At 64.9% G+C, this 55,749-nt stretch carries 60 protein-coding genes and 2 pseudogenes (1 of these 62 only partly in view); 37 read left to right on the forward strand and 25 right to left on the reverse strand.

Features of this window, described 5'->3' with window-relative positions:
• From VIQ49_RS01985 to VIQ49_RS01995, 3 genes are all read left to right on the forward strand, one after another.
• Window positions 1-1,282 (forward strand): Mu transposase domain-containing protein (locus tag VIQ49_RS01985; RefSeq protein ID WP_331880255.1); only part of this gene is annotated, 1,282 nt, incomplete at its 5' end.
• Window positions 1,279-2,133, forward strand: coding sequence for an IS21-like element helper ATPase IstB (gene istB / locus VIQ49_RS01990; protein ID WP_331880257.1), 855 nt, complete (start codon window positions 1,279-1,281; stop codon window positions 2,131-2,133). The genes VIQ49_RS01985 and istB, both read left to right, overlap by 4 nt.
• A gap of 71 nt (window positions 2,134-2,204) precedes the next feature.
• Complete coding sequence (locus VIQ49_RS01995) at window positions 2,205-2,693, forward strand: hypothetical protein (RefSeq protein ID WP_331880259.1); 489 nt, start codon at window positions 2,205-2,207, stop codon at window positions 2,691-2,693.
• 88 nt (window positions 2,694-2,781) lie between these two features.
• Here the strand turns inward: VIQ49_RS01995 and VIQ49_RS02000 are convergent, their stop codons facing one another.
• The 6 genes from VIQ49_RS02000 to VIQ49_RS02025 all read right to left on the reverse strand — a co-directional run bounded on the left by VIQ49_RS02000 (window position 2,782) and on the right by VIQ49_RS02025 (window position 8,859).
• Entirely contained in the window at window positions 2,782-4,224 is a 1,443-nt protein-coding gene (locus tag VIQ49_RS02000; RefSeq protein ID WP_414731555.1) for an NAD(P)(+) transhydrogenase (Re/Si-specific) subunit beta, read from the reverse strand.
• Entirely contained in the window at window positions 4,221-4,559 is a 339-nt protein-coding gene (locus VIQ49_RS02005) for an NAD(P) transhydrogenase subunit alpha (RefSeq protein ID WP_331880413.1), read from the reverse strand. The genes VIQ49_RS02000 and VIQ49_RS02005 overlap by 4 nt, the downstream gene beginning before the upstream one ends.
• Window position 4,560: 1 nt before the next feature.
• Window positions 4,561-5,673, reverse strand: a complete 1,113-nt coding sequence (locus VIQ49_RS02010) for a Re/Si-specific NAD(P)(+) transhydrogenase subunit alpha (protein WP_331880261.1) — start codon at window positions 5,671-5,673, stop codon at window positions 4,561-4,563.
• A gap of 255 nt (window positions 5,674-5,928) precedes the next feature.
• The gene (locus VIQ49_RS02015; RefSeq protein ID WP_331880263.1) at window positions 5,929-6,714 is read right to left on the reverse strand and encodes an anti-sigma factor; all 786 of its coding nucleotides are present in this window, start codon (window positions 6,712-6,714) and stop codon (window positions 5,929-5,931) included.
• Window positions 6,707-7,306, reverse strand: coding sequence for an ECF RNA polymerase sigma factor SigK (gene sigK, locus VIQ49_RS02020; protein ID WP_331880264.1), 600 nt, complete (start codon window positions 7,304-7,306; stop codon window positions 6,707-6,709). Before sigK ends, VIQ49_RS02015 begins: the two co-directional genes overlap by 8 nt.
• 8 nt (window positions 7,307-7,314) lie before the next feature.
• Window positions 7,315-8,859, reverse strand: coding sequence for a molybdopterin-dependent oxidoreductase (locus VIQ49_RS02025; RefSeq protein ID WP_331880265.1), 1,545 nt, complete (start codon window positions 8,857-8,859; stop codon window positions 7,315-7,317).
• 221 nt (window positions 8,860-9,080) lie between these two features.
• Here VIQ49_RS02025 and VIQ49_RS02030 point away from each other — a divergent pair, with 221 nt between their 5' ends.
• Both VIQ49_RS02030 and VIQ49_RS02035 read left to right on the forward strand, forming a co-directional pair.
• Window positions 9,081-9,752 carry a fasciclin domain-containing protein gene (locus VIQ49_RS02030; RefSeq protein WP_331880267.1) on the forward strand — a complete coding sequence of 224 codons (672 nt, stop codon included), beginning with the start codon at window positions 9,081-9,083 and terminating at the stop codon, window positions 9,750-9,752.
• An 89-nt stretch (window positions 9,753-9,841) separates the two neighbouring features.
• On the forward strand, window positions 9,842-10,438 hold the full coding sequence (locus tag VIQ49_RS02035; RefSeq protein ID WP_331880269.1) for a GtrA family protein: 597 nt from the start codon (window positions 9,842-9,844) through the stop codon (window positions 10,436-10,438).
• Between the two features lie 67 nt (window positions 10,439-10,505).
• On the opposite strand, the gene VIQ49_RS02040 is transcribed toward VIQ49_RS02035, so the two are convergent.
• Window positions 10,506-11,957, reverse strand: coding sequence for an FAD-binding protein (locus VIQ49_RS02040; protein ID WP_331880271.1), 1,452 nt, complete (start codon window positions 11,955-11,957; stop codon window positions 10,506-10,508).
• 118 nt (window positions 11,958-12,075) lie between these two features.
• Window positions 12,076-12,627: an XRE family transcriptional regulator gene (locus VIQ49_RS02045; RefSeq protein WP_331880273.1), complete on the reverse strand. Its 552-nt coding sequence runs from the start codon at window positions 12,625-12,627 to the stop codon at window positions 12,076-12,078.
• A gap of 134 nt (window positions 12,628-12,761) precedes the next feature.
• Between VIQ49_RS02045 and VIQ49_RS02050 the strand changes: the two genes are divergently transcribed.
• Window positions 12,762-13,454, forward strand: a complete 693-nt coding sequence (locus VIQ49_RS02050) for an AzlC family ABC transporter permease (protein ID WP_331880275.1) — start codon at window positions 12,762-12,764, stop codon at window positions 13,452-13,454.
• Entirely contained in the window at window positions 13,451-13,777 is a 327-nt protein-coding gene (locus VIQ49_RS02055; RefSeq protein WP_331880277.1) for an AzlD domain-containing protein, read from the forward strand. The genes VIQ49_RS02050 and VIQ49_RS02055 overlap by 4 nt, the downstream gene beginning before the upstream one ends.
• Before the next feature lie 11 nt (window positions 13,778-13,788).
• Here the strand turns inward: VIQ49_RS02055 and VIQ49_RS02060 are convergent, their stop codons facing one another.
• Together VIQ49_RS02060 and VIQ49_RS02065 are read right to left on the reverse strand one after the other, a co-directional pair.
• A complete protein-coding gene (locus tag VIQ49_RS02060) occupies window positions 13,789-14,157 on the reverse strand; it encodes a GNAT family N-acetyltransferase (RefSeq protein ID WP_331880279.1) in 369 nt (122 codons plus the stop codon).
• A gap of 36 nt (window positions 14,158-14,193) precedes the next feature.
• Window positions 14,194-15,162: a pirin family protein gene (locus VIQ49_RS02065; RefSeq protein ID WP_331880281.1), complete on the reverse strand. Its 969-nt coding sequence runs from the start codon at window positions 15,160-15,162 to the stop codon at window positions 14,194-14,196.
• Between the two features lie 209 nt (window positions 15,163-15,371).
• Between VIQ49_RS02065 and aqpZ the strand changes: the two genes are divergently transcribed.
• Entirely contained in the window at window positions 15,372-16,154 is a 783-nt protein-coding gene (aqpZ, locus tag VIQ49_RS02070; RefSeq protein WP_331880283.1) for an aquaporin Z, read from the forward strand.
• 77 nt (window positions 16,155-16,231) lie between these two features.
• Here aqpZ and VIQ49_RS02075 read toward each other — a convergent pair whose 3' ends face one another.
• The 5 genes from VIQ49_RS02075 to VIQ49_RS02095 all read right to left on the reverse strand — a co-directional run bounded on the left by VIQ49_RS02075 (window position 16,232) and on the right by VIQ49_RS02095 (window position 20,420).
• Window positions 16,232-16,759 (reverse strand): hypothetical protein, encoded by a 528-nt coding sequence (locus VIQ49_RS02075; protein ID WP_331880285.1) that lies wholly within the window; start codon window positions 16,757-16,759, stop codon window positions 16,232-16,234.
• A gap of 97 nt (window positions 16,760-16,856) precedes the next feature.
• Entirely contained in the window at window positions 16,857-19,085 is a 2,229-nt protein-coding gene (locus tag VIQ49_RS02080; RefSeq protein ID WP_331880287.1) for a heavy metal translocating P-type ATPase, read from the reverse strand.
• Between the two features lie 6 nt (window positions 19,086-19,091).
• Complete coding sequence (locus VIQ49_RS02085) at window positions 19,092-19,295, reverse strand: heavy-metal-associated domain-containing protein (RefSeq protein WP_331880289.1); 204 nt, start codon at window positions 19,293-19,295, stop codon at window positions 19,092-19,094.
• A gap of 14 nt (window positions 19,296-19,309) precedes the next feature.
• Complete coding sequence (locus VIQ49_RS02090; protein WP_331880290.1) at window positions 19,310-19,606, reverse strand: metal-sensitive transcriptional regulator; 297 nt, start codon at window positions 19,604-19,606, stop codon at window positions 19,310-19,312.
• A gap of 100 nt (window positions 19,607-19,706) precedes the next feature.
• Window positions 19,707-20,420, reverse strand: coding sequence for a hypothetical protein (locus VIQ49_RS02095; protein ID WP_331880291.1), 714 nt, complete (start codon window positions 20,418-20,420; stop codon window positions 19,707-19,709).
• A gap of 73 nt (window positions 20,421-20,493) precedes the next feature.
• Here VIQ49_RS02095 and VIQ49_RS02100 point away from each other — a divergent pair, with 73 nt between their 5' ends.
• The 3 genes from VIQ49_RS02100 to nadB all read left to right on the forward strand — a co-directional run bounded on the left by VIQ49_RS02100 (window position 20,494) and on the right by nadB (window position 22,958).
• Window positions 20,494-20,841, forward strand: coding sequence for a VOC family protein (locus VIQ49_RS02100; protein WP_331880293.1), 348 nt, complete (start codon window positions 20,494-20,496; stop codon window positions 20,839-20,841).
• A gap of 70 nt (window positions 20,842-20,911) precedes the next feature.
• A complete protein-coding gene (locus VIQ49_RS02105) occupies window positions 20,912-21,388 on the forward strand; it encodes a helix-turn-helix domain-containing protein (RefSeq protein WP_331880295.1) in 477 nt (158 codons plus the stop codon).
• A 37-nt stretch (window positions 21,389-21,425) separates the two neighbouring features.
• Window positions 21,426-22,958 carry an L-aspartate oxidase gene (gene nadB / locus VIQ49_RS02110; protein WP_331880297.1) on the forward strand — a complete coding sequence of 511 codons (1,533 nt, stop codon included), beginning with the start codon at window positions 21,426-21,428 and terminating at the stop codon, window positions 22,956-22,958.
• On the opposite strand, the gene VIQ49_RS02115 is transcribed toward nadB, so the two are convergent.
• On the reverse strand, window positions 22,916-24,040 hold the full coding sequence (locus VIQ49_RS02115) for a TDT family transporter (protein ID WP_331880299.1): 1,125 nt from the start codon (window positions 24,038-24,040) through the stop codon (window positions 22,916-22,918). The genes nadB and VIQ49_RS02115 overlap by 43 nt on opposite strands.
• 83 nt (window positions 24,041-24,123) lie before the next feature.
• Here VIQ49_RS02115 and VIQ49_RS02120 point away from each other — a divergent pair, with 83 nt between their 5' ends.
• Both VIQ49_RS02120 and VIQ49_RS02125 read left to right on the forward strand, forming a co-directional pair.
• On the forward strand, window positions 24,124-25,050 hold the full coding sequence (locus VIQ49_RS02120; protein WP_331880300.1) for a LysR family transcriptional regulator: 927 nt from the start codon (window positions 24,124-24,126) through the stop codon (window positions 25,048-25,050).
• A complete protein-coding gene (locus VIQ49_RS02125) occupies window positions 25,047-25,844 on the forward strand; it encodes an alpha/beta hydrolase (protein WP_331880301.1) in 798 nt (265 codons plus the stop codon). Before VIQ49_RS02120 ends, VIQ49_RS02125 begins: the two co-directional genes overlap by 4 nt.
• A 15-nt stretch (window positions 25,845-25,859) precedes the next feature.
• Here VIQ49_RS02125 and VIQ49_RS02130 read toward each other — a convergent pair whose 3' ends face one another.
• A complete protein-coding gene (locus VIQ49_RS02130) occupies window positions 25,860-26,279 on the reverse strand; it encodes a MarR family winged helix-turn-helix transcriptional regulator (protein ID WP_331880303.1) in 420 nt (139 codons plus the stop codon).
• Between the two features lie 141 nt (window positions 26,280-26,420).
• Here VIQ49_RS02130 and VIQ49_RS02135 point away from each other — a divergent pair, with 141 nt between their 5' ends.
• The 8 genes from VIQ49_RS02135 (at window position 26,421) to VIQ49_RS02170 (ending at window position 35,530) form a co-directional block, all read left to right on the forward strand.
• Window positions 26,421-27,350, forward strand: a complete 930-nt coding sequence (locus tag VIQ49_RS02135) for a metal ABC transporter substrate-binding protein (protein ID WP_331880305.1) — start codon at window positions 26,421-26,423, stop codon at window positions 27,348-27,350.
• Window positions 27,347-28,141, forward strand: a complete 795-nt coding sequence (locus VIQ49_RS02140) for a metal ABC transporter ATP-binding protein (protein ID WP_331880307.1) — start codon at window positions 27,347-27,349, stop codon at window positions 28,139-28,141. The genes VIQ49_RS02135 and VIQ49_RS02140 overlap by 4 nt, the downstream gene beginning before the upstream one ends.
• Window positions 28,141-29,016: a metal ABC transporter permease gene (locus VIQ49_RS02145; RefSeq protein WP_414731559.1), complete on the forward strand. Its 876-nt coding sequence runs from the start codon at window positions 28,141-28,143 to the stop codon at window positions 29,014-29,016. The genes VIQ49_RS02140 and VIQ49_RS02145 overlap by 1 nt, the downstream gene beginning before the upstream one ends.
• 20 nt (window positions 29,017-29,036) lie before the next feature.
• Window positions 29,037-30,914 carry a propionyl-CoA synthetase gene (locus VIQ49_RS02150; protein ID WP_331880310.1) on the forward strand — a complete coding sequence of 626 codons (1,878 nt, stop codon included), beginning with the start codon at window positions 29,037-29,039 and terminating at the stop codon, window positions 30,912-30,914.
• 124 nt (window positions 30,915-31,038) lie between these two features.
• On the forward strand, window positions 31,039-31,677 hold the full coding sequence (locus VIQ49_RS02155; protein ID WP_331880312.1) for a helix-turn-helix domain-containing protein: 639 nt from the start codon (window positions 31,039-31,041) through the stop codon (window positions 31,675-31,677).
• A complete protein-coding gene (locus tag VIQ49_RS02160; RefSeq protein WP_331880313.1) occupies window positions 31,678-33,276 on the forward strand; it encodes an MDR family MFS transporter in 1,599 nt (532 codons plus the stop codon).
• Window positions 33,277-33,285: 9 nt separating this feature from the next.
• A complete protein-coding gene (locus tag VIQ49_RS02165) occupies window positions 33,286-34,377 on the forward strand; it encodes a DNA alkylation repair protein (protein WP_331880314.1) in 1,092 nt (363 codons plus the stop codon).
• 196 nt (window positions 34,378-34,573) lie between these two features.
• The gene (locus VIQ49_RS02170; RefSeq protein ID WP_331880315.1) at window positions 34,574-35,530 is read left to right on the forward strand and encodes an alpha/beta hydrolase family protein; all 957 of its coding nucleotides are present in this window, start codon (window positions 34,574-34,576) and stop codon (window positions 35,528-35,530) included.
• Between the two features lie 79 nt (window positions 35,531-35,609).
• On the opposite strand, the gene VIQ49_RS02175 is transcribed toward VIQ49_RS02170, so the two are convergent.
• Window positions 35,610-35,978, reverse strand: coding sequence for a DUF427 domain-containing protein (locus tag VIQ49_RS02175; protein ID WP_331880316.1), 369 nt, complete (start codon window positions 35,976-35,978; stop codon window positions 35,610-35,612).
• A gap of 95 nt (window positions 35,979-36,073) precedes the next feature.
• Window positions 36,074-36,864 (reverse strand): annotated as a pseudogene (locus VIQ49_RS02180) (helix-turn-helix domain-containing protein).
• Between the two features lie 106 nt (window positions 36,865-36,970).
• On the opposite strand from VIQ49_RS02180, the gene VIQ49_RS02185 reads away from it, so the two are divergent.
• The gene (locus VIQ49_RS02185; protein WP_331880317.1) at window positions 36,971-37,732 is read left to right on the forward strand and encodes a glucose 1-dehydrogenase; all 762 of its coding nucleotides are present in this window, start codon (window positions 36,971-36,973) and stop codon (window positions 37,730-37,732) included.
• A 21-nt stretch (window positions 37,733-37,753) separates the two neighbouring features.
• Here the strand turns inward: VIQ49_RS02185 and VIQ49_RS02190 are convergent, their stop codons facing one another.
• Window positions 37,754-38,155, reverse strand: a complete 402-nt coding sequence (locus tag VIQ49_RS02190; protein WP_331880319.1) for a nuclear transport factor 2 family protein — start codon at window positions 38,153-38,155, stop codon at window positions 37,754-37,756.
• Between the two features lie 135 nt (window positions 38,156-38,290).
• Between VIQ49_RS02190 and VIQ49_RS02195 the strand changes: the two genes are divergently transcribed.
• The 7 genes from VIQ49_RS02195 to VIQ49_RS02225 all read left to right on the forward strand — a co-directional run bounded on the left by VIQ49_RS02195 (window position 38,291) and on the right by VIQ49_RS02225 (window position 45,119).
• On the forward strand, window positions 38,291-38,440 hold the full coding sequence (locus tag VIQ49_RS02195; protein WP_331880320.1) for a hypothetical protein: 150 nt from the start codon (window positions 38,291-38,293) through the stop codon (window positions 38,438-38,440).
• A 149-nt stretch (window positions 38,441-38,589) separates the two neighbouring features.
• Window positions 38,590-39,270, forward strand: a complete 681-nt coding sequence (locus VIQ49_RS02200) for a GntR family transcriptional regulator (protein ID WP_331880321.1) — start codon at window positions 38,590-38,592, stop codon at window positions 39,268-39,270.
• A gap of 56 nt (window positions 39,271-39,326) precedes the next feature.
• Entirely contained in the window at window positions 39,327-40,766 is a 1,440-nt protein-coding gene (locus tag VIQ49_RS02205) for an allophanate hydrolase (protein WP_331880322.1), read from the forward strand.
• Entirely contained in the window at window positions 40,763-41,476 is a 714-nt protein-coding gene (locus VIQ49_RS02210) for a cysteine hydrolase (RefSeq protein ID WP_331880324.1), read from the forward strand. Before VIQ49_RS02205 ends, VIQ49_RS02210 begins: the two co-directional genes overlap by 4 nt.
• Before the next feature lie 15 nt (window positions 41,477-41,491).
• Complete coding sequence (locus tag VIQ49_RS02215; protein WP_331880326.1) at window positions 41,492-43,084, forward strand: regulator; 1,593 nt, start codon at window positions 41,492-41,494, stop codon at window positions 43,082-43,084.
• Window positions 43,085-43,296: 212 nt separating this feature from the next.
• Window positions 43,297-44,037, forward strand: a complete 741-nt coding sequence (locus VIQ49_RS02220) for a M23 family metallopeptidase (protein ID WP_331880327.1) — start codon at window positions 43,297-43,299, stop codon at window positions 44,035-44,037.
• Between the two features lie 185 nt (window positions 44,038-44,222).
• Window positions 44,223-45,119, forward strand: coding sequence for a universal stress protein (locus tag VIQ49_RS02225; RefSeq protein ID WP_331880329.1), 897 nt, complete (start codon window positions 44,223-44,225; stop codon window positions 45,117-45,119).
• A 31-nt stretch (window positions 45,120-45,150) separates the two neighbouring features.
• On the opposite strand, the gene VIQ49_RS02230 is transcribed toward VIQ49_RS02225, so the two are convergent.
• Window positions 45,151-46,032, reverse strand: a complete 882-nt coding sequence (locus VIQ49_RS02230) for a sulfurtransferase (protein ID WP_331880331.1) — start codon at window positions 46,030-46,032, stop codon at window positions 45,151-45,153.
• Window positions 46,033-46,363: 331 nt separating this feature from the next.
• Here VIQ49_RS02230 and VIQ49_RS02235 point away from each other — a divergent pair.
• Window positions 46,364-47,365: pseudogene (locus VIQ49_RS02235) on the forward strand (acyl-CoA dehydrogenase family protein).
• 31 nt (window positions 47,366-47,396) lie between these two features.
• Here VIQ49_RS02235 and VIQ49_RS02240 read toward each other — a convergent pair.
• Complete coding sequence (locus VIQ49_RS02240) at window positions 47,397-47,639, reverse strand: DUF3263 domain-containing protein (protein WP_331880333.1); 243 nt, start codon at window positions 47,637-47,639, stop codon at window positions 47,397-47,399.
• A 156-nt stretch (window positions 47,640-47,795) separates the two neighbouring features.
• Here VIQ49_RS02240 and VIQ49_RS02245 point away from each other — a divergent pair, with 156 nt between their 5' ends.
• Window positions 47,796-48,776, forward strand: coding sequence for an arsenic resistance protein (locus VIQ49_RS02245; protein ID WP_414731556.1), 981 nt, complete (start codon window positions 47,796-47,798; stop codon window positions 48,774-48,776).
• Between the two features lie 38 nt (window positions 48,777-48,814).
• Here the strand turns inward: VIQ49_RS02245 and VIQ49_RS02250 are convergent, their stop codons facing one another.
• A complete protein-coding gene (locus tag VIQ49_RS02250; protein ID WP_331880334.1) occupies window positions 48,815-49,699 on the reverse strand; it encodes a hypothetical protein in 885 nt (294 codons plus the stop codon).
• Window positions 49,700-49,735: 36 nt separating this feature from the next.
• Entirely contained in the window at window positions 49,736-50,737 is a 1,002-nt protein-coding gene (locus VIQ49_RS02255; RefSeq protein ID WP_331880335.1) for an SPFH domain-containing protein, read from the reverse strand.
• Window positions 50,738-50,836: 99 nt separating this feature from the next.
• On the opposite strand from VIQ49_RS02255, the gene VIQ49_RS02260 reads away from it, so the two are divergent.
• The 3 genes from VIQ49_RS02260 to VIQ49_RS02270 all read left to right on the forward strand — a co-directional run bounded on the left by VIQ49_RS02260 (window position 50,837) and on the right by VIQ49_RS02270 (window position 52,558).
• On the forward strand, window positions 50,837-51,532 hold the full coding sequence (locus VIQ49_RS02260) for an NUDIX hydrolase (RefSeq protein WP_331880337.1): 696 nt from the start codon (window positions 50,837-50,839) through the stop codon (window positions 51,530-51,532).
• A 109-nt stretch (window positions 51,533-51,641) separates the two neighbouring features.
• Window positions 51,642-52,331, forward strand: coding sequence for a TIGR02206 family membrane protein (locus VIQ49_RS02265; protein ID WP_414731557.1), 690 nt, complete (start codon window positions 51,642-51,644; stop codon window positions 52,329-52,331).
• A gap of 77 nt (window positions 52,332-52,408) precedes the next feature.
• A complete protein-coding gene (locus tag VIQ49_RS02270; RefSeq protein WP_331880341.1) occupies window positions 52,409-52,558 on the forward strand; it encodes a hypothetical protein in 150 nt (49 codons plus the stop codon).
• Between the two features lie 34 nt (window positions 52,559-52,592).
• On the opposite strand, the gene VIQ49_RS02275 is transcribed toward VIQ49_RS02270, so the two are convergent.
• Window positions 52,593-53,612: a nitronate monooxygenase gene (locus VIQ49_RS02275; protein ID WP_331880343.1), complete on the reverse strand. Its 1,020-nt coding sequence runs from the start codon at window positions 53,610-53,612 to the stop codon at window positions 52,593-52,595.
• A gap of 50 nt (window positions 53,613-53,662) precedes the next feature.
• Between VIQ49_RS02275 and rnhA the strand changes: the two genes are divergently transcribed.
• The 3 genes from rnhA to VIQ49_RS02290 all read left to right on the forward strand — a co-directional run.
• Window positions 53,663-54,130, forward strand: a complete 468-nt coding sequence (gene rnhA / locus VIQ49_RS02280) for a ribonuclease HI (RefSeq protein ID WP_331880345.1) — start codon at window positions 53,663-53,665, stop codon at window positions 54,128-54,130.
• A complete protein-coding gene (locus VIQ49_RS02285; RefSeq protein WP_331880347.1) occupies window positions 54,127-55,050 on the forward strand; it encodes a D-isomer specific 2-hydroxyacid dehydrogenase family protein in 924 nt (307 codons plus the stop codon). The genes rnhA and VIQ49_RS02285 overlap by 4 nt, the downstream gene beginning before the upstream one ends.
• A gap of 83 nt (window positions 55,051-55,133) precedes the next feature.
• Window positions 55,134-55,749: the 5' portion of a PQQ-dependent sugar dehydrogenase gene (locus VIQ49_RS02290; RefSeq protein ID WP_331880349.1), read on the forward strand. The gene runs 476 nt beyond the window's last position; 616 of the gene's 1,092 nt are visible here — the first part of the coding sequence; its start codon is at window positions 55,134-55,136; the stop codon falls past the right edge of the window.

Consider the following 55,749-nt stretch of genomic DNA (forward strand, 5'->3'; position numbering starts at 1 on the left):
CCGCCATACCGGCCGAGACCGCAAAACGGTCCGCGCCTATCTGAATGGAACCCGCTCGCCCGGTGTGCGGGCGCGAAGCGCAGTGGATGCGTTCGAGGTGTTCGTCGCCTACATCACCGCACGACTGATCGACGACCCACATCTGTGGGCGCGGACGTTGTGCGACGAACTCGAAGACCTCGGCTACACCCAGTCCTATCAAACGCTGACCCGCCAGATCCGGGCCCGGAACCTGCGGCCGGTCTGCCCGCAGTGCCAGACCGCGACCAGCCGCCCCAACGCCATTATCGAACACCCCGCCGGTGAAGAGACGCAATGGGATTGGGTGGATCTTCCCGACCCACCAGTGTCGTGGGGTTGGGGTAAAACCGCGCACCTACTAGTTGGGTCGTTGGCCCATTCGGGGCGCTGGCGCGGCTTCTTGGCCGCCGATATGACCCAGCCGACGTTGATCGCCGGCCTCGACCGGACAGCCCGCCGGCACGGCGGCCTCACAAAAGTGTGGCGGTTCGACCGGATGGCCACAGTCTGCCATCCCGATTCGGGTTCGGTGACAGCATCTTTCGCAGGAGTCGCCAAGTACTACGGAGTCAGTGTGACGATCTGCCCACCGCGGCGCGGAAACCGCAAAGGTGTCGTGGAGGCAGCCAACCGGATCGCCGCCCAGCGGTGGTGGCGGACCCTGGCTGACGATGTCACCGTCGAACAAGCCCAGAAGGGTCTGGACACGTTCTGCATCCGCCGCGGCGACACCCGGATGCGGGTCACTGCCGATGGAAAGTCGACCGTCGCAACGGTCGCCGCGCGTGAACCCCTTGCGCCACTGCCCAGTTCATCGTATCCAGCGACCCTGACCGAGACGCGGAAGGTGAACCGGCAGGCGCTGGTGGCGTGGAAGGGCAACCAGTATTCGGTGCCGCCGGAGCTCGCGATGGGCGAGGTGAGCGTGACTTATCTGCTCGGCGCCGCCCATATCGATATCGCCACCGCTGGCGGGATCGTCATCGCCCGCCACCGCCTGGCCGCCGAGGGCTCTGGGGTGATGGTCCGCGACCACGGCCACGTCCACGCCCTGAACACCGAAGCCATGGCCACGGCGAATGCCGGTGGCCCACCGCATCGCCGCAAACAGCGGATCCCACCGGGCAAGAATGCACTCGCTGCTGCAGATCTTTTGCTGAACAACAACTCCCACACAATCGCCGCAACTGCCGAGTCCGCGACGCTGATCGATATGAGCGCCTACGAACGCGCCGCACAGAACAGGACCACCCTACGATGACACGCACCAAAGCAACCACCACGACCACCGCCTCTGCGCCGGAACCGGCCACACAAGCCGAGATCTCGGTCTACCAGCAACTCCGACATCACCTCGCCGTGCTCAAGCTCAACGCAGCAGCTGAGGCCCTGCCAGGGATGCTCGAGCGAGCCCAGGGCGAAGGCTGGTCGATGACCGGCATGCTCGAACAACTCCTGGCCGTAGAAGTCGAAGAAAATCAGGCCCGTCGCCTGGCCGGCCGACTGCGGTTCGCGAGCCTGCCCACCCCGGCAACACTCGATGGGTTCGACTACGACGCCGCGCCCGGAGTCGATCGCACACTGATTGCCGAACTCGGCACGTGCGGGTATCTCGAATCAGCGACCAACGTGCTGCTCATGGGCCCACCAGGGACCGGAAAGACGCATTTGGCGGTCGGTCTGGCCCGGGCAGCGGTCCATGCTGGCTACCGGACCTACGTGACCACCGCCGCTGACCTGGCCGCCCGCTGCCACAAAGCAGCGATCGAAGGACGATGGGCCACCTGCATGCGCTTCTACGCCGGCCCCACGCTCCTCGTGATTGATGAGCTGGGGTATCTGCCGTTGCCTGCCGAGGCTGCCTCAGCGTTGTTTCAGGTTGTGGCACAACGATATTTGAAGACATCGATCGTGATCACCACCAACCGCAGCGTCTCCGAATGGGGCGAAGTCCTCGGCGACACCCCCGTCGCCGCAGCCATGCTCGACCGACTCCTGCACCGCTCGGTCGTGCTCAAACTCGACGGCGATTCCTACCGCCTGCGAGACCACCACGCCCGATCAGAAAGCCACCGCAACGCCGCCGGATCCATCCGCCGACCGCTACAGTAGAACCGCCTCACGAGTGGGGAATTTCGATGAGCACCACTGGGTAATTTTCTCGAGCCCCGTCAGTGTTGCTGGTGGGATATCCCGACCACCTGTGCGGGGCCCTTCGTTCGGCACTGGCCGTCCACGGTGTCGCCACCACCGCCGATCCACGCGAACTTCGGGCACCCGGGTCGCGCGAGGCCTTTGTCATCGTCACCACCGAATCTCGGGCAACCCGGCGCGGACTCGGCGGATGGCGTGAGCACGCCGCGCACCAGGCAAACGCGGACCGGATCACCGAGATGGTGGTCGACGCCGCCGCCACGGTACCGGGCGTTCGTGTTCTCATCCTCTGCGACGGTTCCGGGGCGCCGTCGTCATCAGCCGCGATCCGGGCAACTCGCCAACTGGGCCGACGACTGGCGTACGAGTGCGCGATGAACGCAACGTCCATCAGATCCACCACCTATGTGGTGATCGACGACGCGACACCGGCCACCACCGCCATCGATGCGGCGGTGACCTGGTACCTCACCCATCAGCGATGCGGCGCCGGCCCGGCTGGTTCCGAAAAGAATTGACCCACAAACAAACCCACCTCGTTCAGCCAAACCCACACGTTGCAACAAGTGGGTGTGACCGAACGAGGTGGGTTTGTGTGCGCGTGGCTCAGAGAGCCTTGAGTTCTTCGATGACCAGTCCGACGGACTTCTTCGCATCGCCGAACAGCATCGAGGTACCCGGCGCAGTGAACAGCGGATTGTCGATACCGGCATACCCCGAGGCCATACCGCGTTTGAGGACGATCACCGACCGCGACTGATCCACATTCAAGATCGGCATCCCATGAATCGGGCTGCTGGGATCGTTGCGGGCGGCGGGGTTGGTGACGTCGTTGGCACCGATGACAAGGGTGACATCGGTGCGCGAGAACTCGCCGTTGATGTCATCCATCTCTTTCATCGCGTCGTACTCGACATCAGCCTCGGCCAACAGCACATTCATGTGTCCGGGCATCCGGCCGGCCACCGGGTGAATGGCGTACTTCACCTCCACACCCTTCTCCTCCAGAATGCTCGCCAAGTCCTTGACCGCGTGCTGGGCCTGCGCCACCGCGAGCCCGTACCCCGGCACCACGATGACCTGCGAGGCGTACGCCATCTGAATCGCGGCATCAGCGGCACTGGTGGCCTTGACCGTGCCCTGTTCACCGGCCGGACCGGCAACACCAGCTGCCCCACCCCCACCGAACGATCCGAACACGATCGCCGGAATCGACCGGTTCATCGCCGTCGCCATCAGGTTGGTCAAGATGCTGCCCGACGCGCCGACGATCATGCCGGCCACGATCATCGCCGTGTTGTTCAATGCCAAACCCGCTGCCGCCGCAGACAAACCGGTCATCGCGTTGAGCAACGAGATGACCACCGGCATATCGGCACCACCGATCGGCAACACCACAAACAAGCCCATGATCCCGGCAGCAACCAGCACCAGCACAATCCACCACTGGCTCGAGCCCTCACCCGGGGTCGCGTTGATGCCGATGACCACACACGCCGCCACCGCAATCAACAGCAAAACAATGTTGGCGACCTGGAACACCTTGGCATTCTTCACAAACGTCTTCTCGACGTTCTTGTTCAGCAACTCCTGCAGCTTGAGGAACGCAACCAGCGAACCCCAGAACGACACCGACCCGACAATCGCCGCGAACAGCGACCCGATCACGATGTGAATGGTCGGCGATTCCCCGTGCTTGAACTCCGAAAACCCTGCAGTCTCGATGAACTCGGCCCACGCGATCAACGCGACCGTGCCACCACCGACACCGTTGAACAACGCCACCAACTGCGGCATCGCCGTCATCTTCGTCCGCTTGGCCGGCGGCACACCCAAGATCACACCGATCGCCAAACCGACCACGATCAGAATCCAGTTGATGGCATAGGTATCGCGGATCTCGATCAACGTCGCCACCACGGCGATACCCATACCGGTCGCAGCGATCCAGTTACCCCGCACCGCGGTCTTCGGTCCCGTCAACCCCGACAAACCGAGGATGAACATCGAAAACGCGACAATATAAAGAACGGAGACAAGGTTGTTCACTTCTGAGCCCCTTCAGACACGGCAGCCTTATCAGCAACAGGAGCCTTCTTGGACTTGAACATGCCCAACATGCGGTCGGTCACCAAAAAACCACCCACCACATTCAAAGTTCCGAAGATCAACGCCACAAACGCGATGATCCGCACACCCCACGGCGCATCATCAGGCAACCGACCCAACACCAACAACGCACCCAACACCACGATGCCGTGAATGGCGTTGGTACCCGACATCAACGGCGTATGCAGCGTATTGGGCACCTTCGAAATGACAGCAAAACCAACAAACCCGGCCAACACCAAAATCGCGATATTCGCAAGCAAACCCGAATACATATCAGGCACCAGCCTTCCCGGCTCGCGCCGAATCAGATGTCACAGCTTCGCGGGTAACACACGCCGCCGCCAAAATCTCATCGGAGAAATCAGGGACGATCGCACCACCTTCGTCGAGCATCAACTCGATCAGCGCCAAAATATTCTTCGAATACAACTCCGACGCATGCTCCGGCATCCCCGCCGGCAAATTCAGCGGCGAACAAATCAACACATCATGCTTGATGACCTCCTGCCCCGGCTCGGTCAACTCGCAGTTGCCGCCGGTCTCCCCCGCCAAATCGATCACCACCGACCCTGGCTTCATACCCTCCACCGCAGCGGCAGTGACCAACCGCGGCGCCGGCCGACCGGGCACCAACGCCGTGGTGATCACCACATCAAAACCCTTGATCGCATTCTCCAGCGCCTGCTGCTGCGCAGCGCGTTCGGTCTCGGTCAACTCCCGGGCATAACCACCCTCACCGGCAGCATCGATACCCAGATCCAGCCACTGACCACCCACAGACTTGACCTGCTCAGCCACCTCCGGACGCACGTCATACCCGGTGGTGCGTGCACCCAGACGCTTCGCGGTCGCCAACGCCTGCAACCCCGCCACACCCACACCCAACACCAGCACCGTCGCCGGCTTCACAGTTCCGGCCGCCGTGGTCAGCATCGGGAAAAAACGGGTCGAGCGCTCCGCCGCCAACACCACCGCCTTATAGCCGGCGACATTGGCCTGCGACGACAGAGCATCCATCGACTGCGCACGCGAAATCCGCGGAATCGCCTCCACCGCAAACCCCGCCACCCCCGCCGACTTCAAAGCACCGATCTGATTGGTCGCATTACGCGGATTCAAAAACCCGATCAACGACGAACCCGACGACAACTTCCCGATCTCGGCATCAGAAGGCGCATCAACTTTCACCACCACATCCGCCGACCACGGATCACCAATCGACGCACCCGCGGCCACATACAACTCATCCGGAATCAACGCACCCAAACCCGCACCCGACTCCACGATCACCGACACACCCTTGGACACCAAGGTGGCGGCAACCTTCGGAACCAGCGCGACCCGGCGCTCCCCTTCTGTCGTTTCGCGCACGACACCCACACTCATAAAAGCTCCCTCGTCATGGGGTTTGGGCGGCCATCGGAGACACCTCGTCCGACGCCTGCCCGCAAATGGCCGATGTGGCACACGCCACGCGTGCGCCACATCACTGCGTTGGAACATAGCATGACCAAAACCGCCCGAGCGCTGTGCAAATGAACACAGTTCAGCTTCTGGATCCGGGGTCCCGTGTACCCCCCGAGCAGCCAGTTACCGGCCACTAACCCAGATGGCCGAAGTCACATCTGATTCGCACCGTTGTCAGAATTCGACAGCGACCACCGGTGAGGTAGTCGGCTGGGGTGATCCACCTTCGGGCTCCACCGTGACGCCGACTTTGTCCGAACCGGCGACATCGTTGATCGCAATGGCCTGACGGCCCGGTGAACCCTGCATCAGTCCGACGGATACCGGGTCGTGGCCGTCACCGATCAGCCACATCTGATAAGTCTGACCTGCTGGGACCGCAGGAAGACCATCTGCCATGACGACCGCCAGGTCTTCCTCGCGTGAAGCCACGACCGTCACACTGGCGTCGTCGCCGACTGCTGCCTGTTGCAGCTGCATATCAGGTGCCGCCAGCACCTGACTCATCTGCTGGCTCACCCCGTCCCGCGCGACAGGACCGGTGTCATCCGGCGCGGTGACCCGACCCACCAGCACGCCGCCGATGATCAAGATCAGCGCCGCCGCGACTGCTCCGACGGCAATACTCAGGCGACGACGGCGCGCTGTGAGATCAACCACATTCGCCGGGAGCACGCTGTCGGGACCGTGCTGCGGCCGGTCTACGTCCGGCGCCGACTCCGCCGCCGGCGGCAAGTCGGCGAGGACGAGTTGCCGGATCTGCGGCGGTGGCGGTGTGGCGTACTCCGCGGACAGCGACGCCAGCGCGTCGTGGGTTCGCGAGATCTCCCGGCGGTAGCGCTGACGCTCGGCGACGGGCTCTGCGGCGATCTCCCGCTCGACGCGCTCGAATTCGTCGATTTCCAGCGCCCCCAGGGCATACAGCTCGATGTGCTCGTCGAGCCAACTGTGCTCAGCCATGGGGATTCGCCTCCAGACACTGCTTCAGGCGACGGAGTCCATCGCGGATACGAGATTTGACCGTTGGGAGAGCCGCATCGAGCCGCTCTGCTACCTGCCGATATGTGAGGCCCCCATAGTAGGACAGCTCGATACTCTGACGTTGCGTCGAAGTCAGGCTGTCCAGGCAGAACACGACGCTGGCACGTTCCTCACGGGACACCACAGAATCGGCAACACTGTCGCTCGGCACTTCCAGGTTCGACACCGAGTAGTCGGTGGATCGTTTGCTGGCCGCTTCTTCGCTGCGGACCCGATCCACCGCACGCCGGTGCGCGATGGTCATCATCCAGCTCAACGCGGATCCGGCAGACGGATCGAAGCTCTCGGCCTTCTGCCACACCTGCAAATACACCTCTTGCAGCGTTTCTTCGGCGTACCCATGATCTCGTAGAACTCGACGGACCAGCCCGAACACCCGGGCACTCGTCGCGTCGTACAGGTCGGCGAAAGCCGCTCGATCATGGCCGGCCGTCCGGATCAGCAGATCTGAGAGGTCCGATCGGGTTTCGGGAATTCGGTCGGTCACATCCATGACACTAGCGATAGTCATCAGAACGCCTACTCGATCCGCAGCACTCGGTTGTGCCAACCGGTAGCGCCGTCAGGTATCGGCGCAACCCGCTGCTCGGGTTGAACCTGTCCGGTCTTGTCTGTCGCGCGGCAGTAGATCGTGTGCTGCCCGGCGGTGGCCGGCCACGTCCAGTACCACTGCCGCCACGTGTCGTCTGAGTACTCCGTCGCCAGTGTCGCGGTGTTCCACGGACCGTCGTCGACACGGACCTCGACCTTCGCAACGCCGCGATGCTGCGCCCAGGCCGTACCGGCGATCACCACATCGCCCACCGGATGCCGGGACAGTCCGGCCGGGCGATCGATCCGGGATGCCGTCTTGATCGGCGCCTTCACACCCCAGTTGCGCTTGGTCCAGTACGCCTCTGCCTTGTCGAACCGGGTGATCTCCCAGTCGACGACCCACTTGCAGGCCGAGACGAACCCGTAGAGTCCGGGAACCACCTGGCGCACCGGGAATCCGTGTTCGAGTGGCAACGGCTCACCGTTCATGCCGATCACCAGCAAAGCGTCACGGCCGTCCATCACCGCGTCGATGGGCGTACCCGACGTCCATCCGTCCACGCTGGTGGAGAACAACATGTCGGCATCGTCCTGCACCCCCGCCCGCTCCAAGATGGCCTTCATCGGATAGCCCACCCAGCGGGCCGTGCCGGCCAAGGCGCCTCCCACCTCGTTGGAGACACACGTCAAGGTCACGATCCGTTCGGTTGCCTGCATGTCCATCAGGTCGTCCCACGTGAGTGTGAACTCGTTGTCGACCATCCCGTGCACGCGCAGCTGCCAGTCACCGGTGGTCAACGCCGGAACCTGCAAGGCGGTGTCGATGCGATAGAAGTCGTTGTTGGCGGTGACAAATGGGGTCACACCATCGACCTCCACATCCACACCGGCCGGGATCTGCGCTGCGACGCTGGTCGGCCGCGGCAGCCTGACCCGCTTGCGATCAGCGATGACGTCACCCATCGTCGAGATCTGCCGACCGAGGTACGCCCCGGCAGCCGAGGCGACTGCAATGACGCCCGCGGAGATCGCAAATTGCCTACGCGACAATCCCTCCCGCGCCGGGTCGACATCGCCGGACTCGGCACTTGACGAACCGGTGAACAAAAACCCGCGGAGATAACGCAGCACCAGGACGCCGACCACCAGCGCGATCAGCGAGGGCGCCGCGTACCACTTGTCAGAGGTGGGTCGATGCAGGGCCGCAAACATGCCGAAGACACCGAACATGGCAATCAACACCGAACCGATTGGGACAGTCTGCCGTTCGACGATCCCGGCCACCACCGAGAGAATCGCAACGGCAATCGCTATGCCCCACAACAACACCGGCTTGTCGTTGGTGCCGAAGGTCTCGATGGCGAACTCACGCATCGGGGCAGGTGCACGATCGACGAGGAACGATCCCACCGCGTAGAAGGGTGAGGCATACGGGGAGACAAACGCCGCCGTGAACTCCCCGACGGCGAGCCCGGCACCTGCCGCCACCAGGCCGGCGAGGCCGTGTCGCGCCACTGCTGCTAAACGCAATTCCTCAGCCTCTCAGGAGTTTTCAATATGCTTGTGTCGGGTGTGATTCGGAATCCTCCCCACTTCGGATGGCCCGAGGTCCCGATCAGAAGTTTTCTGCACCGATACCCATCCACCCGCCCAGCAGCTCCGAACCTGCCGTGACCGACAAATGATCGGTGCCACCGAGCATCATCGGCGCCACACATATTTGACCGACGTTAGGGATAAGGACAGCGAACATGGCACTCAAACGAATTCAGCGACTGGCAGTGACTGTGGCGAGCGTTGGCTTGGCAATCGGGCTCGTGGCGGGTTGTTCCGACGATTCCGATTCCTCATCGGACACCACCGCAGCCACCTCCGCACCGATGACCTCGTCCGAAATGACAACAGAATCAGGCACTTCGGCGGAGCCGGCCACCTTGGTCGGACCGGGTTGCGCGGCATACGCCGAGGCGAACCCGACCGGCGCAGGTTCGGTTGACGGCATGGCTGCCGATCCGGTTGCCACCGCCGCGAGCAACAATCCGATGCTCACCACCCTGACCGCAGCGGTCTCCGGTGGACTGAACCCGGACGTCAACCTGGTGGACACCCTCAACGGTGGAGAGTTCACCGTTTTCGCGCCCACCGATGACGCCTTTGCCAAGATCGACCCGGCGACCATCGAATCGCTCAAGACCGACAGCGCGACGCTCACGAAGATCCTGACCTACCACGTGGTGCCCGGCCAGCTGACACCTGACGAGGTCATCGGCGACCACGCGACCGTTGAAGGTGGAACGGTCACCGTGACCGGACCGGTCGACACCCTCAAGGTGCAGGACGCCACCGTGGTCTGTGGCGGTGTGAAGACAGCCAACGCAACCGTCTACCTCATCGACACGGTGATGATGCCGCCGGCCGCATGACCTGCGACCTTGCATCAGCCACCTGAGGGGTAGATCAAGAACTCGGGCCGGGGCGGCTTCACCCCCGACCGGCCGCTCCGGCCCGGGCCTTGCTTTACATCAAGATTCAATACTTCGCTCGACAACTTGGCCCGCCGATAGCACGAATTCCGATGTCCTCCCATATCGTGTTCGTTGTGACGGTAGGCCCGATCCCTGGAGATCAGATCGAAACTGCTGCGGCGGAATCAGATCCTCCCCAGCGGGGAACTCTCATCGAGTTCGTGCGCAGGCCCCTGCCAATGCAGGTCCTGCGCTTTTCTGCGGTCGGGATCGCCTGCACCACCGCCTATGCGCTGATGTACCTCACACTGCACGGTTTGGTCGGCGCACAGGCCGCCAATTTCATCTCCATGCTGGTCGCGGCGATCCTCAACACCGCCGCCAACCGGGCCTTCACCTTCCGGTTGCGGGGCTCCCGCCAGCTGGTCGTCCACCACGTCCAGGGCATTGCCGTCTTCGCCTTCGGGTGGGCGCTGACCGCGTTCTCGCTCTTCCTGTTGCATCAGATCTCGGAGCATCCATCGAGCCAGCTCGAGCTGGTCATCCTGATGATCGTGAATCTGATCGCCACCTGCGTCCGTTTCTTTACTTTCCGCCACGTGTTCGCCCGGGCGTTGCGCAAGCAGCTCACGGCCACCAGCTGATCCACACGCTCCGGATATACGAAGACGCTCCACAAGTACGTGGAGCGTTTTCGTACAAGTGGAGCGTCTAGCGCGCTGCGGCGTGCCGTCCTGCCCGACGACCGAAGAACGAGCCCTCGCCCAGCTGCGTTCCGCTGGCGTAGCCCTTGCCGTCCTGCGCCAGGTTCGCCGCCCCGGCGCCGGCGGCGTAAAGGCCGGGAATCGCGGTACCGGACTCCGTGAGTACCTCACCGTCCACCGAGGTCGCCAGGCCACCCATGGTGAAACCTGCGTAGATCGCCTTGCCCAGGGACATGTCGAACGCCGCCCACGGTCCCTTGTCCTGCGGCGCCAGCCAATTGGGCCGCTTGCCGAAATCGGGATCCTCGCCTCTCGCCGCGTACTCGTTGTACCTGTCCATCGACGCCTGCAGGTTTCCTTCCGGGATGCCCAGCGCCGACTCCATCTCCCCGATCGTCTCCCAGCCGTCGATGAACGGCACCAGCGGGATGTCAGGCATCTCCATGTGCGATTCGTCGACGATGAGGTAGGCAACGGCGTCCGGTTGCTCGAGCACAAACGCCGAAGTCCTGGAGTGGTAGGAATCCTCGCTGACGAACCGGCGTCCCTCCTTGTTCACCGCGAGCCCGGTGATCAGGATCGACGGTGGGTAGATCGGTGCGGTCACAAACGGCTCATCCATGTGTTTGAGGCCGCCCCCGACCGACGCCCCGAGACGGATGCCCAGTCCGTCGTCGTAGGTGCTGCCCAGTGTGTACGGCTTTTCCGCCATCTCGGGGACGAACTCGGCGACCATCGTCTCGTTCATCACGAACCCGCCGGCGGCGATGATCACCGCCTTGGCCTTGATGAAGCCGGTGTCCTGCAACCTCTTCCACCGCACCCCGACGATCTCACCGTGCTCGTCGACAACAAGATTGCGGGCACCGGTCTCGTAGCGGACCTCGGTGCCGAGGTCGGCGAGCCGCTTCACCAGCAGATCGACGACCATGCCCGCGCCACCGGTGTCACCCTTGACCGGGACCTTGTGGCCACGCGGTGCCGGAATCGCCTGCTCGCAGAACGGCCAGACCTTCTCGTTGCCGGTGAACATCAGCCCCTGCGTACCGGGCTGGATCACGGCCTTTTCCGGGTAGTAGGTGCGCTCGAACTCGAAGCCGAGCGCTTCGAGCCACTCGAAGTGCTCGACGCTGCCCTGGCAGTAGGCGTGGATCTTCTCCGGTTCCGGTTCCTTCGAGATCGCCAGGAGGTACTTCTCCATCTCCTCGGCGGAATCCTCGTGCCCGGTGGCCTTCTGCACCGCGGTCCCGCCCCCGAGGTAGAAGTGCCCGCCGGCCATCGACGACGTTCCGCCGGCGACCGCCGCACGCTCGAGGACCAGCACCCGTGCCCCCGCTGTGGCTGCCTCCACCGCAGCGCTGCCGCCGGAGACCCCGCATCCGACAACGACCACGTCGACTTCGTCGGTCCACTCGTCCACTGTCGATGCGGCCACCACGTCGGGCAATTCAGCCTTCATCAGCGCAATCCTCACTCTATCCGTGGGAGACGCGGGGTGAGCACCCCGCGGTTCAACCCTTTCGACCCAAACTAGAACTCGTTCTACTTTAGGTCAATCGTGCGGCTGACGTCAGGCCTCAGACATGTTCGGAGAGGAGGGCCGCGACGGTGTTCGGCTCCAGCGCCGAGAAGGTGTGCCGGAGGTCGCCGGGATAGTTGATGTAGTCACCTGGCCCCAGTTCGACCGGATCCTCGATCAAGCCGACCAACGCCCGCCCCGACACCAGCACCACATGCTCGACAACACCCGACATATGCGGGTCGGAGTTCCGGGGTTCGCCTGGTTGGGCGGTGATCAGGTACAGGTCGCGACGGGCATAGGTGGGACATGCCGACAACAGCGTTGCCACATAGTCCGAGCGTTCGGAGAACAGCGCCGGCCCCTCACCGGAGCGGATGACCTGCACCCTCGGTGCCGGCGGCTGCACCAACAGTGCGAACGGCACCTCAAGGGCGGTACTCAGCGCCCACAGGGTCTCCACGCTGGGATTCCCGTTGCCGGCCTCCAGTTGCGACAGCGTCGACTTCGCAACCCCCGCCCGACGCGCGACCTCGGCAAGCGAGAGCCCCGTCCGCTTGCGTTCACGCTGGAGTGCGGTCGCGATGGCCTGCAACGGTGCACCCGTCATCTCACATCCCCCTCGAGCTGTTGATTGTGGGCGAGCCGCCTGTTCCCAGGTGAGTCCTCGACGCGCCTCGTTCGGTTCACACTACCGTGCGTTCGGGTTGACGAACACATGTCGATGGGTTCATCATAATGTCCATGCGTTCGATCTGGCGAACACTCGACGGCGGCCTGGCCCGCGATGTGGCACTCGTCTGTGCAGCGATCGCGCTGGTGGGGTTGTCGTTCGGTGCCATCACAGTGGGCAGCGGCTTCGCGATCTGGGTCCCGCTGCTCATGTCTGTTGTCGTTTTCGCCGGCGCCTCGCAATTCGCGTTTGTCGCGATCATCGCGGCAGGTGGGAGCATTTTCGCCGGTGTGGCCGCCGGACTTCTGACCAACGCCCGTCACATCCTGTTCGGCTTCTCACTGGGCGACGTGCTCGGCAAATCTGTTGCCTCGCGCCTGCTGGGCTCCCACCTGATGATCGACGAATCCGTCGCGTTCACCATCGCGCAGCGAGATCCCGACCGGCGGCGCGCAGTGTATTGGGCCTGTGGCGCGGGGCTGTTCGTCTCGTGGAACGTCGGCGCGCTGGTGGGTGCGATCGGCGGCAGCATGATCAGCGACACGAATGCGTTCGGTCTCGACGCCGCCTTCCCGGCCGTCCTGCTGGCGTTGATCCTGCCCAGCCTCCTGGACCACGTCACCCGCAAGGCGGCGTGCGTGGGCGCCGTGATCGCAGTGGTCGCGTCACTGTTCGCCCCCGCCGGGATCCCGATCCTGCTGGCGCTCTCCGCCGTTGCCCTCACAGTCCCCATCCGCCAACGCAAGAAGGCTGTGGCCCGATGACCGCCGACACCCCGGCCCTCCTCGTCGGAATCGCTGCACTGGCGTTGGGTACGTTCGCTTTTCGCTTCGCCGGACCTCTGCTCGCCGGACGATGGACCATCCCAGAGCGATTCGAACAACTCACCGCAATCGGCACCGTGGTGCTGCTCACCGCCCTTGTTGCGACCGCAACGTTCATCGAGGACCGCGAGATCTCCAGTCCGGCAAGGATTATCGGCGTAGGTGTCGGAGGAGTGCTGGCCTGGCGCCGGGTCCCGTTCGTGGCAGTGGTGGTGGCCGCCGCCGGATCGACAGCGCTACTGCGCCTGGTCGGGATGCCCTGACGCCGCCGACCTCAACGCCTCAGCCAGTCCAGGATCTGCTTGGTCACCGGATTCGTGGCATCCGAGTACTCCGGATGCTTCTTCAGAAATGCCGCCACCAACGGGCACACTCCGACGATCTTCTTTCCGCGGGCACGAGCATCATCGAGCGCCTCATTGACCAGGATGGTGGCCAGCCCACGTCCACCGAAGGCCTCATCGACCTCGGTGTGGTAGAAAACCCGTTGCGCGACACCGTGATCGTCGGTCCGATCGGCGTAGGCCGCGAGACCCGCCCGGACGCCGTCGACGGAGACCGTATACCGGCGATGGTCCGGATCGTCGGCGATCGTGACGGGCGCTCCGGTCTTGTCTGTGATGGTCTCGCTGTTGTTGGTCATGTCAGCTGAACTTCGCTCTCATCCCGGATATTCCGATCACTTCTGGGTACGCGGTTTGATCTTGGAGTTGGGCAGGGCGGGGGCCGGCAGCCGGGTCACCGGACCCTCATAACCGGCGACTTCACCGAACCGGTCCGACTGCTGTTCCCACTGCTCCCGATACGCCACGATGTCCTCGTGGCTGCGGCCGACGAAGTTCCACCACATAACCAGATCCTCACCGAAGGGAGTGCCGCCGAGAAGTATCACGCGCGACGGTTGATCGTCTGAACTCTGCAGCGTCAACTGGCTGTGGCCGGTCCCGGCGTATGCCATCTCGGTGCGTGCGACCTCCGCGCCGTCGACGCAGACGACGCCCTGATCAACCAGGATCCCGTGCTCGAAGGCGGGGTCGACCGGAATCGTCAGCGTCGCGCCCATGTCGAGATCGATCTGCGCGCCGAGCAGCGGACTGAACGTCCTGACCGGTGACGTGCTGCCCATCAGTGTTCCGATGAACACGTTGATGCGCCCGACGTCGAAGTACACCGGTTCTGGCACATGGTGATCGAAGCCGCGTTCGGTATCCCGGGCGTCGGCGGGCAGTGCCACCCACAACTGGACACCGTGCAGTTCGGTGGTCTGCGGGGTCGACACCTCCGAGTGACAGATCCCGTATCCCGCGGTCATCAGATTCACCTCACCAGGACGCACCATCGCGTGGACGCCGAAGCTGTCGCGATGCTCGATCTCTCCGGCGAACAGCCAGCTCACGGTCTGAAGGCCGGTGTGCGGGTGGGGCGGAACGTTCATGCCACCCGTTTCCCGCACGTCAGCGGGCCCGTAGTGGTCGGCGAAACACCATGCCCCGATCAGCGACCGCGCCCGTTGCGGAAGCGTCCGGTGAACCAGCAATGCGCGTGGACCACCCAGTGGGACTTCACGCGAGGTGAGGATCTGCACATGAGGGTCGGATGACGGCGAGGATGGGCACTCGATCTCCGGCCCGTCGACGAGATTGCTCATTGCCCGCTACTTCCGACTTTCACCATGTTGTGCAACCTTTCTCAATCCGTGACATATCAATTTGCAATCAGCAAACCAAAATTCATGTCACGGTGGTAATACTCTCCGATAGTAACGATCATTTCATCAGTCGCCCATTGTCGACGCGACGACTGTTGCGCCGTTCAGACTGCACTCGAATTCACCGATCACATCTGGAGGTACGACCTATGGCCACTCCGAACACATTTCAGAAACTCGCTGCCGAAGGGCTTGGTACCTTCTGGCTGGTTCTTGGCGGTTGTGGCACCGCGGTCTTCGCAGCGAAGTCCATCGCGCAGGACAGCGACACCGGGACCATGTTCCAGCAGGGTGTCGGTTTCCTGGGTGTCTCACTCGCATTCGGGCTCACCGTCCTGACCGGTGTCTACGCCCTCGGCCACATCTCAGGAGGCCATTTCAATCCCGCGGTGACCATCGGCGCTGCCCTGGCCAAACGCTTCGAATGGAAAGACGTCCCCGCGTACGTCGTCGTCCAGGTGATCGGCGGCCTCATCGCCGGCGCGATCATTCTGGCGATAGCCAACGGCCGAGACGGGTTCGAAGCCGAAGGAAATATGGCTGCCAATGGATTCGGGGATCATTCCCCCGCCGGTTACGCATTGTGGGCCGCTCTGATCACCGAGGTCGTGTTGACCGCAATCTTTGTCACCGTCATCCTGGGCGCCACCGACAAGCGGGCGCCGGCGGGTATTGCCGGCATCGCGATCGGTTTCACACTGACCCTCATCCACCTGATCAGCATCCCGATCACAAACACCTCGGTGAACCCGGCCAGATCAACAGCCGTCGCCTTTTTCAACGGCAACGGCGCACCAGCACAGTTGTGGCTGTTCTGGCTGGCGCCCATCGTGGGCGCGATCATCGCGGGCATCCTGTATCCCCTCGTGTTCGGCAAAGGCGCGGACGAACCGCAGCTCGATCAGGTTCCCAATCCCCCGGTTCCCACGTAGGAACCGTAAGCCACCCAACGCACGAGGCCCGGTCGACGTCGATGTCGGCCGGGCCGGTGCGTGTGGTGCCGGGTGGATCAGGCCGGATAGACCCAGAAGTCGACGAACGCACTGTTGTTGAGGTAGCCGTACCCGAGGTAGACCCCATTCGGGAGCTGACGGAGTTCGTCGTGCGCGAACGGAACACCGGCCCGCGCATAGTCAATCCGCACAACAGGTTTCCCGTCACGGGCAGACAACCCGTAAAAGACGTTGGCCGAGACGGTCTCACCACCGAGAACCCTGTTGTTCAACCATCCGTTGTAGAAATGTTTGCCCTGCCACAACGCTGCCACGGCGTCGGTGGCACCGGGGTCTACATCTCCGATCGGACGTACACCGCCGTTCATCACGACATTCCGGGGTATCGGGCCGGCCACCGCGTTGCGGAACAGACTGTCGAATTGCCCTTGAGTACAACCGAATTTGAATGCGCTCGCAGTGCCGGCCCGGTCCATGTCGGGTCCGCAGGGCGCGGCCTGCGCGGCAGGCGCGCCGATCACCAGCGCGCCGGCCGCGGCGGCCGCGACCACCATCGTGGTGAGCGTGTTCCTGATCCAGTTCATGACGCACTCCATCCCAGCGGTGACAAGCGACGGGGCTCAGTATTCACCAACTTCAAACCCATGGATAGGATCTCTACTTCACCCCGCGTGGTCGCCACTACCGGAATCGGCGCAACCGCAGACTGTTGCCCACCACGAACACCGACGACAGTGCCATCGCGGCGCCCGCGATCATCGGACTGAGCAGTCCCACTGCCGCAAGCGGGATCGCCGCCACGTTGTAGCCGAACGCCCAGAACAGATTGCCCTTGATCGTGCGCAGCGTCGCCCGGGACAACCTGATCGCATCTGCCGCAGCTCTCAGATCACCGCGAACCAGGGTGATGTCGCTCGCCTCGATCGCGGCGTCGGTACCGGTGCCCATCGCGAGCCCGAGGTCGGATTGAGCAAGCGCTGCAGCATCATTGACACCGTCGCCGACCATCGCGACGACCTTGCCGCGGGCCTGCAGATCCTGAATGGCCTGCACTTTCGCCTCCGGCAACACGCCGGCGATCACGGTCTCGATTCCCACTTGTGCGGCAACGGTCTTCGCCACCGCCTCGTGGTCGCCGGTGAGCAGCACCGGGGTCAGGCCGAGGTCGATGAGATCGGCAACCGCCTGTGCCGACGTCGGTTTCAGCACATCCGAGACCACCAGGACGCCGCGGATACTGCCGTCCCATCCGGCCGCGATCGCGGTGTACCCGGATTGCGCCGCGGCGTCGATGGCAGGCACCAACTCGGCGGGAAGGCCCAGACCCCGATCGATCAGCCATTGTGCCCGTCCGAGCGTTACCGGAACACCGTCGACGACACCGCTGACACCGAGGCCGGCAGTGTTCGCGAAGCCCGTCACCGGCGCCAGATCGCCGACCTGTTCCCGGGCACCGAGGGCCACCGCCTTCGCGATCGGATGCTCGGACGCATCCTCCACCGACCCGGCCCGGAGAATCACCTGCTCGGCGGCTTCGCCGTCGGCCACAACCACATCGGTCAGCGTCATCTGGCCGGTGGTGACGGTGCCGGTCTTGTCCAGCACGATCGTGTCGACCCGCCTGGTCGATTCAAGGATCTGTGGCCCCTTGATCAGGATGCCCATCGAAGCACCGCGACCGGTGCCGACCATCAGGGCTGTCGGGGTGGCCAGGCCCAAGGCACACGGGCAGGCGATGATCAGGACCGCGACGGCGGCGGTGAACGCGTCGGTGGCGTCGTAGCCCAAGCCGAGCCACACCGCGAGTGTGCCGAGCGAGAGGGCGATCACGATCGGGACGAATACACCCGAGATCCGATCGGCCAGACGCTGAACCTGCGCCTTTCCGGTCTGCGCCTGCTCAACCAGCAGCGCCATCTGGGCGAGCTGGGTATCACTTCCGATCCGCTTGGCCCGCACCACGATCCGCCCACCGGCGTTGACGGTACCGCCCACCACCGGATCGCCGGGTTCGACCTCGACCGGCACCGACTCACCGGTGAGCATCGAGGCATCGATTGCGGAGGAACCACTTTCGACCTCGCCGTCAGTGGCGATGCGTTCACCTGGACGCACGACGAACAGGTCGCCGACGCCGAGTTGCTCTATCGGGACCAGCTTTTCGCGTCCGCCGACAACAACGGTGACACTTTTGGCTCCGAGTTCGAGCAGACTGCGCAGTGCGCTGCCGGCCCGCCGCTTCGAACGCATCTCGAAGTATCGTCCCGCGAGGATGAAGGTGGTGACTCCGGCCGCGGCCTCGAGATAGATGTTGGCGGTGCCATCAACCGAGCTCATGTCCATGTCCATGGCCGCCATCGCGGGATCACCGGCCGCCCCGAAGAACAGCGCGTAGACCGACCATCCCAGGGCCGCCAACGTCCCTACGGAGACCAGGGTGTCCATCGTGGCGGCGCCGTGGCGCGCGTTGATCGCAGCGGCCCGGTGGAATTGCCAGCCACCCCAGACGACAACCGGCGCGGCCAACGTCAGTGACAGCCACATCCAGTTGTCGAACTGGAGCTGCGGGATCATCGCCATAGCGATCACCGGAATCGACAGCGCCGCGCTGACCAGCGTTTTGTGCCGAAGGGTGTGGAGCTCAGGGTCTGACTCGCCGCCGGGGGCGTTGCCCTCGCCGGAGGGCTCGGGCACCCGGGCGTGATACCCCGCGGACTCGACTGCGGCGATGAGGTCGGTGGTGTCCACCGGTTCCGAGTAACTGACACTCGCCTTTTCGGTGGCGTAATTGACGGTGGCCGCCACGCCCTCGAGTTTGTTGAGTTTGCGCTCGATGCGATTCGCGCACGAGGCACATGTCATGCCGTCGATCTCGAGGTCGACATGGGTGGTGAGTGATGCCGTGGTCATTGCGCCTCAGCCCAACCGGTAGCCGGCCTCGATGACCGCCGCTTCGAGAGCTTCACGCGCAACAGGTTGCGCCACATGAACATTCATCTCACCAGAGCTGAGTTCGACCTCCACCCGGTCAACACCCGGGATCTCGCCGACCTCCTCGGTGACCGATGCGACGCAATGGCCGCAGGTCATTCCGATCACCCGGTAGGTTTCAACACTCATCTCGCATTTCCCTTCTAAGAACGGACCAACCGGGCGATTGCCTCGGTGGCCTCCCGGATTTTCGCCTGACCTTGCTCGTCACCTTCGCGAGCGGCGTCGATGACGCAATGCGACATGTGCTCCTCCAGCAGACCGAGACTGACCGCCTGCAAGGCCTTGGTCATCGCGGACACCTGGGTGAGGATGTCGATGCAGTACTTCTCTTCTTCGACCATCCGCTGGAGCCCACGCGCCTGACCTTCGATCCGCTTCAGGCGCTTGAGGTAGTCGTCTTTGCGGTGGATGTACCCGTGCTGATGCTCGTCGGTCATGGTTGCTCCCTGTCGTCTTCCTCAGAAGCTACCATACCCCCCTACCGTATTTCAGGCCACAATCGGGTACCAGGGAGAACGCTGGATCGGGGTTGAGGGGTCAGGCCTCGCGCTGCTGCTTGATGGCCGCGGCCAACTCCGATAGCAGATTGACGAGGTCGAGCAACACCTCGTCCACCGGACGCACCCGCCCGGTGTGCGCGGCGACCCACTGCGCCACGTCGCCGGCCGGTTCGCTTGCCGATTCGTTTGCCGACTCACCGACGGATTCGCCTGAGTGCCGCGAACGGCGGCCGGTGGCCGGTGGGGCATCGACCAGCTCCGGCTCGGGCGCGGGCGGCCGATGCTGCGGACGGTACGTTTCGGCGCCGCCCGCCTGGTCTCCGGCCGCCACGGTCAGGCTTTCCGCGGTGGCGATCGACCCGGCCCGGCTCGCACCGTTGCGACTCACCGTTGTGTCGGGACGGTAGTGCGAGCCGAATCGGGGACTCGGGGCCGTCGAGGCGTACCGGTGCGGTCCGCCGTGGCCGGCGAAGAAGACACAGGCCAGGTCCCGGCCGTCGGCGGCCGGGCAGGATTCGAGTTCGGTCAACCGGTGGGCGTCGTCGCTGACGCCGTCGTCATCCGTCCACTGCAACCACGGCCGGAGGCCGCCGAGGGGGCCCACCCCGGCATCGCTGGCGTGGATCCCGGAATGTCCCGAACCCAGTCGGCATCGCTGAACCCACCCGTTGTCCGGGGCCTCACCGAAGGCGGCATGCGTGTCGGCGGCAGCAATTACCGTTGACCAACACACATCGAATTCTCCCGCCACACGTACATCTTGGCCTCAAGTACCGACGGTGGCGAGTTCGACACACGAGTTGGGAGTACTGATGATCGGTTTCGTGAATGCAATTGCACTTGACGGTCCGGATCCGCTGGCACTTGCCCAGTTTTATCAGCGGATGCTCGGCGGAGACCTGGACACCAGCGATTCGGATTGGGTCGAACTGGACTGCGGCCTGGGGAGGGCCAAGCTGACGTTTCAGCGGTCGACCACCTACGTGCCGCCCACCTTCCCCGACCCGAACGGAAGCCAGCAGGCCCACCTCGACATCCGGGTCGACGACTTCGATGCAGCCGAACCCCAGGTTCTGGAAGCGGGCGCAACCAAGGTCGAGGGGCAGCAGTTCGAGGGCTTCCGGGTGTACCTCGATCCCGTCGGCCATCCGTTCTGCCTGGTCCGGGAGTGAGACACCGGATCAGGCGGTAGATTCCCCTGACTCCGGACCACCCTAGTCAGGTGCGCGTATATTGGCGGTCATGGTGGCCGTTCTCGATGACAAACTGGCAGATCTCGATCGTTGGATCCCAGGCAACAGGTGTTCGATCACGCGTGCCCTCGACGTGGTCGGGACCAAGACTGCGATGCTGATCCTGCGTGAGTCGATGTACGGCACCACCCGATTCGACGGATTCGCCCGCCGGGTGGGGGTCAGCGACGCGGTGGCCTCTGCCCGGCTCAAAGGCCTGGTCGACGCCGGACTACTGAAAAAGGTCCCCTACCAGGAGCCGGGCCAGCGCACCCGACACGAATACCACCTCACCGAGATGGGCGTCGACCTCATGCCCGTCGTCTTCGGGCTCATGCAGTGGGGTGACAAGTACCTGCAACCAGAGGGCCACCCACTGGACCTGTTCTCCGACGTCACCGGAGAACCGGTGAAAGCCGGGTTGACCACGCCCGACGGCAACGAGGTGCCCCTCGACCAACTGCGGATATCGCTGGTCAAGCCCTGATCTGCCGCACACCGACCGCCCGATAGAATCTCCAGCCATGGCATCCGACGCTGCGCTGCGTACCGATCTCGTCGTGGTCGGTGCCGGGGTCGCGGGCCTCACCGGAGCGGTCACCGCGGCCGAATCCGGCCTTGATGTCCTGGTCATCAACAAGGGTCGCGGCTGGCATCCGGGTGACCGGGAGCCCGGCACCGCCACCTACTTCGCCCAGGGCGGCATCGCCGTGGTCGAACCCCACAACACCGAGGATTCGGTGGCGCTCCACACCCGCGACACCGTGGTCGCCGGGGCCGGACTCACCGATCCGGTCGCAACCGAGTCCATCGTCAGCGACGGTTTCGAGGCAATCTCCGCACTCGTCCGCTGGGGTGCCCTGTTCGACACCGGCGCCGACGGCCACTATCTGCGCACCCGCGAAGGCGGACACAGCGTTCGTCGGATCATCCACGCCGGTGGTGACGCCACTGGCGCCCAGGTGCAGCGTGCACTGGCGCAGAAGGCGTTGTCGCATCCGAACATCAGCGTCCTCGACAACACCTACGCCCAACAGATTCTGCGCAGCAGCGACGGGACAGTTGTCGGCCTTGCCGTCGCTTCCGGGAACGGGGCCCGCTCCGAGGTGCACTCACCCACCGTGGTCCTCGCCACCGGCGGCGCCGGGCACATGTACCGCGCCACCACCAATCCCGTCGGTGCCACCGGCGACGGGATCGCGCTGGCCCACGCGGTGGGTGCGGCGGTCGCGGACATGGAGTTCATCCAGTTCCACCCGACGATGCTGTACCGGCCCGGTGTCCGGGGCCGTCGCACACTGATCAGCGAGGCCTTGCGCGGCGAAGGCGCCGTACTCGTTGATCTCGAAGGCCATTCGGTGACCGCCGGTATCCATCCACTCGGAGACCTGGCACCTCGCGATGTGGTGGCCAATGCGGTGAGCGCAGCGATGGCCCGGACCGGGGCCGAACACGTCTATCTCGATGCCCGGCACATCGCCGACGTCGCCCGCCGGTTCCCGACCGTCACCGCCGGCGTCGCGGAGATCGGCATCGACCCCGCGGTCGATCTGATCCCGGTGGTTCCCGGCGCCCACTACCTGTGTGGCGGCGTGGTCACCGACACCGCAGGTGCCACCACGGTGCCCGGTCTGTACGCGGCCGGCGAAGTGGCCCGAACCGGACTACACGGCGCAAATCGCCTGGCGTCCAACAGTTTGCTCGAAGGCCTGGTGATGGGGACGCGGGTGGCACAGGCCGCCGCCGGGCGCTCTGGCATCAAACCCGCGGCACCCGAGGCCGGAGCGGCGGTCGAGGTCCGGATCGCCCCGCGGCAAGAACTCCAGGACCAGATGTCCGGCCACGCCGCCCTGAGCCGGGACCAGACCGGCCTGACAGCTCTGGCCGACCGGCTCGAATCAGTACCGTCCCGACGACCGAGCGGCCTCGCCGACCACGAAGACTCCGCGCTCACCCTGACCGCGCAACTGGTGGTCGCAGCGGCGTTGGCACGCAAGGAATCCCGTGGGTGTCATCACCGGACGGACAACCCGGCAGCACCGACCGGGACCCGCTGAACGACTTTCCGGGACGGAGCAGTCGGGGCGGTCAGGGCCACCGTTGCCACCGCGGCCTCGGTGAACCGATCGACGACCACCATCCGCACACTGCGGTAAGCAACGGTGCACCAGGCGCACAGCAGGAGTGCATACAGGACAACCGAAATACCCTGGAGCAGAACCGAACCGGTGGCGAGGCCGAGAGCGGCAGCGCCGGTGACGCAGGTTCCGACGGGGAAGGTGAAGCTCCACCAGGCCGGGGTGAAGCTCATCCCCTGCCGCACATTGTGCACCGTGATGGAGGTGGCGAGGATGAAGACGAAGACCGCGAATCCACCCATCACCAGCCCGTAGCCGACCCCGAGGAGTCGCAGGCCCGCGGCGATCGATTCCTGCTCACCGACGAAGACCAGCGATGCCTGGTTGCCCAGAAGTACTGCAGCGGTGACCGACTGGCCGATCATGCCGAGCATTATCCACACCGTCGGAGCAACCTGCGAGGACGGCAGTCCGCGGTGGATGAGCCGGGAGTAGACCATGCTGATGGTCAGCAGTCCGACGAGCAAGCTCAGCCCGAACAGCCCGTAGCAGATGGTGATCAGACCCATCCGGAGCTGACCCGCTGAAACATGCTGGATCAGAAGCGAACCGGTGGCCGCAGACACCATCGGCGGCACCACCGGCATCAGCCAGCTGGGCATCGCCCCGGACTGCGCGCTCTGGGCCCCGGTGATCATCCGGAACGGAATCCAGATCGCCGTGAAAACACCGACGGCGGTGCCGCACAGCCACAGCAGTCCACCGATCCACACCGCGGCGCCCTGGCCGATGAACTGTGGTGCGAGTTCGATGGTGCCGGCACCCACGGTCAGCAGCGCCATGGCCGGGGCCCCATAGAAGTGGGCCATCACCGGGTCTGCGGCATGCCGGGCCGGACCTCCCCGGAAGAACAGGATCGACGCGACCACCAGGCCGGTCGCCGCCGTCAACCAGAAGACCGTGGTCAGCGTATCGAGTCCCGGTGCGCTGGAGTGTAACGCGACCCCGGAGGTCGCGACGATGCCTGTACCCATGATTGCGGCAAACCAGTTCGGTGTCATGGATCAAGACTGCGACCAGATGCATCTGACCGGTAGATGGCTTGCCCTTGTCCCGATACAACCCGGGCTTGTACCCTCTGGGAATGGTGCTGCCTGCGCGCGTCCCTGACCTGTCCGCACTCGATGTTGTCGTCTCGGTGGCCCGCGGCGGCAGCATGAGCGCCGCGGGGCGAGAACAAAACCTGAGCCAGCAGGCGATCAGCGCCCGGGTGCATTCCGTCGAACGGGAACTCGGCATCGTCCTGTTCCGGCGCTCTCCCAGCGGAACCGAGCTGACGGCCGAGGGGGTCGCCGTTCTGGAATGGGCATCAGGACTACTCGATGCGGCCGAACGGTTCTCGGCAGGTGTCGATTCACTGCTCGGCAGCAAGCGCGCGTCCCTGGCGGTCGCCGCATCCATGACCGTCGCCGAATACCTGATCCCCCGCTGGGCTCTGACCTTGCGCCGAACTCACCCCGACACCAGGATCCGGGTCCAGCCGATGAACTCTGCCGACGTGACCAAAGAGGTGCTGTCCGGCTCGGTGGACGTGGGGTTCATCGAGGGTCCCGAGACCGACAGTCACCTGGAGGCACTGACCGTCGCGCGCGACGAACTGGTGGTGGTCACCCGTCCCGATCATCCGTGGGCCCGGCGCGGCACACCGATCTCCACCGCCGAACTCCGCACAACGCCACTGGTACAACGCGAGCCGGGATCGGGAACCCGAGTGACCTTCGAGTCGGCGCTCGGGGAGGTCACCGATCCCCTACTGGAATTGAACTCCGTGGCCGCAGTGAAAGCTGCGGTGCTGAGTTCGGATAGCCCGGCGGTGTTGTCGAGTTTGTCCGTCGCACAAGAACTCGGCGACGGCCGGTTGACGAGGATAAGAGTCGAGGATGTCTCGATGCCACGGGACCTGCGGGCGATCTGGCCCCGCGGAACCGCCCTCCGCGGCCCCGCGCGAGACCTGGTCTCCCTGGCCGCGCAAGATCCGCCTCCCTCGTTCGAACCCGAAGGGCAGGCATGACATTCGAGCCGGGCACATCGCACCTCACCGGCGTTCGCGGAGCCGAACTCGCCTGGACCAGGTCCGGCCGCGGTCCGCACGTCATCTGGGCCCACGGCCTCACCTCGAGCGGCCGCGGAGAGGAGGCGTCCGGGATGTTCGACTGGGAACCGCTGACGGCGCGCCATCGGCTCATCCGCTATGACGCACGGGGCCACGGCGGGTCGTCCGGTACGCCCGAACCCGAGCACTACACCTGGCCGAACCTGGGTCTGGACCTGCTGGAACTGCTCGAACACACGGTCGGTGACGAACGGGTCGACGGGGTCGGATCGTCGATGGGCACCGCGTCGCTGTTGTACGCCGCCACCACCACTCCGGAGCGCTTCCGGCGGCTGGTGCTCACGACACCGCCGACGATGCGCGCGCAGCGGGCGGTGCATGTGCGCGGATATCTCGACGCCGCGGAATTGATCGAACGATCCGGCCTGGCCGCCTACGAGGAGGCCATCACAGCAGAACCTCCGCCGCACATCTACTCCGGGCCGGGCTGGACTCGACCCGCGGTGGAGGTGACGGAGCGGTTGCTCCCCTCGATCCTGCGAGGCGCCGCCCGCTCGGATCTACCCTCCGACAACGCCCTGACCGCCCTGGACCTGCCCGTCCTGATCCTGGCCTGGTCGGGAGATCCCGGCCATCCGCTCTCGACCGCGCGGCACCTGGCCGAGACGATTCGCGGCGCCCGGCTGCAGATCGCCGACATCCCGATGCAGTTGCGGACATGGCCCGAGCTCGCGACCGAGTTCCTGGCGTGATCGCCCCTGCGGCGGTCATCCGTCCGCCAACCGCCTGATCAGCCCGATGAACACCTGGCGTTCTGATTCCTCCAACGGCGCCAGGTACTCCTCCTGGACGCGGTCGAGCACGGCGTCGAGCCGGCGCAGTTCGGTCCGGCCCGGTTGCGTGACAGAGACGATGTTCCGGCGGCGATCGGAGGGATCGGGGTCACGTTCGACAAAGCCGGCCTCCCACAGCACTTCGACCGCACCGGACACATCGCTGCGATCGAGACCCGTCAACCGGCCGAGATCAGCCTGACTGGCCGGACCGTGGTCGCCGAGGGCCGCAAGCAGACGATAGTGATAGGGCTTCGAATCAGCCAGGGCAAAGGAATCCCGCAGCAAACCATGGCTACGCGACTGTGCCCGACCCACCAGCCATGTCACCCGCTCTTCCAGACGTTTCACCATGGGACAACGGTACTGGTTGGAGGGACCAACGAATCGGCATTTGATCCCGGATCCGATCACCACCTGACCGAAGGGACGTTCCTTGCGTTATTCGTTTCCAGAAACTTGAAAGTTCGGTGACCCGAACTCTATGATGTGAGGATGCGAATTCACGCAGGGTTCGCCCGGGCAGCCCGCCTGATACTGGCGGCGACCTGCATCGTGACGCTCAGCGCCTGCGTGGGCAAGATCGACCGGCACGATGAGCGGCTGACCGTGTTGACCACGTTCACCGTTCTCCAGGACATCGTCGCCAACGTCGCCGGCGACAACATCCGCGTCGAGTCCGTCACCAAGGCCGGCACCGAGATCCACGGTTACGAACCGACCCCCGGCGACATGCGCCGCGCGGCGCAGGCCGACCTCATCATCGACAACGGGCTGCATCTCGAAGCCTGGTTCGAGCGGTTCGTCGATCGGCTCGACGCACCGCACGTGGTCGCCAGCGAGGGCGTGACCGACATCCCGATCACCGCCGACGCCGGGGCCGGAAAACCGAACCCCCATGCGTGGATGTCCCCGCTGAATGTACAGATCTACGCAGACAACATCGCCGACGCGCTCTCCGACCTCGACCCCGACAACGCCGCCGTCTACCGGGCCAACGCCGACCGCTACAAGGCTCAGCTGCAGCAGATCCACGACGAGATGGTTGTGCGCCTCGATGCGGTCCCGGCGGCGAGCCGGGCCCTGGTCACGTGCGAAGGCGCGTTCTCGTACCTGGCCCGCGACACCGGTCTGCGTGAGAAGTTCATCTGGCCGGTCAACGCCGAACAGCAGGGCACGTCCAAGCAACTGCAGTCGACGATCGAGTTCGTCCGTGACAACAACATCGACGCCGTCTTCTGCGAATCGACGGTCAGTGACGCCGTGATGCGACAGGTCGAGCGGGCCACCGACGCCCGATTCGGCGGAATCCTCTACGTCGATTCCCTCTCAGAAGCGGACGGCCCCGTGCCCACGTACCTCGACCTGATCCGGCACGACGCCGGCACCATCGTCGGAGCCCTCACCGAAGGTGGAAAACAATGACCGCCCTGCCCCCGGCCACGGAGGACCGTCTGATTCTCGAACACACCGCCCCGCCACCAGCACTCTCGATTTCGGGTGTCAGCGTCTACTACGGGGAGGTCCACGCTCTCGAAGACGTGAACTTCACCATCGGTCCGGGACGCATCTGTGGCCTCATCGGCATGAACGGGTCCGGCAAATCCACCCTGTTCAAAACCATCATGGGCCTGGTCAAACCCGATTCGGGGCGAGTATCGATCTCCGGCGGCACACCCGCACAGGCCCGGCGCAAGGGCCTTGTCTCGTATGTCCCGCAGTCCGAGGACGTCGACTGGTCCTTCCCGGTCTCGGTCCGCGACGTCGCCATGACGGGTCGGTACGGCCATCAGAACTTCATCCGGCGCGCGAGCAAGGCGGACAAGGCGGCCGTGGCCCACGCACTCGAGATGGTGGAGTTGACCGATCTCGCCGATCGTCAGATCGGGCGGCTGTCGGGTGGTCAGCGCAAACGTGCCTTTGTCGCCCGGGGAATAGCCCAGGATGCCGACATCCTGCTTCTCGACGAGCCGTTTGCCGGTGTCGACAAGAAGTCCGAGGCCACCATCATCACCCTGCTGACCAAGCTCGCGGCCGAGGGCAAGACGATCCTGGTCTCCACCCACGATCTGGGTTCACTCGGGACGTTCTGCGACGAGGCGATCCTGCTCATGAAGACGGTCCTCGTACACGACTCACCCGATGCGGTCCTACGTCCGCGGGTCCTGGCCCGCGCCTTCGGGATGGACATCGTCGACGGAAAGGTCACGCCGTGATGATCATCGATTGGTGGCTCGATCCCCTCGCCGAGGATTTCATGGTCAACATGCTGCTGGCGACCACGGTCGCGGCCGCCGTCTGCGCCATGATCAGCTGCTGGATCGTCTTGATCGGCTGGTCCCTGATGGGCGACGCGGTGTCGCACGCGGTGCTGCCGGGTGTGGTCCTCGCCTACATCTTCGGCGCCCCGTTTGCGGTGGGCGCATTGATCTTCGGTCTTGGTGCCGTGCTGCTGATCGGGGTGGTCCGTGACACCAGCCGCGTCAAAGAGGACGCGGCGATCGGCATCGTCTTCACCACTCTGTTCGCGCTGGGGTTGGTGTTGATCTCCGTCACGCCCAGTCAGACCGACCTCAATCACATCCTGTTCGGCAACGTCCTCGGGGTTTCGCAAGCCGATCTGTGGCAGATCATCGGCCTGGCCGTCCTGACGGTTGTCATCCTGACCCTCAAGCGCCGCGACCTGACCCTCTTCGCCTTCGATCCCACGCACGCACACGCCATCGGGCTCTCACCACGACGCCTGGGCGCACTGCTGCTCGGCTTACTTGCTCTGACTTGTGTTGTGGCACTGCAGATTGTCGGCGTCGTGCTCGTCGTTGCGATGCTCATCATCCCCGGGGCGTCGGCGTATCTGCTCACCGACCGCTTCAACCGGATGCTGATCATCGCCCCGATTCTCGCGTGCGTCTGCGCCGTCCTCGGCATCTACTATGCGTACTACCTGGACGTGGCACCCGGCGCGATGGTGGTATTGGCACAAGGCATGGCGTTTGCGGTCATCTATCTGTTCGCGCCACGCCAGGGAGTGTTGATCAAGGCGATCAACCGGGCACAGCGACGACGCTCCTCGGCTCTCGTTGCGCCCTGACGCGTGAGAGGTGAGTGGCAATGGTGTCGTACGCGGAGACATTCGCACGTAGTGCCGACAACCCAGAAGAGTTCTGGCTGAAGGCCGCCGAGGCGGTCGACTGGTACCAGGCCCCCACCTCCGCCCTCGAAAATCTCACCGGCGACGCATACCGATGGTTCCCCGGTGCCACGGTCAACACCAGCTTCAACGCCCTCGACCGCCATGTCCTGGCGGGCAACGGTGACCGGGTCGCACTGATCTGGGACTCGGCGATGGTCGGCAAGACCCGCAGTTACACCTACGCACAACTGCGCGACGAGGTCGCCACCTTCGCGGGCGTGCTCACCGAACGCGGAGTGACGGCCGGCGATCGGGTCATCATCTACATGCCGATGATCCCCGAGGCAGCCATCGCGATGCTGGCCTGCGCCCGCATCGGCGCCGTGCACTCGGTGGTCTTCGGCGGATTCGCCGGACCCGAACTCGCAACCCGCATCGACGACGCCCGGCCCGTCGCGCTGATCACCGCGTCGGGCGGCCTGGAACCCGGCCGCACCATCAACTACCTGCCGATGGTCGCCAAGGCGCTCGACCTGTCCGCGGGGCCGCCGGCAACGATCATCGTCAAGAACCGCGAGCAGGTCGACGGCAGCGCCGCCGACCACGAAGGCTGGTACGACTGGGACGAGCTGACCGCGAAAGCGACTCCGGCAGAGCCTGTTTCCGTTGCCGCCACCGATCCGCTCTATATCCTCTACACGTCCGGAACCACCGGAAAGCCCAAGGGTGTGGTCCGCGACAACGGCGGGCACGCGGTGGCGCTGACCTGGTCGATGGCCAACATCTACAACATCAAGCCCGGCGACGTGTGGTGGACCGCGTCGGACGTCGGCTGGGTGGTCGGGCATTCGTACATCGTCTACGCGCCTCTGCTGATCGGCGCGACCACGGTGATGTACGAGGGCAAACCCGTGGGCACCCCGGACGCCGGGGCATTCTGGCGGGTGATCGACAACCACAAGGTCAAGGCCCTGTTCACCGCGCCCACCGCGATCCGCGCCATCCGCAAGCAGGATCCCGAAGCCAAACTGCTTGCCGATCATGATATTTCGACACTGCAGACACTCTTCGCAGCCGGTGAACGTCTCGACCCCGACACGTACGAGTGGTCCACCAGGGTCCTCGGTGTGCCGGTCGTCGACCACTGGTGGCAGACGGAGACCGGCTGGGCCATCGCCGCCAATCTCCGTGGCCTCGAACCGATGCCGATCAAGGGCGGATCTGCGACCGTACCTGTTCCGGGCTTCCGGGTCGAGATCGTCGACGCCGGGGGCACAGCGGTGGCGGCCGGCGGCGAAGGCAATATCGTCATCGCCTTGCCGCTGCCTCCCGGCACCCTGACCGGCCTGTGGAATGACGAAGAGCGCTACCACAATTCGTATTTGAAGACCTTCCCCGGGTATTACCTGACCGGCGACTCCGGCTACATCGACGCCGATGGCTACGTCTTTGTACTGGGCCGCTCCGACGACGTGATCAATGTTGCCGGACACCGCCTGTCCACCGGCAGCATCGAGGCCGTGGTCGCCTCCCATCCCGCGGTCGCCGAATGCGCGGTGATCGGGATCCACGACGAACTCAAGGGCCAGCGCCCCAGCGGCTACGTCGTCCTCAAAGAGGGTGCCGACATCGACCACGACGTCCTGCGGTCGGATCTGGTCACGCTGGTCCGCGACGAGATCGGTGCGGTCGCCACATTCCGCGACGTCACCGTCGTCAACGGTCTGCCCAAGACCCGATCGGGCAAGATCCTGCGCAAGACGATGCGTCAGATCGCGGACCACGAGGACTACACCGTGCCGTCGACCATCGAAGACACCGCCGTCCTCGACGCGCTCAAAAAACAACTCGGCTGACCCCAACCCCCGATCATGGTGGCTTTTGGCGAGCAAACGCCCAGGTGAGCCCCGCCAAAACCCACCAAGATCGGATTGCAGGGCTGCAATTTTGCAGTCGTGCAATATTTGGTACGGTTATCGGATGGTTACACCACACAAGCAGTCGCTGCGTGACAGGAAGCGCGCTGCCACGTGGGCATCCATCCACGAGGCGGCGGCGGCCGCCGCGATGGAACAGACCGACCTGTCGAAGGTGACGATCGAAGAGATCGCCGACGAGGCCAACATCTCGGCGCGCACCTTCTTCAACTACTTCCCTTCCAAAGAAGACGCGATCCTCGGCCTGCGTACCCCATACATCGATGACAGCACCGCCGCCGCGTTTGTGATCGGCGACGACGACGATCTGATCGAGAAGGTGGCACTGCTGCTCTTCGACGTCTTCGAGAAGACGGCCGGCGGTTCGGGTGGGCGCTCGGTTCGCGCCGCGCTGATGCATCGCCACCCCGACCTCGCGCGCATCCGACTGGCCCACAGCGACCAGATCCGTCACCTCGCCCGCGCGCTCGTGGAGACCCGCCTCGCCGAATCCGGCCGCTGGCAGCGGCGCCGGCACGATGTCGACATCGAGGCGACCGCGCAGATCCTGGTCACCGCAGGCCAGTCCGTTGTCCGCATCGCGGTCGACTGGCTACTGACGAAACCGGAGGGGAACATCCCGCTCGACGAACTCGTGCACCGGGCCGCGCAATCGTTCACCACCATCCTCGAGGAGGCCTAGATGGCAGTAGAAGTCCCCGCCGCCGCCCAGGTTCCGGGAACCCACCGGCCCGAGGCGTCTCGTCGAACCATCTTGCTGATGTTCGTCGGGCTCATGTCGGCGATGCTGCTGGCCTCGTTGAACACAACGGTGATGAGCACAGCATTGCCGACCATCGTCGGCGAACTGCACGGCACCAACCTGATGTCGTGGGTCATCACCGCATACATACTGGCGTCGACGATCGTCATGCCCGTGTACGGCAAGCTCGGCGATCAATTCGGCCGGAAACCATTGCTGCTCATCGCGATCAGCATCTTCACTGTGGCATCGATCATCGGCGCACTCGCCCCGAACATGCTGACACTCATCATCGCGCGCGCCCTGCAGGGTGCCGGTGCCGGAGGTCTCATGGTGCTCTCCCAGGCATCGATCGCCGACGTTGTCCCCGCTCGCGACCGCGGCCGGTACGCAGGCATCATGGGTGGTGTCTTCGCCGTCGCCTCCGTCGCCGGACCTCTCTTGGGCGGATGGCTCACAGAGGGCCCCGGCTGGCGCTGGACACTCTGGGTGAATCTGCCACTTGGCGTACTGGCGCTCGTCGCGGTCGCGGCCTGCCTGCACCCTCCGAAGATCGCTCGCAGCAAACCGACGATCGACATCCTCGGAATGGCCGTCCTCGCCCTGGCGACCAGCGGCATCGTGCTCATCGCGAGCTGGGGCGGCTCGACCTATGCATGGACCTCACCGACCATCATCGGTCTGGTGCTCGGGACCATCCTCGCGTGGGTCCTGGCCGTCGTGGTCGAAAGCCGCGCCGCAGAGCCGATCCTGCCGCTTCAACTCTTCCGCAAGCGGAACTTCAACCTGACCACGACCGCCGGCCTGATCGCCGGCATCGGGATGTTCGGTGCGATCTCCTACATGCCCACATACCTACAGATGGCGTTGGGCATCAGCTCCACCAATGCCGGACTCCTGATGGTCCCGATGATGGGAACGATGGTCGCGAGCTCCGTCGCGAGCGGGCGTTTCGTCTCGCGTAGCGGACGCTACAAAGCCCTGCCGATCGCCGGATCACTGATGATCAGTTTGAGCCTGTTCCTGATGTCGCAGATCACCCTGTCGACTCCGACCTGGATGATCTGCGTGTGTCTCGGAATCCTCGGTGGCGGGCTGGGCGCCAGCATCCAGATCATGATCCTGACGGTGCAGAACACCTTCCCGTACAACCTGGTGGGAACCGCCACCGCCGCGAACAATTACTTCCGCCAGATCGGTGCCTCCCTCGGTGCCGCACTGGTCGGCAGCATTTTCGCGTCACGCCTGGCCGACCTGCTCGTCGGCAGAATACCGGCCGACGCCACCGCCGCCGGTGACGGCGCGAAGTCCCTTACGCCGGCAGCTGTTCACCACCTACCGGAATCGGTGCAGGAGCCGATTGTCAACGCCTACAACGAAGCACTGATGCCGGTGTTCCTCTTTGTCAGCCCGCTCAGCATCGTGGGGGCGATCCTGCTCTGCTTCGTGATCGAGAAGCCCTTGGCCACAACGGTCACCGATGACGCGCCGGTCACTTCGACGGCCGACCAATCGGGCATTGTCAGACAGCCTTCCTAGTATCAGGGCATGCCGTTTGCCGATGAGTTGCTCGGACCCGAAGCCGTCGCCGGGCTGGCACGATGCCTCACGCTCGGCGGACTTCGCGCCACCGCCACCAAGCAGACCTCGGCCGTATTCGACGGGATGGCGCTCAAGGCTCGTTCCGATCTGGTGCGCGATGCCCTGATCATCGACCTCCCCGACTCCTTCGACGAGTTCGTGGCCGCGATCAACACATTGATCGCGCAACCGGAGTGCACCGGCTGGATGATCTGGCCGATCACCGAAGCGGTTGCCGTCCGGTCCACCGAGGCCGGGACCGTCAAAGCCTTCGACACCGGCCTGGTGCTGCTGCGGAAGCTGACACCGCGCCTGACCGCCGAATTCGCACTCCGAACGATGCTGATCGCCGACGTCGACCGCACGCTGGCCACCGCACTGCGGTGGACGACGTCCAAAGACGAACACGTACGCCGTCTCGCGAGCGAGGGCACCCGCCAGTATCTGCCGTGGGCCCGCCGGGTGCAGGCGCTCATGCAGCGGCCCGAGGCGACCGCACCGATCATCGACGCCCTCTACCGCGATCCGAGTGAGTACGTACGCCGCTCGGTCGCCAACCACCTCAATGACCTGAGCAGGCAGCACGCCGACATCGTCGTCGAGACCGCCGCGCGGTGGCTGGCCGCACCCGACGCGAACACCGGGCGACTCGTCCGGCACGCGCTCCGCACCCTGGTCAAACGAGGCGACCCCGACGCGCTCGCCCTCCTCGGCTTCGCCTCGCCGGCGGCGATCACGGTGACCGATCTGGACATCGCTCCCCGGGTACGGATCGGCGACAAGCTGACGATGGCCGCCGTGGTCCGCAACAGCGGCGACGAGTCCGTGAACGTGGTGATCGACTACAGCGTCGGATTCCGGAAGGCCAACGGCACCATCGCGCACAAGGTGTTCAAGTTGGCGTCCAAGTCACTCGCTCCCCGCGAGCAGATCGCCATCTCGAAGTCTCATTCGTTTGCCCCCATCACCACGCGTCGGTATCACCCCGGCGGCCACGAACTGGCAGTGCAGGTCAACGGGCGGCGGATGGCGCTGGCGCAGTTCGATCTGCACCTGTAGAAAACTGTGCTTCGGATCGGTCTGCCACAAACGAACACACAGGTGACGACGTTGGTCACAATGGTCCGAGTTGTGCGATGTGCGAACGCGGCGCGTCCCTGTTACCTTGCTGCTATCTACCCTGGTCGCTCTCTGCGATCAGGGCGAGTCCGGTTCGGTGTGGACTACCCCCGTCACGACACATAAAAGGAAACTGATGCGAGCAAAGTCTGCCTGGCGAAGGATTGTCGCCGGCTCCCTTGCCCTTGTTGCCGGAGCAGCTGTCTCCGTTGCAGCCAATCCGGGCACTGCCGCGGCTGATTCGCAGACCGTCCGGGTCTACTCCGCCTCCATGAACAAGAGCATCCCCGTCAAGGTGATCACTCCCGGCGGCGACAACAAGGCCACGCTGTACCTGCTCGACGGTCTGCGCGCCCCCAACAACAACAGCGGTTGGCTGATCGAGACCGATGTCGAGCGCTTCTTCGCAGGCAAGAACGTCAACGTCGCCATTCCGTTCGGCGGCGGCGGCAGTTTCTACACCGACTGGCAGCAGGACGACCCGACCCTGGGCCGCCAGAAGTGGGAGACGTTCCTGACCCGGGAACTGCCCGCGTACATGAAGGCCAACTTCGGCAGCGACAACCGCCGCAACGCGATTGCCGGCCTGTCGATGAGCGGCACCTCCGCACTCAACCTTGCCAGCAAGCACCCCGACTTCTACCAGGGTGTGGCCTCGTACAGCGGCTACCCGACCGTCAGCACGCCCGGCTTCGCCCAGGGCATCGCGGCTTCGGTGATCGAGATGGGCGGCAACCCCGTCAACATGTGGGGCGTCTGGCCCGCCGGTGCGTGGACCCAGAACGATCCCTCGCTGAACACCGGTAACCTGCGCGGCACGCGGGTCTACGTCTCCTCGGGCACGGGTTCACCGAGCACCAACCCGATCTTCAACCCGGCCAGCTCTGCGTTCGATCCGGTGAAGTTCTCGCAGATGGTGCCTCTCGAGACGGCTGCATCCATCAGCAGCCAGCTCTACATCACGAGCCTGCGCGCAGCCGGCGTCAACCCGCAGACCCACATCACTCCAGACGGTGTGCACTGGTGGACCTACTGGGAGGATCGCCTCAAGGAATCCTGGTACGACACGTTGGCTCCCTCGCTCGGAGTCTGACACCAAGATCAGCAAACACATCGGCCGCGATTCGGAACTCTTCCGAATCGCGGCCGATTGTTTTGTCGCGGGGTGTCGATCAGGAGACCGTGATGACCACCTTGTCCGGGTAGAACGCAAGATGTCCGGCGATCTCCGAGACGGCGTCGTAGGGCTCGGCGTAGGTCCACGCGGCGTCTGCGATCACACCGTCCGGGGTCACGACGTCGTAATAGGTCGCGTCGCCCTTGTACGGGCAGTATGTCTCGGTGTCGCTGGGCCGCAGCAGGGACGGGTCGATCACGGCCAGCGGCACGTACGCCACCGGCGGATACGACGCCTCCTGCAGTGTCAGCGACTTCGCGGTGTCGGCAACGATGGTGTCACCGGCCCTGATCCGGACCTGCCCGGACGTGGGTTCCACGGTGATCGGATGGGTGTCGTCGGGTATCAATCGAGTCTTGGCCATGTGTGTCCACCTCTCCTCTGTGTCGGTCAACGGCCCGGCCGCTGATTGCATTCCACGGTGATTCAGACCCGACGACCTGAGATCTGGCGAGCGGCTCAGAGCTGACGGAGGAACTCCGCCGTCTTGTCGTCGGCCGGATAGAAGCTCTCGACACTCAACTCGTCGACGGTGACGTCGAGTGGGGTACCGAACGTGGTCACCGTACTGAGGAACAGCAGTTCCCGGTCGTCTGACCGCAACCGCAGATAGACCGCGACTCACCGGACAACGCCGGGTCCTCGTCGGCGTCGTCGATGTACGGATACGGATATGCCCGCAGTTCGGACAACAGCGTGGTCAGAACGGGATCACCGGTCACCTTGATCTGTCGGTCGAGGCGATCGAACAGGTGGCGCCGCCACTGCCCTATGTTGATGATCCGGTCCCCGAGTCCCCGCGGATCGAGGCTGAACTTCAGGACGTTGAACGGCGGCGCGAGGAGGTCGTCGGGCGCGTCCTGCGTGAACAGCGCCACCGCCGCATTCGCGTCCACCAGATTCCAGTGCCGGTCGACGGCCAGCGCGGGATACGGCTCGGTGGCGGTCAGCACCTGCCGCAATGCGCTGCGCACCATGGTCATTCGTTCACCGTCGAGTGGTGACTCGCCGTAGGTCGGGGCGTAGCCCGCCGCCAGCGACATCTGATTCTGCTCCCGCAGGGGCACATCGAGGTGCTCGGCGAGCCGCAGCACCATCATCCGGCTCGGTGCCGACCGGCCGGTTTCCAGGAAACTGAGGTGCCGCGCCGAGACCTCGGAGACCGACGCCAGTTCCAGTTGCGGGACCTTGCGGTTGATTCGCCACTGCCGCAACAGATCCCCGAACAGGTAACGCTGTTCGTCGGCCATCTCTGACACCCCTCGAGTGATCGTCTGTGATGCATTATCAATGCTGCGCCCGCTACGGACACCTATGATCGGGCGCGGACCAACGACACCACAGGAGCGAACCCCCATGAGCGTTCTCGACCGTTTCCGGATCGAAGGCAAGGTTGTCATCGTCACCGGCGCATCATCCGGATTGGGTGTCGCGTTTGCCAAGGCCTTCGCCGAGGCCGGTGCCAAGGTTGTCCTCGCGGCCCGCCGCGCCGACAAACTCGAGCAGACCGCACAGCTGGTCGAGTCGGTGGGCGGGACAGCATTGACGGTGGCCACCGACATCTCGGACCACACCCAGGTCAACACGCTCGTCGACGCCGCGATGGCCGAGTTCGGGCAGGTGGACGTGCTGATCAACAATGCCGGCATCGGCACCGCCTACCCCGCCACCCGGGAGACACCCGAACAGTTCCAGTCGGTCATCGACATCAACCTGAACGGTTCGTACTGGGCAGCGCAGGCCTGCGGACGGGTGATGACACCGGGAAGCTCGATCATCAACATCTCGAGCATCCTCGGTATCACCACCGCCGGACTCCCGCAGGCCGCCTATTCGGCGAGCAAGGCTGCCGTCTCGGGACTCACCCGCGACCTCGCCCAGCAGTGGGGCAGCCGAAAAGGAATCCGCGTCAACGCCATCGCACCCGGCTTCTTCGAATCCGAGATGACCGACTCCTACCCCGACGGCTACCTCGAATCCATGGCACCCCGGTTGGTACTGGGCCGGACCGGCGATCCCGAGGAGCTGGCCGCCACCGCGATCTGGCTGGCCTCACCGGCAGGCGGATACGTCACCGGTCAGACCATCGTCGTCGACGGTGGCATCACCATCACCTAGACCCGCGGCACTGAACTCGCATCACTCGCCGACACCGGGCATCTTGTCGATGAAGCCATAGACGCTGGTGATCTTGTTGTCGCTGTCGACCGCGGCCACGTCGAAGCCCACGACCAACGGCTCGGCACCCGGCTCGGTCACCAACTCCCACGTGAAACGGGCGATGTTGTGGTGTGTGTCGAGGACATCGCCACGCACAAACTGCAGACCCCCGAATTGTTCTCGGGCGCCCGCGATCACCTGATCGAACGCATCCACACCGCTGACCGATGCCAGCGGATCGGTGTACACGCCATCAGCGGCCCAGAGTGAGCTGATCAGCTCTCGCCGAGCGGCGGCGTCGGTCTCGTTCCATGCGGCGAGGTAGCGATCGATCAGTTCGGACGCCGCGGTCTCGTGCACATTCTGCATGGTGTCGGTCATCGGTTCTCTCCTTGTTGTGAGGTGTTCTGCGTTCGTGAAAGCAATCCTGCTCGCGGCAGGTGCCTCCCGGCGATGACGTCCGAGGTAAGTATTCGCCCGAGTTTGTGACACACCGGATCCGGGCATGCTCCGGATATGACCTTTCCCCACGAGAACGAGAAGCCACTCGGCGAGACCGAGAAGACAGCCGAGGAAAAGGACGCCTACGACGCGGCGCAGCACGGCGCCGACGACGATCGCGACCACGCTGTCGGCGGAACCGAAGGCACCACCGACGGACAGTAACCGCACGTCAACAACCCTCGCGTGACCACAGTTTTGTCGCTCGGCACCGTCGGCCGGATCCGCTGACCATGCATGGTCGCCGTCGCGCCGACTACGATTGTCGACAAAATCGCGAAAGTCTCCGCGCGACGGAAGGATGAGGCCCACCAGTGGCTGTGCCGAGCAGGTCAATCGATGAACACGGGCTACCGATCAGCCTTGTCGATGTCGCGGGCCGTCGCATCCGGGAATCGATCCTGTCCGGGGCTCTGAAACCTGGCGACAAGATCGTCGAGGAACAGCTCTGCGCGAGCCTGGGAATCAGTCGTGCGCCGTTGCGTGAGGCGCTTCGGCTTCTCGGCCAGCAAGGTCTGGTCGAGCACCTGCCGCGCCGCGGATCCCGGGTCGCCGAGTGGTCGCCGCAGGACATCCTGCAGTTGTTCGAGCTGCGTCACGTCCTCGAGCGGCACGCCATCGAATCCGCCCTTCCGCTCGCCGATCTGACCACCGATCTCGATCCGGTCCGGGACGCGCTCGACGACATGCGAGTTGCCGCCGATCGCGACGACGACCTCGAGAAGGACGATGCGCATCGCCGTTTCCACGCATCCGTCGTCGGTCTGGCCGGTAACCGGCAACTCGACATCGCCATGGAGCCGATCTTGCTCAAGCTCCAACTCCCGATGGCCATCAACCTGCGGAACGAAGCCCGTGTGCTCGATGCCGCCGACGGAATCCGGCGGCACCAACTCGTTCTCGACGCCCTCGAAACCAACGATCCGCGGATAGCGGTCGCGGCCGCCAGGAACCACGGACAGCTCGATTTCCTGGACCTGGAGAGAAACAGCTAACACAATCGATACGCAGCCGTTCCGCGGTTGCCACCATTCTGTCGACAATCGACATTATGACTTTCGATTCGACGGCAGCAGGACCCTCCATCGGCCCATCCGTGGCGGAGATCCTGCAATCGCATGCCAGTGGCACCGGTTCGCCCACCAAAACCGCCGCCCGGGTGGCCGACGCGATCGCGGCCAGGGGCGACGACGGTACCTGGCTGTCGACCGTCCCGCGCGCTGAACTCCTTGCCGCTGCCGAAGAAATCGAACAGCGGCCCGGCGCCCGCACGCTCCCGCTCTACGGTGTGCCCTTCGGGGTGAAGGACAGCATCGACGTCGCCGGAGTGCCCACCACCCTCTCCTGCCCCGACTACGCGTACGTCGCCGACGCCACCGCGCCCGCCGTGCAGCGCTTGCTCGATGCAGGAGCCCTGTACGTCGGCAAGACCAACCTCGATCAGTTCGCCACCGGCCTCAACGGCACCCGCACCCCGTATACGGTGCCGCGCAGCGTCTTCGGCGGGAACATGATCTCCGGCGGTTCCAGTTCCGGATCCGCCCTCGCGGTCGCGCTGGGTCAGGTGCCGTTTGCGGTGGCCACCGACACCGCCGGATCCGGGCGGGTACCCGCAGCGCTCAACGGTGTCATCGGTTTCAAACCGTCACGCGGCCTGATCAGCACCGTGGGGTTGGTCCCGGCCTGTAAGTCGCTGGACTGCATCACCGTGATGGCCGGATCGATCGACGACACCGACCGGGTACTCGATGTGGTGATCGGCCGCGACAACAACGATCCGTGGTCCCGCGATCGAGGCCCGCGTCACCAGGGCACCGCAATCCGTGTCGGCCTTCCTGCCGCAGGCGAACTCGAGTTCTTCGGCGATGCCGCGATGCAGAACGCGCACCTTGCCTTCCGGGATCGAATCACACTGAGCGAGAACGTCGTCGACGCCCAGCTGGCGCCTTTTCTGGCCGCGGGCGCCCTGTTGTACGCCGGTCCGTGGGTCGCCGAACGGCTGGTCGAGTTCGCGGACTTCCTGGCCACCAACCCGGACTCGATCCATCCGGTGGTTCGCGACATCCTGCGCAGCGGCGAGAAGTACACCGCGGTGGATGCTTTCGCCGCCCAGCAGAAACTCCAGCAACTCAAGGCCGAGGTGGCGCGCCTCTGGGAACACATGGACGTGATGATCGTGCCGACCATCGGAACCACGTTCACCGTCGACGAGGTGGTCGAACGGCCGATCGACTGCAACACCGCTCTCGGGCACTACACCCACTTCGGCAACCTCCTCGACCTCACCGGGGTGGCGGTACCAGTGGGCACCACCGCCGACGGACGGCCGCAAAGTGCCATGATCCTGGGCCCGGCACTGTCCGACGACACCGTCCTCACCCTCGCCGCACGCTTGCTCGACGAACCCCGCGACACCGGCGCGCTGCCCACGGTTGTGCAGCAAACCCCTTCCGCAACAACCACATCCACACCCCTCAGGGAGAACTCATGACCACATCCACCGTCGAGACGGCGTCGCCCGGCCCGTTCACGCTGATACCCGGGAAAACGGCGCTGATCGTGATCGACATGCAGCGGGACTTCATCCTGCCCGGCGGCTTCGGCGAGAGTCTGGGCAACGACGTGGACATGCTCCTCAAAGTGGTGCCACCCCTGGCCGACCTCATCGCCGCCGCGAGGGCTGCCGGCATGCTCGTGATCCACACCAGAGAAGGACATGTTCCGGATCTGTCCGATTGTCCGCCGGCGAAACTCAACCGCGGCGCCCCGTCCAAGAGGATCGGTGATCCGGGACGCTACGGACGCATCCTGATCCGTGGCGAGTACGGCCACGACATCATCGACGAACTCGCCCCGGCCGCCGGCGAGGTGGTCATCGACAAACCCGGCAAGGGCGCCTTCTACGCCACCGAGCTCCAGCAGATCCTCACCGACGCGGGTATCACCCAACTGCTGGTCACCGGGGTCACCACCGAGGTATGCGTCCACACCACAACACGAGAGGCGAACGACCGCGGTTACGAGTGCCTGGTCGTATCCGATTGTGTCGGTTCATATTTTCCCGAATTCCAGCGGGTGGGACTGGAAATGATCTGCGCACAAGGTGGAATCTTCGGCTGGGTTGCCGATTCCGCGGCGGTCATCCCCGCCATTGCCGCTCTACCCGTCAGTTCGGAACCCGCACCCACCGCTCAACGCTGAAGGAAGACCAGTCCCATGAGCACTGATGTCAACGAAAAGACCCCGATCCCTGCCGCACCCGACCAGCCCGTGACGATCCCCTGGTGGACACGAGGCGACACCAACGCCTTCTTCGGCCTCGGATTCAACATCCTCGTCAACGTTCTGACCCTCACCGGACTCCTGATATACGTCGTCGGCTTCAACGAGGGCGACGTCTTCGGGACCGTGCTACCTGCACTCGGCGTGGCACTGATCCTGGGCAACCTCTACTACACCTGGCTGGCACGACGTCTGGGGCGCAAGGAGAATCGCACCGACGTCACCGCCCTGCCGTACGGCCCGAGCGTTCCGCACATGTTCATCGTCGTGTTCGTGGTGATGCTGCCGGTGTACCTGAGCACCGATGACGCCGTCGCCGCCTGGCAGGCCGGACTGGCCTGGGCTTTCATGATCGGCGTGATCGTGATGATCGGCGCCTTTGTGGGCCCGTACATCCGTAAGATCACGCCGCGCGCGGCAATGCTCGGAACTCTGGCCGGCATCTCCATCACTTTCATCTCGATGCGGCCCGCCGCCCAGATGTGGGAGGCAGCGTGGATCGGGCTGCCGGTGCTGGCGATCATCCTGATCGGCTTCTTCACCAATGTCCGTCTGCCGGGCAATGTCCCGGTCGGACTGGCGGCACTGCTCGTCGGTACCGCCATCGGCTGGGCCGGCGGGTTCATGGACGCGCCGGCCGTTGGTGACGCCGTCGAGAACATCGCACTGGGTATCCCGGATCAGCGTTTCGACATGCTGTTCGACGGACTGGCCGATCTGGCGCCGCTCCTCGGCACCGCGATTCCTCTCGGTATCTACAACTTCACCGAAGCGATGAGCAACGTGGAGAGTGCTTCGGCTGCCGGCGACAATTACAACCTGCGCAGCGTCCTGCTCGCCGACGGTGCCGGCGCCTGCATCGGCGCCGGATTCGGTTCGCCCTTCCCACCCGCGGTCTACATCGGTCATCCGGGCTGGAAGGACGCCGGCGGTCGGGCAAGTTACTCATTGGCCAGCGGTCTGGCGATCGGCCTGCTCTGCTTCCTCGGATTATTCGGGATTCTCGAAGCATTGCTACCGGTTCCGGCGATCGTCCCGATTCTGCTCTACATCGGATTGCTGATCGGTGCGCAGGCCTTCCAGGCGGTCCCACGCATCCACGCCATTGCGGTGGTCGCGGCGATCCTGCCCAACCTTGCCCAGTGGGCCAGCGGCCTCATCGACAACGCACTGGCTGCCGCCGGTACCAGTGCCGGAGAGGTCGGCATGGGCGCTCTGAACGAGGCCGGCGTGGTGTACGAGGGTCTAAAGGTGTTCGGCGAAGGCGCCGTGCTGGTGGGTCTGGTGCTCGGCACGATGGTCACGTTCATCATCGACAAGAAGTTCCTGTACGCCGCCATCGCCTCCGCGGTCGGCGCCGCGTTGTCCTTCATCGGCCTCATCCACGCCCCGGAGATCGAGTGGGCTGCCGCCCCGGAGGTCGCGCTGGGCTATCTGTTCTTCGGCATCGTCTGCCTCGCGTACTCGTTCCTGCCGGGAGCGAAGGATGAGGTCGTCCACGACGAGTCCGACGTGATGGCCGAGTAGGCATCACCCTGGCGAAGTCCCATCCATCCCCGCAATCCAACAGTGCCCCGGCCTCATGGCCGGGGCACTGTTGTCGACCTTGGGTTGGAAGTGTTCAGCGGGCCCGATCGGGGGGTCGAAATGACCCGCCGACTGATTATCAAAGCTATGTAGTAACCTTTCCGTGTCCTCGCTGATACCAAACTGTTGCCTTACTGAAATGGACCTTATTCGTGGCTCGACACCGACTGAATGCCCCCGACCAGATCCTGCCCGCGACCAGCGTGCTGATGCACGCCGAACCGCGCTCCGGCCGAGGAGGTCAGCACCGCGTTGCCAGAACCAGCGTCCTCCCGACGGTGGCGACCACAGGTGCGTTCGTGGCAGCAGCCGGCGTCATCGGCCTGACCGTGGGTGGAGCTGCCACGGCCTCCGCCGACACACCGCCTGCCCCGATCAACACCCTCGAGATCCCGGCGCTGGCCGGCGTCGAGCTGCCCCCACTGCCGACCCTGCCCTCCGACCTGGCACTGCCGGCGCCGCTCGACGATCTCGCGCGTGACCTTCTCCCGTCGAACCCGATCGCACCCACCACCGCGGCTCCGACGACGGGCACCGTCACCTCAGGCTACGGCGCACGATGGGGCACCACTCACTACGGTCTGGACATCGCGAACGAGATCGGCACCCCGGTGTACGCGGTGACCGACGGAACCGTCATCGAGTCCGGGCCCGCGAGCGGCTTCGGCCAGTGGATCCGAGTCCAGCAGGACGACGGCACCATCGGCGTCTTCGGACATGTCGACCAGAGTTTCGTGACCGCCGGCCAACAGGTCAAGGCCGGAGAGCAGATCGGCACCGTCGGCAATGAGGGCCAATCCACCGGACCGCACCTGCACTACGAGGTCTGGGACACCGATGGTTCCAAGATCGACCCCGCGGTGTGGCTCGACAATCGCGGCGTGAACATGTGATCTGACGGTCCGCCAGACTAAATCCGCTCCACGTACTCGCGTTCGCGCCGGTTGCAACCGGCTCAGACGCAGGCACGTGGAGCGGATCTCGTTGATACCGCGCACCCCCCGGCATAGAGTTCGGGTCAAACCGGACACCCAGATCGGGACGGGTCCGGCAGTGATGCGAGAGACGAGGACGTGTGATGAACGCCGCGGCAAGCAGTGCACCGGTAATTGTCGGGATCGACGGTTCGGAAGGCGCCCTCGGTGCTGCGCGGTGGGCCGCAGATTTCGCCGCCCGCAGCGGATCTCCGCTCCAGTTGCTCCACGCCATCCCGCGACTCGAGTGGTATTTCGCCAATGCGATGGTGTTCAGCCCAGAGTCGCTGGCCGAAGAACTCGCCGCCGACGGGAACAACAAGCTCGACGACGCCGAGAGTGCCATCCGCGAACAGCATCCCGGTTTGACGATCGACCGCCGCATCGTCAACGAATCCGTGCCGTCGGTCTTCGCCGAGACCTCCGAGACCGCGCGCCTGATCGTCGTCGGCTCGCACTGGCACAGCGCCACCAGTGATCTCATCCTCGGCGGTCACGTCATCCGCATCGTCAACAACGCGAAGTGCCCGGTCCTGGTCTGGCGCGAATCCGAGGCCACCCGAACCGGCAAGCCGCTACCGGTGGTTGTCGGCATCGATGAGTCCGAGAACTCGATCAGGGCCTTGCGCGCGGCGTTCTCTGTTGCCACCGCCCTGGGCGCACCGGTGACGGTGGCCCACATGTGGGAAACCGGGGCCGCGGTCGGTCTCGGTTACGGCGAAGGCCCGGTCGACTGGAACCTGATGAACCTGTTGAAGGCGGACCAGGAAACGAAGATGGACGAACTCCTCGCGCCGCTACGGAAAGAGTTCCCCGGCGCGCACATCCACAAGGTCTACACCGACAGCGGCCCGGCCAAGGGACTCAAGGAGATGTCCCGCGAAGCGCAGCTGGTGGTGGTGGGCAGCCGGGGTCACGGCAAACTGACCGGCGCGGTCCTCGGTTCCGTCAGCCAGAGCCTCATCCACCACGCCGAATGCTCGGTGCTGGTCGTCCGCTGACGGCCGCCATCGCCGTGACCCCGGTCGCGGGTCAGCGCGGTGCCGGGCCCTGAACCAGCGGCAGGTCCGCCTCGGCGGCCCAGGCGGTCATCGATCCGTCGTAGATCGCGACGTCGGAGCGACCCGCCTGCGCCAGCGCGTAGGCGACACCGGTGGCAGCGATCCCGCCACCGCAGTACGTGATCACCTTTTTGTCCTGGTCGAGCAACCCCGCCTCGGCGAGGGTCGCCGTGAGTTCTTCGACCGGCTTGAAGCCACCGTTCTCGAGGTCGAGCACATCGCGTACGGGCACGTTGATGCTGCCGGGGATGTGGCCGTTGCGGGCATAGGTCGTGGTCTCGCCGCGGTACGTGGCCTCGTCGAGAACGTTGACGACGATCGTGGACCCGTCGTCGATCGCCGCGAACACGTCTTCGGTGGAACGCAGTAGTTCGGGGCGACGATTCGGGACAAAGGTGCGCGGCGTCGGGATCGACACCGCGTTGGACACCTCGCTTCCGGCCGCCTTCCACGCCTGTAGACCGCCATCGAGCACGGTGACGTCGTCGAACCCTTCGAGGCGCAGATGCCACCACAACCGGGTCGCCCAGAATCCCTGCGACTGGTCGTAGACGACGACGGTGGCGCCGGTGCCGATTCCCAGGGCACCGGCTGCCTCGGCAAAATGTTCCGGGCTCGGCACGGTCCACGCGTGTTCGGCGGCGGGGTCGGCGAAGTCGGTGAGCAGGTCGGCAAAGAGCGCACCGGGGATGTGCTCGACGTTGTACGTCTGCCGGCCCGACTCCGGCACGTAGGGGCCGTCTTTCGGTATCGGCAGATGCGTCGTGGAATCGACCACGACGAGATCGGGATCATCAAGGTGGGTGCGCAGCCACGCTACGTCGACGATGGCTGGAACTGACTCGATACTCATGAGGCCTCTCGATCGATCGATACGGATTCGATTCCTCCCCCGGCAGCCACGCTAGTGGCCACCGCGGCGAGTCCGCCACGTCGGCGACCTCACCGAGCCCAACCGATGACACCGGATGTCACATCTGAAATACTGCGCAGCAAGGAATGCTCATACCGGCCACATTGCCCGGTCGAGCACCTTGCGTTCCTCTCATTCTGTTGTGACACAACCTCTTTGACGCGGCCTCGACCCGCCGACCAGGGGCAACACGGATTCCGGGGAGAAGTGTCGTCGCTGCTCGATCCTGGGCTGCAACTCCCTGCACGATTCCACCGCAGAAGGAACAACGATGATCAACCACACACCTTCTTGGGATGACGACGAGGTCCGGGCCGTCTCCTAGCTCGCACGCGGCTTCTTCGAACGTGAGGTCATGGCCCACGCCGAGCGCTGGGACAGCCGGCGGCACGTCGACCGGGATGTGTGGCGCAAGGCCGGAGAACTCGGCCTGCTGCTCTGCTCGATCCCGGAGGAACACGGCGGCGGTGGCGGCACATTCGCCCATGACTTCGCTGCCCTCGAGGCCCAGGGTTACGCGGGAGATTTCGCGATGGGGGCCATCACCACCACCGCCATCCGCGACGGCGACAGCTATGTCATCAACGGGTCGAAGACCTTCATCACCAACGGTTCCACGGCCGACGTGATCGTCCTCGCGGTCGAGACCGACCCGAAGGGCGGCGCAAAGGGCGTGTCGCTGGTTCTCGTCGACACCCGCGGCTGCGACGGCTTTACCGTCGGACGCGTCCTGGACAAGGTCGGCCAGCACGGAGCCGACACCTCCGAGCTCTCGTTCTCCGATGTACGGGTTCCGGTGACAAACCTCTTGGGCGACAAGGAAGGTCAGGGCTTCGCGCAGCTCATGGCCCAGCTCGGTCAGGAACGACTCATCATCGCCGCCCAGTCGACGGGTGGGATGAAGCGCGCCCTGGAAGAGACCGTCCGGTACACCAAAGAGCGACAAGCCTTCGGGCACAGCATCTTCGAGTTCCAGAACACCGCCTTCGAACTCGCCGAATGTCCGACGATCGCACTGACCAGTCAGGTATTCTTCGATCACTGCGTCGAGCAACACATGCGGGGCGAGCTCGATCCGACCACCGCCGCGATGGCGAAGTACTGGATCACCGATCGGCACTGCGAGGTCGTCGACCGCTGCGTGCAACTCCATGGCGGTTACGGCTACCCGCGCGAGTACCTCATCGGCCGGATGTACGAGGACGCGCGTGTGCAACGGATCTATGACGGTACCAACGAGATCATGAAGACGATCATCGCGCGAGCACTCTGACCGGATGTGCCCGGCGAGACAGGACCGAACGTTACCGGGCGCCCGGCGTCAGCCGCGCCGCCACGACCACCCGGATCGCGTCGATCTCCTTGTCATCGGGATCGAATGATCGGGTGTCGAGCACCGCACCGAGCCGATGGAAGTACTCGTGCTCGGTGATTCCGAACTCAACGAGGATGTCCTCGGCTGATCCGCCGCCATAGTGGTACCAGCGACGTGCGAAGTCCAGGATGTCCGCGGGTTGGTCATCGAGGTTCTCGTGGGCTTTGGCCATGCGTCCAATTATCACCGGACACCCCATACCTCGCACACCAGGGATCGAGCGGGCGGCACATGTCACTCATACAGAGGACACCGGATCTGCGAAGATGACACCTGCGATACGCGACCACCCTTGTATCGCCACCTACGAGCGCGGGAGTCGGGCCGGTTGGCGCAGTCATCACCGAACCTTCCCGAACAGCTCGATCGGCATCAGGTCTCCGTCTATCTCGGGGCCATGGTGGCCGGCGCGGTGGTGGGCTGGTCGGTATCGGGATCCGGTTCGGTGCTGGCGGCCTTGATCAACCCGGCCCTCGGCGCACTTCTGTACGTGACGTTTCTCCAGGTGCCGGCCGCCGACCTCGGGCGCGCCTTTCGGGACCACCGCTTCATCGCGGCATTGATCCTGCTGAACTTCGTGGTGGTGCCGGTGGTCGTCGGGGGATTGTTCACCTTCCTGCCGTCCGAACAGGCTGTGCGCGTGGGGGTTCTGCTGGTCCTGCTCTGTCCCTGCGTCGACTACGTCATCGTGTTCGCCGGGCTCGCCGGCGGCAGCAGGCAACGGCTGATCGCTGCCACCCCGATCCTGCTGCTGCTCCAGATGGCGCTGCTCCCATTCTATTTGTGGCTCTTCATGGGCCCCGACCTCACCGACGTGGTCGACAACCGCCCGTTTGTCGAGGCGTTCCTGTATCTGATCGCCGTCCCCCTTGCCTTGGCCTGGGCCACCCAGTGGGCGGCGAATCGCGCGACCGTCATCCGCCGTTTCGAGGACGGGGCCACCGCAGTCATGGTCCCGCTGATGGCGGTGGTGCTGTTCGCCGTTGTCGGCTCCCAGCTCCCCGAACTCGACGGCCTCGACCGCGATGTTGTTGCGGTGGTTCCGGTTTACGTGATCTTCCTGGTCGTGATGGCCGGCGCCGGGATGCTGGTGTCGGCGCTGTTCTCACTGGACGCGGCCGGTCGCCGATCGGTGGTGTTCAGTGGCGCCACGCGCAACTCGCTGGTCGTGATGCCCCTGGCCCTCGCCTTGCCGGCCGGATACGAGGTCGCCGCAGTGGTCGTCGTGACCCAGACTCTCGTCGAGATCATCGGCATGACCGTGTACGTCAAGGTGATTCCGAGATTGGTTCCGGCCAGAACCGTGTGATCCCGAAATCCACTGAGCCGGGACCTGTTGGGCGGGGTTCAGTCCACCAGCAGCATCGCCACCGGCGCTCGCCGCACCGCGATCCGCTGTCCCCACGACACCGACAGCGCATCGGATTCGATGCCGTCGCCGAACACCACGAGATCTGATTCGGCGATGATCCCGAGTTCCTCGCCCTCGGCCAGCAACCCTTCGGTCAGATCGGTGCCGGTGGCCGGCGACGGCCAGGCCTCCCGGACAAACCAGCACAGCTCAGGATCCGGTCGCAACGGCAGAATCAACCCGCTGCCGCGTTCGAGCCACACAGACCGACACCACCCGGTGCCGCCGGTCCCGGTGCCCACCAGAACTCCCGACGACGACTGTCGTTCGGCTGCCGCGCCGAATTCGATGCGATAGCGCGCTGACTGGTGGGAGGGGTGCCCGATGTAGATCTCATTGAGCGCCCGCAGGATCTGACCGTCGTCGAGTTCGGCTTCGACCATCGTGCAGGGTGTGCCCCGTTCGAGTGCGCCGGGCCGAAGCAGGATCTCTTCGATTTCGTCGGCGCGATGATTCACCAGCACTCCGGGATTGCGCTCCGGCTCGGCATTGACTCCCAGCACCGGCTGGCCATCGAGGTACTTCGCGACGTTGGCCACCAGACCGTCCTGACCGACGACCACGATCACATCCTCGACCCCGAAGACGAAGCGGCTCAGATCACTTCGTTCGACCAGCCCGCGGCGCCAGTCCGCCGGGATCGCTGCGTCGACGCGGGTGCGGGCTCGTTCGACCGCATCGTGACGTGCTTGGACGTCGTCGATGTCACGCCCGCGGGAGCGCAGGAAGAACGCGGCCTGGCCACGGGTGCCATGTGCTGCCAGCAGGTCGTCGAGTTCGGTACGGCGATATACGATCACCGCCCGCGGTGCCAGTGCCATCGTCGATTCCTTTCGGGTTGTCAGTTGCTCGGGTTGTCACTTGCGGTCGGCGGCCAAGCGGCCGAGCACCTGTGTCAGAACGTCCGGAGTCAGATTCAATGTCCCGATCTCCGGCATGTTCGCAGCGAGTTCCTTGAGCGCAAGGCCGAGCACGGTGGCCTGGTCCAGGTCGCGATACGGCGTCAGTGCGGCGGCGTCCACCTCCGCCTGTGCCATACCGACCAAACGCGTGGCTTCGGCCTGTGTCTGCGCCAGCAGTTGCTGACGCTCGGCGTCCGCTTCGGTCCGGATCTTCTCTGCGGCAACCTCTTCCGTCGACCGTTTGCGGGCGTTGCGACCCTGTTGGTCCACCAGTTGCTCCTCGCGGCGGGCCAGCTCGATCTGGCTCTGCAGTTCGTTTTCCGTGATCGCCCGCTCCCGTTCGACCGCCACCGCGCGCCGTTCATACGTGGCCCGGTCGGCTTCCTGTTGCACCTGCTCACGGAGCGGGGTCTGCAGGGCGCGCTCCATCTCGGCTTCCGACCGCAACGCGACCACTCGGACATCGACGATCTCCAAGCCCGTCTCCGCCAGCCGCCGGTCGCCGGTCAGTCCAACCGCGATGCGCTCACGGACCGGACTCACCCCGTCGGCCAGTGCCTGTCGAAGGGGTGTGCCCGACAGCAGATCCAGTGCGTGCTGCTGGGCCGATTCCGTCAACAGGCCGGCCAGCTGATCCAGCGGCCGCGACCTCCAGATGCCCTCGTCGGGATCGATTCCGAAGTCGATGCGTCCGGCCGCCGTGTGCGGATCGATGATCCGGTAGGTGACGGTGGCCTGAACCGTCAGGTCCTGGAAATCGAGTGTCCGGGCGTGGAACAGCAACGGGAGCTGCTGATCATCCACCGGAACCTCACTCACCGACGCGGTCAGTGGCCGGAACCAGAACGACTGGGCCAGCCCCGAGTGCACCAGCTTCGCCTTTGCCGTGTGCTCGACGTACATGTTCGGCGCGCACCGCATGTGACGCAGGAACATCGCTCGGTTGATGTCGGCCATGACCCGGCCCTCCTTCGTTTCTTCCCACGACACCTTGTCGTCAAGCTGACGATAACTGGTATCGGACTTAATCGTCAAGATGACGATTACACTGGGTCCATGTCCTCCGACTTCTGGCTCAACGCCGCGGCATCCGTCGACCTCGTGGTCCTGACCATCCACGACGGCCGGCTGTGCGCGTTGCTGGTCCGACGAGGTATCGACCCGTACCTCGGCGAATGGGCATTGCCCGGCGGATTTGTCCATGACGACGAAGACCTCGCCGACGCCGCCTACCGGGAACTCCTGGAAGAAACCGGCGTCGGACGTGGCGGCGTGCACCTCGAACAACTGGCCACTTACGGACGTCCGGACCGCGACCCGCGCGGTCGGGTCATCAGCGCCGCGTACCTGGCACTGACGCCGCACACACCCGTTCCGGTCGCCGGATCAGACGCCGCCACCGCAGCCCTGCACCCCGTCGAGAAGATCCTCGACGGGGTGCCCTCCCTGGCGTTCGACCACGGTCGGATCCTGGCCGACGGTGTCGAACGCGCCCGGTCGAAGCTCGAGTACACCCCCCTCGCCGCGACCTTCTGTGGATCCGAGTTCACCGTCGCCGAGCTGCGCCGGGTCTACGAAACCGTCTGGGGCCGACCGCTTGATCCCCGCAATTTCCATCGCAAGGTGACCGGCGCCCCGGATTTTGTCCGGCCGACCGGGACCATGACCGGACGGGACGGCGGCCGGCCGGCAGCGCTGTTCACCGTCGGCGAGGCCACCCTGCTGCATCCGCCACTACTGAGGCCCAATTGACCCCCGTCCACACCGACCCGGCCCCTTCTTGACGCAGCCGCGCACGGCGCTCACTCCCACAACTTCAACCGTCGGACAGTGACAAGACAACTGCGGAGGTGATGAATTGTTGACCGCACAAAGGGATTTCACGGCGTACGGCCCGTCGTACTGGGCGGTGATCTCTCTGTTCGTCGCGGTCGCCGCACTGCTGGTCTGGCTCGGGCGCCGGCAGACCGACGCACAGGCGCGGCTGCTCGGACGCGTCCTGGGGGCCACCACCGCCACCATCTACGCGGCGGCGCTGGTCTATTCGCTGATCCCGCCCAGCATCGATGGGTCCGTTCCACTGCGTCTGACCGATCTCGCGACGGTCGCGGCGGCCTACGCACTGTGGTCGCAGGCTCACTGGGCGTACGCACTCACCTACTACTGGGGTCTGGTGCTGAGCGCACAGGCGTTGATCTCACCGGTCCTGACCGGTCCGGACTTCCCCCACTACGAGTTCCTCACGTTCTGGGGCATCCATCTGCTTGTCGTCTGGGCTGCGATCTACCTCACCTGGGGCCGGCGGATGCGGCCGCAGTGGCGCAGCTACCGGATCGCGGTGGTGGTGACGGCGGTGTGGGCGGTGACCACCTTCACCTTCAACCGCATCGCCGGCACCAACTACGGATTCCTCAACCGAAAACCCGCCACCTCGTCTTTGCTGGATGTCCTGGGGCCCTGGCCGCTGTATGTGCTGACCGCGACCAGCCTGATCCTCGTCGTGTGGGCGCTCATGACCTACCCGTGGGTGCGGTCGCAGCCATCTCCGTGATGATCCGCCGGAGGTCCCTGCAAGCACCCGGGTCCGCGACTAGGTTGGAGGCAGGACTCCTACCGAAGTGAGGTCTGATGACGTTCCCGTTCGAAGACGCAGAACCGATCGGCGAAACCGAAGAACTGCGCAAGCAGGCGGCGGTCTACGAAGCCGGCGAACACGGCCACGAGATCAATCGCGGCCATGCGGTCGGCGGAACCGCGGGTTCCATCGACGGACAGTAGTCATCGACCGGCAGTGGTCATCGACCGGCAGTGGTCATCGACCGGCGAGCGCGGCCACGATGCCCGCTGCCCGACCCGGGCCGATGTGCTTGAATCCGGTGCCGGCCCAGTGATTCGTCGCGTGGGGATCACCCGCCGCGACCGCAGCCCGGCGCAGCGGTCCGGTCAGGTAGTGGATCTGCGGGTACGCCAGTGGCGCGGTCGGTTCATGGTTCTGCATGAACCGGTTACGCAGACCACGCGCGTATCGGCCCGAGAATGCCCGGGTCACAGCGGTTTTGGTGAACTGCGGATCGGTGAGCGCCGCCCTCGACACCGGATTCGTCCCGGCCTCGTCGCTCAGTAGCAGCGCCGTACCCACCTGGACGGCAACCGCTCCGAGATCGAGGGCTGCCGCGACCGCCCCGGGTGTGCTGATCCCACCGGCCGCGACCACCACATCGCTCACCGCACAGGCCGACACCACCAGGGTGTCGAGCGAATCACTCGATGGCCGGGCCAACGGATCGAAGGTGCCCCGATGACCCCCTGCGCCTGGGCCCTGTGCCACCAGGACGTCGACACCCCGGGCGACCGCGATTTCGGCCTCGACCCTGGTCGTCACGGTCCCGAAGGTCGCCACGCCGGCATCGGCGAATCGTTTGATGTCACCGGCGTGGGCACAGCCGAACGTGAACGAGACCACCTCCGGCTTGGTGTCCAGCAGAACCTCCACCTTCTGCGCGTAGTCGTCGTCGGTGTATCGCGGCTCACCGAGCTGCACACCGAAGTGCCGGGCCAGTTCGCCGAGCTCGTCGGCATAGGCAGCGATCTCCGCAGGCTTCCCCGCGTCAGGCTGCGGCACAAAGAGGTTCACCGCGAGGGGACCCGTGGTCAGCGAACGAGCCGTGGCGATGTCGTCGGCGAGCTTGTCGGCACTGAGCAAGGCCCCGGCCAGGAAACCGAGTCCGCCGACGTCGGTGACTGCCGCCGCCAATTGCGGGGTACTCGGGCCGCCCGCCATCGGCGCCCCCACGATCGGCACCTCGAGATCTCGAACATCGAACACTGCCACGGCAAACCTCCTGCGCTTCGTCGTCCTATGCCGACGGTAGCCTTTCAGCCATGTCAGAGACGATCGCCACCACGACTACGCCCGTCGAGATCTCGACCGACGGCGCCTGCCTCGGCAACCCCGGTCCGGGCGGATGGGGCGCGATCCTGCGGTACAAGGAGCACGAAAAGCCGATCTCCGGCTCCGAACCCGACACGACCAACAACAAGATGGAACTCACCGCCGCCATCAAGGGACTCGAAGCGGTGAAGAAGCCGTCTCGAGTGATCCTGTACACCGACAGCACCTACGTCCGCAACGGGATCATGAAGTGGGCCGCGGGCTGGCAATCCAACGGTTGGCTGACCAAAGACAAGAAGCCGGTGAAGAACAGCGAGTTGTGGCGGGAACTCATCGAACAGTGCGCCAGGCACGACGTCGAGTGGAAGTGGGTGAAAGGTCATGCCGGCGACCACTACAACGAGATCGCCGATCAACTCGCCACCAGCGCCGCCCGCAAACTGAAAGAGGGATCATGAGTGCCACGCCGATCCCGGTCGCCCTGATTCCCGACCACGATCCCCATCTGGCCCGAGCCATCTCCTCTGCCGGTGGCGAGATCGTCGACCTCGCCGATGCGCGCGTACTGGTGTGGACCGGCGACGTGGCCGGCTTCCCGGCGCCCCTGCCCGACCACATCGAATGGGTCCAGTTGCGGCTGGCCGGGATCGAATCATTTCTGAATGCGGGACTGCTCGACGACAAACGGATCTGGACCAACGCGTCGGGTTTCTATGCGGAGAACGTCGCCGAACACGCTCTGGCACTGCTGCTCGCCGGACTCCGCCAGATCAACGTTGCCGTACAACGACATTGGGACAAAGAGGCGATCGACACCGCGGTCCGCTCACTGCACGGCTCCACCGTGGCCATCATCGGCGCCGGCGGGATCGCCCGTTCGCTGATCCCGCGACTCCGGGCCTGCGGCGCAGATGTGTTGGCAGTCAACCACTCCGGGCGTCCGGTCGAGGGTGCACTCGACACGTTGCCGTCGAGTCGTCTCGACGAGGCCTGGTCACGATGCGACCACGTCGTCCTGGCCGCACCCGCCACCGACGAGACCCGGAACATGATCAACGCCACCACCCTCGCCGCGTTGCCGTCACATGCGTGGATCGTCAACGTCGCGCGCGGTCCCCTGGTGGACGAGTCCGCGCTGCACACCGCGCTGACCACGGGCGTCATTGCCGGTGCCGCACTGGATGTCACCGATCCGGAGCCACCGGCCGTCGATCACCCGCTGTGGGATCTGCCCAACGCGATCATCACCCCACATGTGGCCAACCCGTCGTCGGGCCTGACCCGCACGCTGGCGCCCTGGGTTGCCGAGAACATGCGACGTTTCGCCGCCGGCGGCGATGACATGCTGGCCCGCGTCGATCCGGGCGCCAGTTACTGACCCTCCCGCAATTGGCGCCGATCACCGCCGGGCCCACGTAACGTGAACGTCGAACCCCACATGAATCCACCAGGGAGACCGTCGTGCGCATCAGGGTCCGAATAATCCTGTCCATCGTCGGAGCGACGTTGATCGCAGCCTGCAGCGGCGGGCCCGCCAGTACCGCACCCACGAACCCGATACCCTGGCCACCGTCATCGTCGGGGTTCGGGTCTTCCGAGGCCCCGGGGGCGCCCGAAGACGTCGTCACCGGTCTCGACGCACCGTGGTCGGTTGTGTTCACCCAGGGTGCCGCACTCATCAGCGAACGCGACACCGGCAACATCCTCGAGATCGTCGGCGACGGCACCCGGGTGGTCGGCGCAGTCCGCGACGTCGCGCCTGCCGGTGAGGGCGGCTTGCTCGGCCTGGCCGCCGGAGAAGGTGAGCTGTACGTCTACTTCACCGGCACCGCCGGCGACAACCGAGTTGTGAAGTACCCGCTGACCGGATCCGCGGGCACACTCGGCCTCGGCGAACCCGAAGACATCCTGACCGGGATCCCCGGCGGGCGTACCCACAACGGCGGACGTATCGCGTTCGGACCGGACGGCATGCTCTACGTCACCACCGGCGATGCACAGGATCGACCCAGTGCACAGGACCCCGCGAGCCTGGCCGGCAAGATCCTGCGGGTGACCGCGGACGGCGGAGTGCCGG

Source organism: Williamsia sp., assembly GCF_036566845.1.
GTDB lineage: Bacteria > Actinomycetota > Actinomycetes > Mycobacteriales > Mycobacteriaceae > Williamsia.

What these genes read in the sequence shown, in the direction of transcription:
- istB (WP_331880257.1), top strand. Translation starts at nt 1,279, where the DNA reads ATGACACGCACCAAAGCAACCACCACGACCACCGCCTCTGCGCCGGAA.
- VIQ49_RS02005 (WP_331880413.1), bottom strand. Translation starts at nt 4,559, where the DNA reads ATGTATTCGGGTTTGCTTGCGAATATCGCGATTTTGGTGTTGGCCGGG.
- VIQ49_RS02010 (WP_331880261.1), bottom strand. Translation starts at nt 5,673, where the DNA reads ATGAGTGTGGGTGTCGTGCGCGAAACGACAGAAGGGGAGCGCCGGGTC.
- VIQ49_RS02015 (WP_331880263.1), bottom strand. Translation starts at nt 6,714, where the DNA reads ATGGCTGAGCACAGTTGGCTCGACGAGCACATCGAGCTGTATGCCCTG.
- sigK (WP_331880264.1), bottom strand. Translation starts at nt 7,306, where the DNA reads ATGACTATCGCTAGTGTCATGGATGTGACCGACCGAATTCCCGAAACC.
- VIQ49_RS02030 (WP_331880267.1), top strand. Translation starts at nt 9,081, where the DNA reads ATGGCACTCAAACGAATTCAGCGACTGGCAGTGACTGTGGCGAGCGTT.
- VIQ49_RS02040 (WP_331880271.1), bottom strand. Translation starts at nt 11,957, where the DNA reads ATGAAGGCTGAATTGCCCGACGTGGTGGCCGCATCGACAGTGGACGAG.
- VIQ49_RS02045 (WP_331880273.1), bottom strand. Translation starts at nt 12,627, where the DNA reads ATGACGGGTGCACCGTTGCAGGCCATCGCGACCGCACTCCAGCGTGAA.
- VIQ49_RS02050 (WP_331880275.1), top strand. Translation starts at nt 12,762, where the DNA reads ATGCGTTCGATCTGGCGAACACTCGACGGCGGCCTGGCCCGCGATGTG.
- VIQ49_RS02055 (WP_331880277.1), top strand. Translation starts at nt 13,451, where the DNA reads ATGACCGCCGACACCCCGGCCCTCCTCGTCGGAATCGCTGCACTGGCG.
- VIQ49_RS02060 (WP_331880279.1), bottom strand. Translation starts at nt 14,157, where the DNA reads ATGACCAACAACAGCGAGACCATCACAGACAAGACCGGAGCGCCCGTC.
- VIQ49_RS02065 (WP_331880281.1), bottom strand. Translation starts at nt 15,162, where the DNA reads ATGAGCAATCTCGTCGACGGGCCGGAGATCGAGTGCCCATCCTCGCCG.
- aqpZ (WP_331880283.1), top strand. Translation starts at nt 15,372, where the DNA reads ATGGCCACTCCGAACACATTTCAGAAACTCGCTGCCGAAGGGCTTGGT.
- VIQ49_RS02075 (WP_331880285.1), bottom strand. Translation starts at nt 16,759, where the DNA reads ATGAACTGGATCAGGAACACGCTCACCACGATGGTGGTCGCGGCCGCC.
- VIQ49_RS02080 (WP_331880287.1), bottom strand. Translation starts at nt 19,085, where the DNA reads ATGACCACGGCATCACTCACCACCCATGTCGACCTCGAGATCGACGGC.
- VIQ49_RS02085 (WP_331880289.1), bottom strand. Translation starts at nt 19,295, where the DNA reads ATGAGTGTTGAAACCTACCGGGTGATCGGAATGACCTGCGGCCATTGC.
- VIQ49_RS02090 (WP_331880290.1), bottom strand. Translation starts at nt 19,606, where the DNA reads ATGACCGACGAGCATCAGCACGGGTACATCCACCGCAAAGACGACTAC.
- VIQ49_RS02105 (WP_331880295.1), top strand. Translation starts at nt 20,912, where the DNA reads ATGGTGGCCGTTCTCGATGACAAACTGGCAGATCTCGATCGTTGGATC.
- nadB (WP_331880297.1), top strand. Translation starts at nt 21,426, where the DNA reads ATGGCATCCGACGCTGCGCTGCGTACCGATCTCGTCGTGGTCGGTGCC.
- VIQ49_RS02115 (WP_331880299.1), bottom strand. Translation starts at nt 24,040, where the DNA reads ATGACACCGAACTGGTTTGCCGCAATCATGGGTACAGGCATCGTCGCG.
- VIQ49_RS02120 (WP_331880300.1), top strand. Translation starts at nt 24,124, where the DNA reads ATGGTGCTGCCTGCGCGCGTCCCTGACCTGTCCGCACTCGATGTTGTC.
- VIQ49_RS02125 (WP_331880301.1), top strand. Translation starts at nt 25,047, where the DNA reads ATGACATTCGAGCCGGGCACATCGCACCTCACCGGCGTTCGCGGAGCC.
- VIQ49_RS02130 (WP_331880303.1), bottom strand. Translation starts at nt 26,279, where the DNA reads ATGGTGAAACGTCTGGAAGAGCGGGTGACATGGCTGGTGGGTCGGGCA.
- VIQ49_RS02135 (WP_331880305.1), top strand. Translation starts at nt 26,421, where the DNA reads ATGCGAATTCACGCAGGGTTCGCCCGGGCAGCCCGCCTGATACTGGCG.
- VIQ49_RS02140 (WP_331880307.1), top strand. Translation starts at nt 27,347, where the DNA reads ATGACCGCCCTGCCCCCGGCCACGGAGGACCGTCTGATTCTCGAACAC.
- VIQ49_RS02145 (WP_414731559.1), top strand. Translation starts at nt 28,141, where the DNA reads ATGATCATCGATTGGTGGCTCGATCCCCTCGCCGAGGATTTCATGGTC.
- VIQ49_RS02150 (WP_331880310.1), top strand. Translation starts at nt 29,037, where the DNA reads ATGGTGTCGTACGCGGAGACATTCGCACGTAGTGCCGACAACCCAGAA.
- VIQ49_RS02155 (WP_331880312.1), top strand. Translation starts at nt 31,039, where the DNA reads ATGGTTACACCACACAAGCAGTCGCTGCGTGACAGGAAGCGCGCTGCC.
- VIQ49_RS02160 (WP_331880313.1), top strand. Translation starts at nt 31,678, where the DNA reads ATGGCAGTAGAAGTCCCCGCCGCCGCCCAGGTTCCGGGAACCCACCGG.
- VIQ49_RS02165 (WP_331880314.1), top strand. Translation starts at nt 33,286, where the DNA reads ATGCCGTTTGCCGATGAGTTGCTCGGACCCGAAGCCGTCGCCGGGCTG.
- VIQ49_RS02170 (WP_331880315.1), top strand. Translation starts at nt 34,574, where the DNA reads ATGCGAGCAAAGTCTGCCTGGCGAAGGATTGTCGCCGGCTCCCTTGCC.
- VIQ49_RS02175 (WP_331880316.1), bottom strand. Translation starts at nt 35,978, where the DNA reads ATGGCCAAGACTCGATTGATACCCGACGACACCCATCCGATCACCGTG.
- VIQ49_RS02185 (WP_331880317.1), top strand. Translation starts at nt 36,971, where the DNA reads ATGAGCGTTCTCGACCGTTTCCGGATCGAAGGCAAGGTTGTCATCGTC.
- VIQ49_RS02190 (WP_331880319.1), bottom strand. Translation starts at nt 38,155, where the DNA reads ATGACCGACACCATGCAGAATGTGCACGAGACCGCGGCGTCCGAACTG.
- VIQ49_RS02195 (WP_331880320.1), top strand. Translation starts at nt 38,291, where the DNA reads ATGACCTTTCCCCACGAGAACGAGAAGCCACTCGGCGAGACCGAGAAG.
- VIQ49_RS02205 (WP_331880322.1), top strand. Translation starts at nt 39,327, where the DNA reads ATGACTTTCGATTCGACGGCAGCAGGACCCTCCATCGGCCCATCCGTG.
- VIQ49_RS02210 (WP_331880324.1), top strand. Translation starts at nt 40,763, where the DNA reads ATGACCACATCCACCGTCGAGACGGCGTCGCCCGGCCCGTTCACGCTG.
- VIQ49_RS02215 (WP_331880326.1), top strand. Translation starts at nt 41,492, where the DNA reads ATGAGCACTGATGTCAACGAAAAGACCCCGATCCCTGCCGCACCCGAC.
- VIQ49_RS02225 (WP_331880329.1), top strand. Translation starts at nt 44,223, where the DNA reads ATGAACGCCGCGGCAAGCAGTGCACCGGTAATTGTCGGGATCGACGGT.
- VIQ49_RS02230 (WP_331880331.1), bottom strand. Translation starts at nt 46,032, where the DNA reads ATGAGTATCGAGTCAGTTCCAGCCATCGTCGACGTAGCGTGGCTGCGC.
- VIQ49_RS02240 (WP_331880333.1), bottom strand. Translation starts at nt 47,639, where the DNA reads ATGGCCAAAGCCCACGAGAACCTCGATGACCAACCCGCGGACATCCTG.
- VIQ49_RS02250 (WP_331880334.1), bottom strand. Translation starts at nt 49,699, where the DNA reads ATGGCACTGGCACCGCGGGCGGTGATCGTATATCGCCGTACCGAACTC.
- VIQ49_RS02255 (WP_331880335.1), bottom strand. Translation starts at nt 50,737, where the DNA reads ATGGCCGACATCAACCGAGCGATGTTCCTGCGTCACATGCGGTGCGCG.
- VIQ49_RS02260 (WP_331880337.1), top strand. Translation starts at nt 50,837, where the DNA reads ATGTCCTCCGACTTCTGGCTCAACGCCGCGGCATCCGTCGACCTCGTG.
- VIQ49_RS02270 (WP_331880341.1), top strand. Translation starts at nt 52,409, where the DNA reads ATGACGTTCCCGTTCGAAGACGCAGAACCGATCGGCGAAACCGAAGAA.
- rnhA (WP_331880345.1), top strand. Translation starts at nt 53,663, where the DNA reads ATGTCAGAGACGATCGCCACCACGACTACGCCCGTCGAGATCTCGACC.
- VIQ49_RS02285 (WP_331880347.1), top strand. Translation starts at nt 54,127, where the DNA reads ATGAGTGCCACGCCGATCCCGGTCGCCCTGATTCCCGACCACGATCCC.